Origin of the sequence: Mycobacterium sp. AZCC_0083, assembly GCF_014202335.1 — a bacterium.
Taxonomy (GTDB): domain Bacteria; phylum Actinomycetota; class Actinomycetes; order Mycobacteriales; family Mycobacteriaceae; genus Mycobacterium.
In genome coordinates this window covers 55708-112728 of sequence record NZ_JACHGP010000004.1, presented here as the reverse complement: position 1 = coordinate 112728, position 57021 = coordinate 55708, and the positions used below count along the sequence as shown (strand labels likewise).

The 57021-nt window shown below is 64.9% G+C and carries 54 protein-coding genes, 4 tRNA genes and 2 pseudogenes (2 of these 60 cut by a window edge); 27 read left to right on the top strand and 33 right to left on the bottom strand.

Annotated features, from left to right (window positions below; translation table 11 throughout):
• The 10 genes from HNP02_RS10855 to HNP02_RS10810 all read right to left on the bottom strand — a co-directional run.
• Nucleotides 1–117, bottom strand: the beginning of a protein-coding gene (locus HNP02_RS10855; protein ID WP_184438039.1) for an alpha/beta hydrolase. Its footprint begins 579 nt before the window's first position; 117 of the gene's 696 nt are visible here — the first part of the coding sequence; it begins with the start codon at nt 115–117; the stop codon falls past the left edge of the window.
• Nucleotides 114–941, bottom strand: coding sequence for an SDR family oxidoreductase (locus tag HNP02_RS10850; RefSeq protein ID WP_184438036.1), 828 nt, complete (start codon nt 939–941; stop codon nt 114–116). Before HNP02_RS10850 ends, HNP02_RS10855 begins: the two co-directional genes overlap by 4 nt.
• A gap of 42 nt (nt 942–983) precedes the next feature.
• Complete coding sequence (locus tag HNP02_RS10845) at nt 984–2696, bottom strand: MCE family protein (RefSeq protein ID WP_184438034.1); 1713 nt, start codon at nt 2694–2696, stop codon at nt 984–986.
• Complete coding sequence (locus HNP02_RS10840) at nt 2696–3883, bottom strand: MCE family protein (protein WP_304610995.1); 1188 nt, start codon at nt 3881–3883, stop codon at nt 2696–2698. The genes HNP02_RS10845 and HNP02_RS10840 overlap by 1 nt, the downstream gene beginning before the upstream one ends.
• Nucleotides 3880–5289, bottom strand: a complete 1410-nt coding sequence (locus HNP02_RS10835) for an MCE family protein (protein ID WP_309241531.1) — start codon at nt 5287–5289, stop codon at nt 3880–3882. The genes HNP02_RS10840 and HNP02_RS10835 overlap by 4 nt, the downstream gene beginning before the upstream one ends.
• A gap of 2 nt (nt 5290–5291) precedes the next feature.
• The gene (locus tag HNP02_RS10830; protein ID WP_184438032.1) at nt 5292–6356 is read right to left on the bottom strand and encodes an MCE family protein; all 1065 of its coding nucleotides are present in this window, start codon (nt 6354–6356) and stop codon (nt 5292–5294) included.
• On the bottom strand, nt 6340–7377 hold the full coding sequence (locus HNP02_RS10825; protein WP_184438030.1) for an MCE family protein: 1038 nt from the start codon (nt 7375–7377) through the stop codon (nt 6340–6342). The genes HNP02_RS10830 and HNP02_RS10825 overlap by 17 nt, the downstream gene beginning before the upstream one ends.
• On the bottom strand, nt 7377–8543 hold the full coding sequence (locus tag HNP02_RS10820) for an MCE family protein (protein WP_184438028.1): 1167 nt from the start codon (nt 8541–8543) through the stop codon (nt 7377–7379). Before HNP02_RS10820 ends, HNP02_RS10825 begins: the two co-directional genes overlap by 1 nt.
• A 344-nt stretch (nt 8544–8887) precedes the next feature.
• The gene (locus HNP02_RS10815; RefSeq protein ID WP_184438027.1) at nt 8888–9529 is read right to left on the bottom strand and encodes a TetR/AcrR family transcriptional regulator; all 642 of its coding nucleotides are present in this window, start codon (nt 9527–9529) and stop codon (nt 8888–8890) included.
• Nucleotides 9530–9667: 138 nt separating this feature from the next.
• Nucleotides 9668–10198, bottom strand: a complete 531-nt coding sequence (locus tag HNP02_RS10810) for a cupin domain-containing protein (RefSeq protein ID WP_184438025.1) — start codon at nt 10196–10198, stop codon at nt 9668–9670.
• A gap of 89 nt (nt 10199–10287) precedes the next feature.
• Between HNP02_RS10810 and HNP02_RS10805 the strand changes: the two genes are divergently transcribed.
• Nucleotides 10288–11289 carry an LLM class flavin-dependent oxidoreductase gene (locus tag HNP02_RS10805; protein ID WP_184438023.1) on the top strand — a complete coding sequence of 334 codons (1002 nt, stop codon included), beginning with the start codon at nt 10288–10290 and terminating at the stop codon, nt 11287–11289.
• Here HNP02_RS10805 and HNP02_RS10800 read toward each other — a convergent pair.
• Nucleotides 11286–11843, bottom strand: a complete 558-nt coding sequence (locus HNP02_RS10800) for a TetR/AcrR family transcriptional regulator (protein ID WP_184438022.1) — start codon at nt 11841–11843, stop codon at nt 11286–11288. The genes HNP02_RS10805 and HNP02_RS10800 overlap by 4 nt on opposite strands.
• A gap of 211 nt (nt 11844–12054) precedes the next feature.
• Here HNP02_RS10800 and HNP02_RS10795 point away from each other — a divergent pair, with 211 nt between their 5' ends.
• From HNP02_RS10795 to HNP02_RS10770, 6 genes are all read left to right on the top strand, one after another.
• Entirely contained in the window at nt 12055–13344 is a 1290-nt protein-coding gene (locus tag HNP02_RS10795) for an acyl-CoA dehydrogenase family protein (protein ID WP_184438019.1), read from the top strand.
• Nucleotides 13341–14372, top strand: a complete 1032-nt coding sequence (locus HNP02_RS10790) for a phosphotransferase family protein (protein ID WP_184438017.1) — start codon at nt 13341–13343, stop codon at nt 14370–14372. The genes HNP02_RS10795 and HNP02_RS10790 overlap by 4 nt, the downstream gene beginning before the upstream one ends.
• On the top strand, nt 14369–15133 hold the full coding sequence (locus HNP02_RS10785) for an SDR family NAD(P)-dependent oxidoreductase (protein ID WP_184438015.1): 765 nt from the start codon (nt 14369–14371) through the stop codon (nt 15131–15133). Before HNP02_RS10790 ends, HNP02_RS10785 begins: the two co-directional genes overlap by 4 nt.
• Nucleotides 15134–15194: 61 nt before the next feature.
• Nucleotides 15195–16190: an NADPH:quinone oxidoreductase family protein gene (locus HNP02_RS10780; RefSeq protein WP_184438013.1), complete on the top strand. Its 996-nt coding sequence runs from the start codon at nt 15195–15197 to the stop codon at nt 16188–16190.
• Nucleotides 16187–17908, top strand: coding sequence for a class I adenylate-forming enzyme family protein (locus HNP02_RS10775; RefSeq protein ID WP_184438011.1), 1722 nt, complete (start codon nt 16187–16189; stop codon nt 17906–17908). Before HNP02_RS10780 ends, HNP02_RS10775 begins: the two co-directional genes overlap by 4 nt.
• Before the next feature lie 5 nt (nt 17909–17913).
• Complete coding sequence (locus HNP02_RS10770) at nt 17914–19002, top strand: CaiB/BaiF CoA-transferase family protein (RefSeq protein WP_184438009.1); 1089 nt, start codon at nt 17914–17916, stop codon at nt 19000–19002.
• A 57-nt stretch (nt 19003–19059) separates the two neighbouring features.
• Here the strand turns inward: HNP02_RS10770 and HNP02_RS10765 are convergent, their stop codons facing one another.
• A complete protein-coding gene (locus tag HNP02_RS10765) occupies nt 19060–19995 on the bottom strand; it encodes a helix-turn-helix domain-containing protein (RefSeq protein WP_184438007.1) in 936 nt (311 codons plus the stop codon).
• A gap of 119 nt (nt 19996–20114) precedes the next feature.
• Here HNP02_RS10765 and HNP02_RS10760 point away from each other — a divergent pair, with 119 nt between their 5' ends.
• Complete coding sequence (locus HNP02_RS10760; RefSeq protein ID WP_184438004.1) at nt 20115–20930, top strand: enoyl-CoA hydratase/isomerase family protein; 816 nt, start codon at nt 20115–20117, stop codon at nt 20928–20930.
• 68 nt (nt 20931–20998) lie between these two features.
• Nucleotides 20999–21439: a hypothetical protein gene (locus tag HNP02_RS10755; protein ID WP_184438002.1), complete on the top strand. Its 441-nt coding sequence runs from the start codon at nt 20999–21001 to the stop codon at nt 21437–21439.
• 64 nt (nt 21440–21503) lie between these two features.
• On the opposite strand, the gene HNP02_RS10750 is transcribed toward HNP02_RS10755, so the two are convergent.
• A complete protein-coding gene (locus tag HNP02_RS10750; RefSeq protein ID WP_184438000.1) occupies nt 21504–21941 on the bottom strand; it encodes a cupin domain-containing protein in 438 nt (145 codons plus the stop codon).
• 310 nt (nt 21942–22251) lie between these two features.
• On the opposite strand from HNP02_RS10750, the gene HNP02_RS10745 reads away from it, so the two are divergent.
• Both HNP02_RS10745 and HNP02_RS10740 read left to right on the top strand, forming a co-directional pair.
• Nucleotides 22252–22611 (top strand): ANTAR domain-containing protein, encoded by a 360-nt coding sequence (locus HNP02_RS10745; protein WP_184437998.1) that lies wholly within the window; start codon nt 22252–22254, stop codon nt 22609–22611.
• 334 nt (nt 22612–22945) lie between these two features.
• Complete coding sequence (locus HNP02_RS10740; protein ID WP_184437996.1) at nt 22946–23410, top strand: STAS domain-containing protein; 465 nt, start codon at nt 22946–22948, stop codon at nt 23408–23410.
• A 2-nt stretch (nt 23411–23412) separates the two neighbouring features.
• Here HNP02_RS10740 and HNP02_RS10735 read toward each other — a convergent pair.
• Nucleotides 23413–24399: pseudogene (locus tag HNP02_RS10735) on the bottom strand (LLM class F420-dependent oxidoreductase).
• A 321-nt stretch (nt 24400–24720) separates the two neighbouring features.
• Between HNP02_RS10735 and HNP02_RS10730 the strand changes: the two are divergent.
• Nucleotides 24721–26205, top strand: coding sequence for a phosphatidylglycerol lysyltransferase domain-containing protein (locus HNP02_RS10730; protein ID WP_184437994.1), 1485 nt, complete (start codon nt 24721–24723; stop codon nt 26203–26205).
• A gap of 90 nt (nt 26206–26295) precedes the next feature.
• A complete protein-coding gene (locus HNP02_RS10725) occupies nt 26296–27129 on the top strand; it encodes a rhomboid-like protein (protein ID WP_184437992.1) in 834 nt (277 codons plus the stop codon).
• A gap of 53 nt (nt 27130–27182) precedes the next feature.
• Here the strand turns inward: HNP02_RS10725 and HNP02_RS10720 are convergent, their stop codons facing one another.
• Complete coding sequence (locus tag HNP02_RS10720) at nt 27183–27806, bottom strand: UdgX family uracil-DNA binding protein (protein WP_375373656.1); 624 nt, start codon at nt 27804–27806, stop codon at nt 27183–27185.
• Nucleotides 27807–27964: 158 nt separating this feature from the next.
• On the opposite strand from HNP02_RS10720, the gene HNP02_RS10715 reads away from it, so the two are divergent.
• Nucleotides 27965–28705 carry a DUF72 domain-containing protein gene (locus HNP02_RS10715; RefSeq protein WP_184438887.1) on the top strand — a complete coding sequence of 247 codons (741 nt, stop codon included), beginning with the start codon at nt 27965–27967 and terminating at the stop codon, nt 28703–28705.
• A gap of 20 nt (nt 28706–28725) precedes the next feature.
• Here HNP02_RS10715 and HNP02_RS10710 read toward each other — a convergent pair whose 3' ends face one another.
• From HNP02_RS10710 to HNP02_RS10690, 5 genes are all read right to left on the bottom strand, one after another.
• Nucleotides 28726–28962 carry a CsbD family protein gene (locus tag HNP02_RS10710; protein WP_184437988.1) on the bottom strand — a complete coding sequence of 79 codons (237 nt, stop codon included), beginning with the start codon at nt 28960–28962 and terminating at the stop codon, nt 28726–28728.
• A 151-nt stretch (nt 28963–29113) separates the two neighbouring features.
• Complete coding sequence (locus HNP02_RS10705) at nt 29114–30262, bottom strand: NAD(P)/FAD-dependent oxidoreductase (protein WP_184437986.1); 1149 nt, start codon at nt 30260–30262, stop codon at nt 29114–29116.
• A 76-nt stretch (nt 30263–30338) separates the two neighbouring features.
• The gene (locus HNP02_RS10700; protein ID WP_184437984.1) at nt 30339–31805 is read right to left on the bottom strand and encodes an aminotransferase class I/II-fold pyridoxal phosphate-dependent enzyme; all 1467 of its coding nucleotides are present in this window, start codon (nt 31803–31805) and stop codon (nt 30339–30341) included.
• Nucleotides 31806–31839: 34 nt separating this feature from the next.
• Nucleotides 31840–31989 carry a hypothetical protein gene (locus HNP02_RS10695; RefSeq protein WP_184437982.1) on the bottom strand — a complete coding sequence of 50 codons (150 nt, stop codon included), beginning with the start codon at nt 31987–31989 and terminating at the stop codon, nt 31840–31842.
• A 21-nt stretch (nt 31990–32010) separates the two neighbouring features.
• Complete coding sequence (locus HNP02_RS10690; RefSeq protein WP_184437980.1) at nt 32011–32274, bottom strand: Rho termination factor N-terminal domain-containing protein; 264 nt, start codon at nt 32272–32274, stop codon at nt 32011–32013.
• A gap of 240 nt (nt 32275–32514) precedes the next feature.
• Between HNP02_RS10690 and HNP02_RS10685 the strand changes: the two genes are divergently transcribed.
• Nucleotides 32515–32868 carry a MerR family transcriptional regulator gene (locus tag HNP02_RS10685; protein WP_184437978.1) on the top strand — a complete coding sequence of 118 codons (354 nt, stop codon included), beginning with the start codon at nt 32515–32517 and terminating at the stop codon, nt 32866–32868.
• Between the two features lie 40 nt (nt 32869–32908).
• A complete protein-coding gene (locus HNP02_RS10680; protein WP_184437976.1) occupies nt 32909–33577 on the top strand; it encodes a PAS and ANTAR domain-containing protein in 669 nt (222 codons plus the stop codon).
• A gap of 15 nt (nt 33578–33592) precedes the next feature.
• Here the strand turns inward: HNP02_RS10680 and HNP02_RS10675 are convergent, their stop codons facing one another.
• A complete protein-coding gene (locus tag HNP02_RS10675) occupies nt 33593–34276 on the bottom strand; it encodes a TetR/AcrR family transcriptional regulator (RefSeq protein ID WP_255506418.1) in 684 nt (227 codons plus the stop codon).
• A 197-nt stretch (nt 34277–34473) separates the two neighbouring features.
• Here HNP02_RS10675 and HNP02_RS10670 point away from each other — a divergent pair, with 197 nt between their 5' ends.
• Together HNP02_RS10670 and HNP02_RS10665 are read left to right on the top strand one after the other, a co-directional pair.
• Complete coding sequence (locus HNP02_RS10670; protein WP_184437972.1) at nt 34474–34899, top strand: MmpS family transport accessory protein; 426 nt, start codon at nt 34474–34476, stop codon at nt 34897–34899.
• Nucleotides 34896–37793: an RND family transporter gene (locus HNP02_RS10665; RefSeq protein WP_184437970.1), complete on the top strand. Its 2898-nt coding sequence runs from the start codon at nt 34896–34898 to the stop codon at nt 37791–37793. The genes HNP02_RS10670 and HNP02_RS10665 overlap by 4 nt, the downstream gene beginning before the upstream one ends.
• A 49-nt stretch (nt 37794–37842) precedes the next feature.
• Here HNP02_RS10665 and HNP02_RS10660 read toward each other — a convergent pair whose 3' ends face one another.
• The gene (locus HNP02_RS10660; protein WP_184437968.1) at nt 37843–38622 is read right to left on the bottom strand and encodes an SDR family NAD(P)-dependent oxidoreductase; all 780 of its coding nucleotides are present in this window, start codon (nt 38620–38622) and stop codon (nt 37843–37845) included.
• Between the two features lie 282 nt (nt 38623–38904).
• On the opposite strand from HNP02_RS10660, the gene HNP02_RS10655 reads away from it, so the two are divergent.
• On the top strand, nt 38905–40488 hold the full coding sequence (locus tag HNP02_RS10655) for a GMC family oxidoreductase (protein WP_184437967.1): 1584 nt from the start codon (nt 38905–38907) through the stop codon (nt 40486–40488).
• A complete protein-coding gene (locus HNP02_RS10650; RefSeq protein WP_255506417.1) occupies nt 40485–41999 on the top strand; it encodes an aldehyde dehydrogenase family protein in 1515 nt (504 codons plus the stop codon). The genes HNP02_RS10655 and HNP02_RS10650 overlap by 4 nt, the downstream gene beginning before the upstream one ends.
• Nucleotides 42000–42021: 22 nt before the next feature.
• On the opposite strand, the gene HNP02_RS10645 is transcribed toward HNP02_RS10650, so the two are convergent.
• The 3 genes from HNP02_RS10645 to HNP02_RS10635 form a co-directional block, all read right to left on the bottom strand.
• Nucleotides 42022–42098 (bottom strand) — tRNA-Phe (locus HNP02_RS10645).
• Nucleotides 42099–42127: 29 nt separating this feature from the next.
• Nucleotides 42128–42201: transfer RNA gene (locus tag HNP02_RS10640), tRNA-Asp, on the bottom strand.
• A gap of 36 nt (nt 42202–42237) precedes the next feature.
• A tRNA-Glu gene (locus tag HNP02_RS10635) sits at nt 42238–42310 on the bottom strand.
• Nucleotides 42311–42466: 156 nt separating this feature from the next.
• Here HNP02_RS10635 and HNP02_RS10630 point away from each other — a divergent pair.
• Nucleotides 42467–42542: transfer RNA gene (locus HNP02_RS10630), tRNA-Lys, on the top strand.
• A gap of 11 nt (nt 42543–42553) precedes the next feature.
• Here HNP02_RS10630 and arsB read toward each other — a convergent pair.
• Both arsB and HNP02_RS10615 read right to left on the bottom strand, forming a co-directional pair.
• Nucleotides 42554–44037: pseudogene (arsB, locus tag HNP02_RS10620) on the bottom strand (ACR3 family arsenite efflux transporter).
• On the bottom strand, nt 44013–44450 hold the full coding sequence (locus HNP02_RS10615) for an ArsI/CadI family heavy metal resistance metalloenzyme (protein WP_184437963.1): 438 nt from the start codon (nt 44448–44450) through the stop codon (nt 44013–44015). The pseudogene arsB and the gene HNP02_RS10615 overlap by 25 nt, the downstream one beginning before the upstream one ends.
• 96 nt (nt 44451–44546) lie before the next feature.
• Between HNP02_RS10615 and HNP02_RS10610 the strand changes: the two genes are divergently transcribed.
• Complete coding sequence (locus tag HNP02_RS10610; protein ID WP_184437962.1) at nt 44547–44906, top strand: Rv2640c family ArsR-like transcriptional regulator; 360 nt, start codon at nt 44547–44549, stop codon at nt 44904–44906.
• 54 nt (nt 44907–44960) lie between these two features.
• On the opposite strand, the gene HNP02_RS10605 is transcribed toward HNP02_RS10610, so the two are convergent.
• The 4 genes from HNP02_RS10605 to HNP02_RS10590 all read right to left on the bottom strand — a co-directional run bounded on the left by HNP02_RS10605 (nt 44961) and on the right by HNP02_RS10590 (nt 50527).
• Nucleotides 44961–46364 carry an alpha/beta hydrolase-fold protein gene (locus tag HNP02_RS10605; protein WP_184437961.1) on the bottom strand — a complete coding sequence of 468 codons (1404 nt, stop codon included), beginning with the start codon at nt 46362–46364 and terminating at the stop codon, nt 44961–44963.
• The gene (locus HNP02_RS10600) at nt 46361–47632 is read right to left on the bottom strand and encodes a lipase family protein (protein ID WP_309241505.1); all 1272 of its coding nucleotides are present in this window, start codon (nt 47630–47632) and stop codon (nt 46361–46363) included. The genes HNP02_RS10605 and HNP02_RS10600 overlap by 4 nt, the downstream gene beginning before the upstream one ends.
• Nucleotides 47633–48327: 695 nt before the next feature.
• Entirely contained in the window at nt 48328–49083 is a 756-nt protein-coding gene (locus HNP02_RS10595) for a phthiotriol/phenolphthiotriol dimycocerosates methyltransferase (RefSeq protein WP_184438883.1), read from the bottom strand.
• 433 nt (nt 49084–49516) lie between these two features.
• On the bottom strand, nt 49517–50527 hold the full coding sequence (locus HNP02_RS10590; protein WP_184437959.1) for an oxygenase MpaB family protein: 1011 nt from the start codon (nt 50525–50527) through the stop codon (nt 49517–49519).
• A 73-nt stretch (nt 50528–50600) separates the two neighbouring features.
• Here HNP02_RS10590 and HNP02_RS10585 point away from each other — a divergent pair, with 73 nt between their 5' ends.
• Nucleotides 50601–51185 (top strand): TetR/AcrR family transcriptional regulator, encoded by a 585-nt coding sequence (locus HNP02_RS10585; RefSeq protein WP_184437957.1) that lies wholly within the window; start codon nt 50601–50603, stop codon nt 51183–51185.
• On the opposite strand, the gene HNP02_RS10580 is transcribed toward HNP02_RS10585, so the two are convergent.
• Both HNP02_RS10580 and HNP02_RS10575 read right to left on the bottom strand, forming a co-directional pair.
• Nucleotides 51186–51617, bottom strand: a complete 432-nt coding sequence (locus HNP02_RS10580; RefSeq protein WP_184437955.1) for a hypothetical protein — start codon at nt 51615–51617, stop codon at nt 51186–51188. It abuts the gene before it with no gap.
• A gap of 119 nt (nt 51618–51736) precedes the next feature.
• Nucleotides 51737–52210, bottom strand: a complete 474-nt coding sequence (locus HNP02_RS10575) for a hypothetical protein (RefSeq protein ID WP_184437953.1) — start codon at nt 52208–52210, stop codon at nt 51737–51739.
• Nucleotides 52211–52411: 201 nt separating this feature from the next.
• Between HNP02_RS10575 and HNP02_RS10570 the strand changes: the two genes are divergently transcribed.
• From HNP02_RS10570 to phoU, 4 genes are all read left to right on the top strand, one after another.
• Nucleotides 52412–53422: an acyl-ACP desaturase gene (locus HNP02_RS10570; RefSeq protein ID WP_184437951.1), complete on the top strand. Its 1011-nt coding sequence runs from the start codon at nt 52412–52414 to the stop codon at nt 53420–53422.
• A 32-nt stretch (nt 53423–53454) separates the two neighbouring features.
• Entirely contained in the window at nt 53455–54588 is a 1134-nt protein-coding gene (gene dusB, locus HNP02_RS10565; RefSeq protein WP_184438881.1) for a tRNA dihydrouridine synthase DusB, read from the top strand.
• 227 nt (nt 54589–54815) lie between these two features.
• Entirely contained in the window at nt 54816–56819 is a 2004-nt protein-coding gene (locus HNP02_RS10560) for an LCP family protein (protein ID WP_184437949.1), read from the top strand.
• Nucleotides 56820–56910: 91 nt separating this feature from the next.
• Nucleotides 56911–57021 carry the beginning of a phosphate signaling complex protein PhoU gene (phoU, locus tag HNP02_RS10555; protein WP_184437947.1) on the top strand. Its footprint extends 558 nt past the window's final position, so 111 of the gene's 669 nt are visible here — the first part of the coding sequence; its start codon is at nt 56911–56913; its stop codon lies beyond the right edge, outside the window.

Sequence of the window (57021 nt, the reverse complement as noted above, 5' to 3'; positions counted from 1 at the left end):
CGATGCGCCGAGCACCGCAAGCTCGGCGATCACTGGCTCCCAGAGCTTCGCGGTGAACCAGGCCCCGTGGATCAGCACCACCTGCGCCGCCCGGCTTTTCGTTGCTGCCGAGGTCACGAGGCGAATGCTCCCGTCAAGACGGCGGCGGTGATTCCGCCGTCGACGACGAGGTCGGCTCCGGTGATGAAGCTGGCAGCCGGACTGAGCAGGAAGTCGACAGCGGCCGCAATGTCGTCTGGCGTGCCGATTCGCCCAGCGGCAGATCCGTCGATCATCGTCTTCATCACCGGCCCCCACCCGCCGTTGAGTTCTTGCTTGCCCATGGATGTGGAGATGATTCCCGGACTGACCGAGTTGATTCGCGCTCCGCGCTTGCCCCAAGAGGATGCCGCGGCGGCGACCCGAAGGTGATTGACCCGCTTGGCGAACCCGTATGCCTCTTGCGGGTTGCGGAACTGTGCCGGAGCGCAAGCGCGCAACGCCGGCAGATCCCGCGCTGGCGCACTGGCCAATTCGTGCCCGACCTCGGGATCCATGGGCGGGTGAAAATGCCCGGCCATACTGGCGATGACGACGCCGGCACCGCCGGCCTCGATGACCTCACCGAACTGTTCGAGCACATTGGCCACACCGACGAGATCGACGTGAAGGATCGTGTCGACGTCGGCCTGCTCGGGTGACACGCCCGCGGTGTGAACGACGCAGGTCACCGGACCGAGCGCCGCCGAGTAGGCAGCGAGGTCGGCGACTGCCTCTGGCGAAGTCACGTCGACGGCAACACCGCGGACATCGTGTCCGTTCGCGGTCAGCGCGCGCGTCGCGGCATCGAGCTTCCGCTGACTCACATCGGAGAGCACGACGGTGCGACCGGATCCGAGGCGGTGCGCGATCGCGGTGCCCATTCCCCCGGCGCCGATGATGACGAAGACGTTAGTACTCAATTAACCTGTCCTTGAATGCTTTCTGCGGGATGCCATTGACACCTACTGGGCGCGTGGATAGGTCATCAGATCCACCCAGTTCTCGGGGGCCAGATGCATCCCTCCCCCTGCCCTGTACACGCCGATGTCGCCGTTGGTGTCGAGGAACATTCCATTCTTCTGGTCGTAGGTCGCGTAGGCCAGGCCACTTGCCTGGGGTTGCGGCGCGTCGGCATTAGGCGGGGCCGCGGGGTCGGGGACCGGCGGCGGGGATGAGGGCTCCTCAGCGGGCAACGGCGGCGAGGGCAACGGACGCCCATAAGGCGGAATCATCTGATCGAGCGGAGCCTGATAGGGAAGGGGCGGCGGCTGCGGTCCCGGCGTCGCGGGTGGGACCGGCAACGGGTAGGGAGGCGTCAGAGCCGGGCCGGGCCCTGGCGGGACGCCAGGGGGCAACTGAACAACCGGCGGACCCGGATCGTAGTCGGCGTCAGGCGGAAGATTGGGGAACTTATTGGGTGGCAGAATATTTCGGCCGTCGGTGATCGGAGTGCCGATCGGGACGGGCGGTCCTCGCCACGGATTGTTTCCCAGCGGGACGTACCCCTGAGGGTCCCGGCACAGTTGAATCGTGGGTGCGCGTTTGCCGGGGAACTCCTGGCACGGATAGTTTCGGGCTCCCCGAACCACGGTTGGATCATTCTGCGCCACTTTGCAATACAGATCCTTGGGCAGTTCACGCAGTGTTTCGTCGGCGGGTGAACGGATCAGGGGCGGTGGGATGAACCCCGTCGTGCATGGTGGAGGGTCACCGAAATTGAGCTTGAAGTCCGACTTCGTTCCCTCGTCTGGCGGGAGTGCACCCGCGGCTGAGGTGGATACGGCGAACGCCGCAGGCAGGATCACCAACGTCTGCTCGATCGACTTGTGGTAGATCACACCGACGCGACCGATGTTGGCCAAGCTGGCGGCCAGCATCGGAAACGACGCGCGAATGCCGGTGAACGTCTGGCTGGCTTGGTCAGCCACCGATGGCGCAGTTTCCAACAACGTCCGAATTTGGGGGTCGGCGGTGCGCACCTCACCGGTCAGTCGGGCCAGGGAGTTGGCCAAGGACTTGATGTCGTCTCCGCTGCGGATTTGAGCGTCGAGGAACGGGCCCGCCTGGTCGATCAATTGTGTCGCTTCGGCTGAGTGCGCGTTGGCCTCGTCGACGAGAAGCCGCGATGATTCGATGAGCCGGGCCAGTTCGGGTCCTGAGCCGTCGAACGCCTTGAAAGTTTCCCTCAGTAGGTCTCGCAGTCGGCTCTCGTCGAGACTGTCGGCCAGCTTCTCGGCTTCCCGTAGCAGACCCGCGACGTCTTGGCTGATCGCGGTGTGGTCGCGAGCTATCCGCGACCCGTCGTGAAGCGATCCCTGCGTCGCCTCGGCTGGCGGAGCGAGGTCGACGTACTGCTCGCCGATCGCCGACACGCTCTTGACGGTGGCGATGACGTTGTCCGGGATTCGGTTGCGGCTGTTCAGCCGGAGATGGGCGTCGACTCCCTTGTCGTGCGTCAGCTTGACGGCCTCGACCGTGCCGACGGTGGTGCCACGATAGGTGACGTTCGCGTTCTCATACAGGCCGCCGCTCGCCGCGAAGTTGGCCGTGACGTTGTAGGTTCCGATTCCCAGCGCGGCAGGTACGCGAAGATAGAACAGCACGGTCGCCCCCACCGTGAGCACTGTGACCACGGCGAAGACCCAGAGCTGCCAACGTGTTCGGCGATCGAGCATCAGCGCGGCGCCGCCTGGCCCGCGGTATTCACCGGTGGGATCGCGAACGGATCGGCCGCCTGCCCCGACAGATTGGCCATCTCACCGACCAAGTAGTCGGGTGTGTTGATGATCTCGTCGAGGTGCTTCATATTCGGGTCGAACGGTGATGTGGTCAGAAGGGACTCCCCCATCCGCCGCACCGTCAGATCGATGGTGGTGAAGACATTGAGGTAGTCGCCCCGCACAGCTTGCTTGATTCCGGTCGACGGAAACGGGAAGGTCGGCAGAATCTGTAGGGCCCTGACGAAGTCATTGGCGTTGTCCGCCAGCGACTTCACTACGGGGTAGACACTTTTCAAGTCCGCGGCTAAGTCATCCTTGGTCTGGGCGAGGATGCGTGAAGAGACATCGGCGAAACGCCGTAGTGCGGTGAACGCATCCACGATGCTGTTCTTGTCGTCATTGAGCACCTGCAATGCCTTGGGCAAGGCGTCGAGGGCGCGGCTCAATCGGTCGGTGTTGCGTGCCAGGGTCGTCGCGAAGCGGTTCAACGATTCGGCTGCCGCGACGATGTCGGCGGTCTGCCTGTCGACCCCGGCGGTCAACTCGGCGAGCCGTGGTATGACGTCGGCGAACTCGCCTGCTCTCCCGGCCACCGCGGCATACGCTTCGTCGGTGATGTCTTGCAGGGCACCGAGATTGCCCTTGTTGACGACGACACCCAGAGATGACAGTACTTCCTCGGTGGTGGGGTATCGCCCGGCCCGTTCCTCTGGGATCTGCGCCCCTTGTCCGAGCGCTCCGGTCGGCTGCTCCCGAGGTGGGGCCAGTTCCACGTGTTGGGATCCCAGCAATGAGGTTTGAGCGATCTTGACCGTTGCGTTCGCCGGTAGTACGGCATCCTTGTCGAGCGACAGCGTGACCGCCGCATAGAACGTCCCGTCAGCGCGTTGAACGGCCTCGACGCCGGAAACACTGCCGACGGTGACATCGTGGACCATCACCGGTGAGTTTTGTGGCAGAGCGGCAACGTCGGGCAATGCCACGGTGACGGTGTAGGAGCCGCCGCCGTGTCCGGCGGTGCCGGGCATGTCCATTGAGTTGAGGCCGCCGAACTGGCAGCCGGTGAGCAGCAGCCCGCTCGCCGCGATCGCCATCGTGCTGCGGCGCGCCCGCCCGGGAGCGCGCCGTCGGGATCCTGTCATCCGCCGACTCCTTGCGCAGGCCCTTGCTCCAGCGGCAGGGGCGGCGGCTGCGATTCACTTGGACTGGGAGCCAAGGGGTCCGGTGTTCCCGCCGGTGCCGCCTGCCCCGAATCGGGTGGACTTACCGCCGGCGGGGGTAGAAGCAACGAGCTGAGGTCGGTACCCGGCGCGATCGCCGGAGACGTGACGCCGGGCAACGGTTGCCATTGCAGTTGGGACACCGGCGTCTGGGCCTTCGCAGCGGTTTCTGGGGTGTCGTAGATGATCTGCCCCTTGTAAGCCTGAATGCTGTTGATGGGGTGGAACAGGATCGGCGGATAATTCATCGCGAACCGCCGGAGCACCGGTGCCATCCGCTGCCGGCACAACTCTGCGCGCTTGTAGTAGTCGGGGGTTCCAGCCCCCTCGAACACACCGCCGCAGATGAATTGGACTGGGTTGCCGAAGTTCGGCACGGTCAAGATGCCGGCGATCGAGTCCTGTGCGGGGTTGTACATGTTGTAGAAGTTCGCGAGGCTGTTTGGCGCCACGTGCAGGATCTGCTCGATGTCATCGCTGTGATCGGAGAACAGCTTGGTGAGGTCGGCGAGCCGATTGATCTGACCGATCAGCGTCTGGTTGTTGTCGTTGAGGAACCCGCGTACGTCGGCGAGCGCCTTGTTCAGGGTGTCCAGTGTGGTGTCGAGGTCAGCCGAGCTGTCGGCCAATACCTGCGAGACCGAGGCGACGTGGTTGGAGAACTGCACGATCTGCTCATTGCTGGCCGACAGGGCGTCGATCAGAATGTGCAGATTCTTGACCGTTCCGAGCAGGTCGGTGCGCGAGTCACCCAACCGGCCTGCGGCTTGCGACAATTCGCGAAGGGCCTTGCGGAACGAGTCTCCATTCCCGTCGAACGTATCGGCGGCCTGGTTGACGAACGCGCTGAGTGGTCCTTGCAGCGAGCCGGGCCCGGGCCCCAGTTGGGCGCTGATCTTGGTGAGCTCGTCCTTGACCTCGTCCCATTCCACCGGAACGCCGGTGTGGTCCAGGGTGATCGTGCCGCCGTCGGCCAGCGCCGCGCCACCGGAATACACCGGCGTGAGCTCGACGAACCGTGCCGAGACCAGATTGGGCGCCACGACGATGGCACGCGCATCGGCCGGCAACACGACGTCGGGCCGCACCGTCATGCTGATCTTGGTGTCGGCAGGCCCGGGTTCGATCGACGTGATCGTCCCCACCGCAACGCCGGCCACCTTGACGTCGTCACCGGGGTACAGACCCACCGCCGAGGAGAACAGGCCGGTGACCCGGTGGCCGGTCTGCTTGGGCCACGCCACGTACACGCCTGCGGCCAGTGTCGCGACTAGCACGGCAGCGAGGATGAGCCGCGACGAGCGGCCTTTGCCGCCCAGCTGTGTGATGGTCACGACGACTTGGGCCGAATGACCAGTCGGTCGCTGATGAACCCGCGCAGGTAGTCGGCCAAGCTGTCCGGCAGCTTCCCCGGCTGAAAGTACGAATCAAACAGCACTGCACCGATACTCGGTGGAGGAACCCCGAAGACGTTGACGCTGAAACCCGGTGCCGAGCCGACCACTTCGCCCAGTGAGGTCGCATACGGCGGTAGCCCGGCCAGCGCGGCACCGATGTGATCGCGGCGTTCGTTGAGGTTGTCCAACACCAGGTTGAGCTTCGCCAGTGCCGGACCGAACTCGACGCGGTTGTCTGCGACGAATCCCGACAATTGCCGTGATACGTCGTCGATCCCGTCGATGAGGGTGTTCAGCGCCTGCCGTCGCGCTTCGAGCGCCGCGAACAATTGATTGGCGTCGTTCACCAGCTGGTTGATCTGACCCGATCGCCTGGCCAGGGTGCCGGAGACGGACCTCGCGTGTTGCAGCAATTGGTCGAGTTGCTCATCGCGGGTATTGAGGCTGCGCGACAGCGCGGTCACACCGTCCAAAGCACCCCGCAGCTGAGGTGTCGCATCGCGCAGGGTATCGGTGAGCACCTGCAGTGCCTGCGCGAATCTTGGTTTGTCCAACTCGCTGACGTTGTGGCCCAGGTCCTGAAGCGCGGTGTTGAGAGTGTAGGGCGTGGTGGTACGGCCCAGCGGAATCGTCGTCGACGCACCGCCGCCCGCCGTCGTCAGCGACAGCGACTTCTGACCGAGGACGGTATCGGTCTTGATCGCCAGCAGGGACTGGTCGCCGACTGCGATGTTCGTCTTGACGGTGAACGTCACTTTCGCTGCGCCATTGACGAGGTCCACCGCGGTCACCTGGCCCACCACGATGCCCGCGATGTCGACGTCGTTGCCGACCATGACGCCGGCGGCGTTGGTGAAGTACGCGTCATACCGCTTGCCGTGCGGCCAGAACGGCAGTTTGGTGTAGCCGAAGGACACCAGGACGACGCATACCACCAACGCGATGCCGAAGACACCGGTCCGCGTCGCATTCCGTTGGCGTTTACTTGGTGAAGGCACATCGCCCCTTGTTCGGGTCTGGTGGACTCCCGAACGGGATCAGGATGTCGCTGCCCGCAGGACCGTTGATCTTGAGCTGAATCGAGCAAAAGTAGATGTTGAAGAACGCGCCGTACGCGCCCAAGGCGCTGAGCCGCAGGTAGTTCTCCGCCAGCGGTTCGATGACGGCGTTGACGTCGGCCTTCTTGTCATCGAGCGTGGTCGCCAGTGGCCGGACGTTTTCGATCACGCCCTGCAGGGGACGCCGGGACTGGCTCAACATGTCGGTGAGATCCACTTCGGCCGACGCCAATGCGGGAATCGACTCGGCGATGGGTTCACGTCCCTGGGCCAGCCGGGTGACGAGTTGCTGTAGCTGGTCGACGCTGGAGTCGAGTTGGGCGTTCTTGTCATCGACGGTGCCGAGCGCGGTGTTGAGGTTGGTGATCACATCGCCGATCAACTGGTCGCGCGCCGCGAGTGTTTGGGTGAACGAGCCCGTGCTGGACAGCATGTCGGACAGGGCGCCGCCTTGTCCCTGCAGTAGTTCGATGATTGCGTTGCTGACGTCGTTGATCTTGCTGCCGTCCAGGCCCTTGAGTACCGGCCGCAATCCGCCGAGCAGCGCGTCCAGGTCCAGCGCAGGCGCAGTGTTGGCTCTGCCGATGGTCGCTCCCAAGGGGAGCTTACGGAGTTCTCCAGGGCCAGAGGCGATTTCGAGATAACGGTCTCCGACGAGGTTGAGGTAGCGGACGACCGCACGCGTCGAGGTGTACAGCTGGTAGCGCTTGTTGACGGTGAACGTGACGTCGACGCTGTGGTCGGGCGCGAGGGCCACGTCCTTCACCGATCCCACCGCCACACCCGAAATACGGACGTCCTGGCCAGGTTTCAGCCGGGAGGCGTTGACGAAGTTGGCGTGATAGGTGCTGCTGGAGCTGAACCGGAACTGACCGAAGATCACCACCAGGCCCGCGGCGACGAGCACCATCACAACGGTGAAGATGCCGACCTTGACCGCCGTCTTGCCACCCGCGCCCATCAGAAATCGTCCCGTTCGGCATAGGCGCCGTTGAACAAGAACTGAAGTGTCGACGGTGCGTCGAACTGCAGTTCGGTGTTGGGCTGGTAGGGCACATATGCGTTGTCCGTCACCAGGAACGGCGGATGAAACCAGGACCCCTGGCTGAACTTGGTGGGGAGGTCGGGCAGTCCACGACAGTTCGGACCACCGGACGCGTTGACGATCGGCAGACTTTCCGGATACGTGTAGGCGGGCGAGCCGGGGATGAAGCTCGAGCTGATGAACAGGCCAGGCTTGACTCCGCCGATGTACTTGCCGAACGTGTCTATCCCCTTGGAGATCGCCTTGAACAGGCATCCGTACTCGGGCGAGTAATCACCAAGCACCTGCGCTGGAGCACGCAACCGTTGGATCGCGGCGACGTAGTCGTCTGCGGCCGGCTCCAGGGTGGCGGAGCCGCTATCGGCCAACCCGGTGGCCGCGAGCAGCGTCGCGTTCAGGTTCTCACGCTGATCGACGAGGGCGTCGCTGATGGACGGCACGTTGTCCAGCGCCGTCATCAGGTCTGGCGCGGCATCGGCGTACACGTTGCCCGCTGCCGCCGTCTTCCCAAAGTCTTGTTGTAGCGATGGTAACTTCGGATTGAGTTCCGCCAGAAAGGTGTTCACCCCGGCCAGAGTGGCGCCCAGGTTGTCCCCGTTGCCCCTGAGTCCTTCGCCGAGCGCCGACAGGGTGGCGTTGAGTTCGACGGGGTCGATCTTGTGCAGCGTGTCGACCAGCGTTTGGAACAACGTGTTGACCTCGACCGACACCGTCGACGCTTCAAGTTGCGCGTTCGCGGACAACGCGGTGGCCGAGAAGTCTTCCGGCGGCACGAATTCCACCGACTTAGCACCGAACACCGTGGTACTTGCGATCCGGACGATCGCGTTCGACGGTATGTAGCTCATTTGGTCGCGGTCGATCGCCAGAGTCAGACGGGCGTGGTCATTGACGTAGTCGATGGCTGAGACCCTGCCAACCTGCACCCCGAGGTACTTCACCTTGGCATCCGTTTCCATGACCAATCCGGCGCGTGCGGAAGTAACCGTCACGGTGTCGGTGGGACGAAACGCCGCTGTGTAGGACAGGTAGGTGAACGCTGCGAAGGCCGCACACGTACAGGTCAGGACCGCTGCGGCCATTCTCACCGTGCGGCGTCGAGGAGTTCCGATCACCGTGATCGTCCTCCTCGTTGTCGTCGGCGTTGTCACTAAGCATTGAGTGTCTATCACATAGAGTGCTCAATCACATAGAGATCACAATGATATTTCACCCACCGTCCCGTGGGACCATTCGGCTCAGAACGCACCCAACGATGCCGTCACGGCAGCTTGTCATTGCGGTGCGCAGACGCACTGGCGCCATGGCGACCCGGACCGGTATTCACCACCGGCTTTGACCGTGGGAATGCCCTTGACTAGAAGTGGTGCAACGACATTCGGTGCCGTTGACGCCGCCCAGCTACATCACTCCACGTGCCTTCGCGTCAATCCCCGCGCGACTGTTCCTCGATGTATGTGGCGATGAGTTCGACCAGTGCGCGTCGCTCTCTGGAGGTGTCCAGGGACACTGGGACTACGAGCTGCGCCAGCACCATGCCTTGCAGTCCCGTCCACACGAGGTTGCCGATCGCCGCGGCGCGCGGGGCATCCAATCCCTGGCCGATCTTCTTGCCAAGATGGGCAAGCGCCTCTGCCATCTGTTCCAGGTGCCGTCCCGCACTCGCGTCACGGATCGCGCGGGTGGACACCAGGATCTCCAGCGACGCCATCGACGTCGGAGTCGAGAAACCTTCCCAGGCGGCGGTGACGATGACCTCGGCGCGCTGCCGGATGGTCAGCTTGGAAAGATCATCTGGAATGCCATCCAGCGCTTCGAGAAACAGACGGAACGCCCGGTCCACGACCGCCATCAACAATTCGTCGCGTCCGCCGAAGTGGTACTGAATGACGCCCCACGTGACGCCGGCGCGCCTTGTGATGTGGCTAGCACTTGCCGCTGCGAAACCGTCCTCCCGAATGCACAGGATCGTTTCCTCGATGATGGTTTCCCTGGTGCGGTCGGCGCGGATCTGGCTGCCACCGGGCGGTCGCCGCGGGGTCGGTTTGGCAGGTGCAGTGGAACCCATAGTGCACTCAATCATCGCATTGCTTCGCTGCGACGTGTGCGTCCATGTAAGAACGATCCGCCAGGTGTGGATCCCCAAACCGGGCTCAACGCGCTTGAGGCACGGATTCGATCAGGGGTCATCCGTTGGTCGTCACCGTTACCTGCGGTGTGCGCCGACCATCATGACCGCGATCACCACCGGTGAGGTCCCGCGATTGTGCCAGCGGTGCCGCGTTCCATTCTGAATATTGACATCGCCTGCGTGCAAGGTCTTTTCAACGCCGTCGTCGAGTTCCAGGACGACGGCACCTGACAGCACGATCTCCATGTCCACCGTGTCGGTGGTGTGCATGCCGGGATCGTCGAAGTCGTTCGTCTCCAGGACCCCCGGCAGTTTCTCCTGCAGCTCCCGTAGGCCCGCCTCGACGTCGACGTCGTCGAGGTTCGCGTGTCCATCGCCTGGCGGAAGGGTCAGTATGAAGAACCGGTAGCCGCCCGCTGCCGGAAAGAACGTCGTCTTGGAGCCATTTGCGCCTGCGTCGGGAAACGTCGGCACTGAATCGGCTCGCCACAGTTCGTGATAGGTGGTCGTCGACAACACCACAGTGGTCGGCTCGACGTGTCCGTCATCGACGAATACCGCTTTGTCCCGGTCGTCGTGGCCGGTTACCACTCGACGAATCTGCATCACGATGCTCCTTGGGGTGTGATGGTGACGAGTTAAGATAACATCGTTTTCCATCGTTTTCTGGGTAATTTCGGACTGGAGTGTGTGGCATGGGCGACCTCTTGCTATCGGTGGCGCTACCGCCGAGTGCGCAAATTCCGGAATACGCGCGTGCTGCGGAGAGTGCGGGCTGCCACCGTCTCTGGCTCTTCGATTCCCCTGCCCTGTATGGAGATATCTGGATTGCAGCGTCCCGGGCGGCATCCGCAACCTGCGACCTTGGCATTGGTACCGGTGTTGCGGTCCCAGCACTACGTCACCCGATGGTCACGGCGGCGGCGATCGCAACGCTCGAGGAGCAGGCGCCCGGGCGACTCGTCTGCGCCTTCGGTACCGGATTCACCGCGCGGCGCGCCATGGGACAGAAACCGATGCGATGGGCATCGGTTCGCGCTTACGTGACGCAGCTTCGCGGGCTGCTCGACGGCGACGTCGTCGACATCGACGGCGCGCCGTGTCAGATGCTGCACCTGGCGGACTGGGCCCCGGACCGCCCGCTGCGCACACCGCTGTGGGTCGCGCCGAGCGGCCCAAGGGGAATGGCAGTCGCCGACCAGGTCGAGGCCGCCGGGGTGCTCCTTGGCCAACCGCCGCTCGAGCCGCTGAATGGAGGCCGGCCGGCCGCGATGATCGTGGCCGGCACCGTATTACGCGAAGGTGAAGACCACAGCAGTGCCCGGGTGGTCGAGGCCGCCGGACCCTGGTATGCCGCGATGTGGCACGCCGTCTACGAAGCGGCGCCCGACTACGTGACCGAAATGCCAGGCGGCGCAGCCTGGCTCGAAGGATTACATGCGGTGCGCTCGGAACCGCACCTGCACCTCGGCGTGCACGAGGGGCACGTATGCGCTCTGACCGGACGCGACCGTGCCGCGATCCGCGAAGCCGGGGTGGGCATCCTCGAGTACGGGTGGACCGGACCGCCGGCGAAGATCCGTGACGCTGCGAGCAATTCGGCCGCATTGGGCATCACCGAGATCGTGTATACGCCCGCGGGCCCGGACATCGTCGGGGAGATCGACCAGTTCGCAAAGGCGTTCTTCGGGTTCTAGTTTCGCCGGTCTTCGTCCGACGCGGCGAACCCGGCGGCCATACCGGTGATCAGCCACTGAATCGTGGTGTCGAACACGTCAGGCTCGTCCCACTCACCGGGCGCGGCCATATCGGCGAGCGTCATGCTGAGCGTGACGTGCACGAGTATGCCGCAGGCGCGGACGGCTTCATCGTTGGATAAACCGTGACCGGTGAGTACCCGGATCAGTCGAGTCACGTACTCGATCACCACGCCGCGGTCGGAGGTCGTCATCAGACTGCACAGATCGGGACGGGCCACCAGCGCCGCACGCAGAGCGTGACACCAGGTACGTACGCTGTCGCGCCACCCGGTGTCGGTCGAGAAATCGAGGTCGATCGAGGCGAATGCGCGGGCGACGACGCCGCGAACCAAGGCCTCTCGATTTCCGACCTGTAGGTAGAGCGTCTTCGTCGAGCAACTCAGGCGGGAGGACAGGTTGCGGGCCGTCAAACCCGCGACGCCGTCGGTGCCCAGGACCCGCAACGCCTCGTCATAGATCGCCTCCGCACTGAGCAGTGGTTTTGCCACCATCCGTCCCATCTGACAAGTCGACGCCAACGCGCGAAGCCACCGACATAGTACGAACAGCGCTTCGCTGCCGGGCGTGGGCGCGGCACGTTGTCATGAGATTCGTAACGACGCCAGGATGTTGTCCTTTTCAGTGACCTCTTGATAGCTTTGGAAAACACCGTTATCTTAACGGTTCGCGGGCAGTGTCACATCAACGATCGGAAGCAATTACATGGGCTGGGACTTCTGCGCCGACCCTGAATTCCAGAACACGCTGGACTGGGTCGCACGCTTCGTCGCCGAGGAGATCCACCCGTTGGAGCCGCTGCTTGCCCAGCTGCCACAGGAAGATGCGGACCGACTCCTGCAACCCCTCAAGGAGCAGGTTCGCGCCGCGGGCCTCTGGGCCGCACACCTGCCGAAGGAACTAGGCGGCAACGGCTTTGGCCAGTTACCACTGGCGCAGATGAATCTGATCACCGGACGGGTTGGCGTGGCGATGGAAGTCTTCGGCAACATGGCCCCGGACTCCGGCAACGCCGAACTGATCGCCGAAGGCGGCACCGAAGAACAGAAGCAACGGTGGCTGTGGCCCAACCTGCGCAGCGAGATGCGCAGCGCCTTCGCGCTCACCGAGCCGTGGGTATCCGGCACGGACCCAACCCAGATTCAGTCAACTGCGGTACTCGAAGGCGATGAGTGGGTGCTCAACGGCCGAAAGTGGATGATCACCAACGCCTCGATCGCCGACTACATCATCTTCATGGTGGTCACCGAACCCGACGCTCCCGTGCATCTGCGCTGCTCGATGATCGTGGTGGAGAAGGGCGCGTCCGGCCTGACGATTCTGCGCGACATCCCCTCGATGCATGACCCCGACGTCGAATTCGGCCGGATCGGCAACCACGCCGAGGTTCTGCTCGACGACGTCCGGGTTCCGCAGGATCACCTCATCGGCGAACGGGGGCGCGGGTTCGTGCTGTCGCAGGTCCGATTGGGCCCAGGGCGGCTCCATCATGCGACGCGGTGGCTGGCCGAGGCAGAACGAGCGTTCGACATGATGTGTGAACGGGCGCAGTCGCGTTCGTCGTTCGGAAAGAGCTACACGCGCCACCAGATGGTGCAGCAGGACATCGCCGACTCCCGCATCGAGTTGGAGACCGCCAAACTCCTCACCCTGCGCGCGGCTTGGAAATTCGATCGCGACGGCAACCTCGCCGCCCGCAGCGATATCGCCATGTGCAAGGTCTACAACGCGCAGGTCGTGCACAACGTGATCGATCGTGCGCTGCAGGTGCACGGCTCGCTGGGCTACAGCTCCGACATGCCACTGGAGTCGATGTACCGGATCGCGCGGATGGCCAGCCTGGTCGATGGGGCCAACGAAGTACACAAGGTCAGCATCGCCAAGAGCGAACTGGCCCGCTACCAGCCCGTCGATGGCTGGCCGAGCGAACACGTGCCGACCCGGCTGGCGACGGCGAGGGAACGCTTCGCCCATCTATTGGAGGCAGGTGCGTGAACCTGACCGCGCCCACCTTCGACGTGCCGCGATTCCGTGACTGGTTGGCCGGAGCGACCGGGGAGCCGGCCGAGGTGGTGGTGTCTCCGATCTCGGGTGGCGCGAGTTGCGAGATGTTCCGCGTCGAACGACTCGGCCAGTCTTGGGTGGTGCGGCGTGCGCCGCTGGCGGCGGTGTCCGGGACCGCCCATCAGGTGGCACGCGAGGCGCGGATCATCCAATCCCTCGCGGGCACAGCGGTCCCCGTGCCGACAGTCCTGGCCATTGCGGAGGATTCGAGCATCCTCGGGGCTCCGTTCTTCGTGATGGAACACGTCGACGGCGTCGTGGTGCGGCGTGACGGTCTCCCGGAAAGCCTTGCCTCACAACCGCAGTCACATCACGCGCTCGGCGATGGGCTGATCGACACCCTGGTCGCACTGCACGCAATCGATTGGACTCAGACCGCGCTGGCCGAGCTGTCCCGACCAGTCGGGTTCCTTACCCGTCAGGTGAACCGGTGGATGTCCCAGCTGGCGGCCTATCACTCCCGCGAGTTGGCGGGAGTCGACGAAGTCGCCGCCTGGCTGACGGCCAACCAGCCGGTACTCGGTGAGCTCACCGTGATGCACGGTGACTACAAACTCGACAATCTGATCTGGTCGGCGCACCCACCGCCTCGGGTGGCAGGCGTCGTCGACTTCGAGATGACCACTGTCGGCGACCCGCTGATCGATCTGGCCTGGGCGCTGATCTTCTGGCCCGAGGAGGGCAATCTGATCGCGCTCGCTCCGCCCGGAAGCCCCAACGGCATCAGTGCCGACCAGTGCCAGTCCCCGGCTGCGCTGGCGCAGCGTTACGCGGCGGCTACCGGGCGCGATCTCACCGGCTTCGACTGGTACCAGGCGTTTAGCGCCTGGAAGCTGGCGATCGTGCTGGAAGGCTCCTTCGCCAAATATCGTCGGGGCGAGTCCACCAACCCACACCACGAAGTGTTCGGGTTCGTCGTCGATCAATTGCTTTTGCGGGCAAGGCGGTTCGCCCGATGACCAACCCCCTGTTCTCCGTCGATGGCCGGGTAGTACTCGTCACCGGTGGCAGCCGTGGCCTCGGTCGGGCGATGTGCGAGAGACTGGCCGAACGCGGGGCTCGAGTGGTGATCGCCAGCCGCAAGATCGATGCCTGCGAAGAGCTGGCCGCCCAGCTTCGCGATCGCGGCGGCGACGCGTTCGCCGTGGAATGCCATGTCGGCGACTGGGCATCCCTGGACCGCGTGGTCGCGGATGCCGCCGACCACTGGGGCCGGCTGGATGGCCTGATCAACAACGCCGGGATGAGCCCGCTTGCCCCGTCGTTGCTCGACACCACCGAGGCGCTGTTCGACAAGGTGGTCGGCGTCAACCTCAAGGGCCCGACCCGACTGACCGCCCTGGCCGCGGAGGCGATGAAGCCGGGCGGTGGTGGCTCCATCGTCAACATCAGCTCGTTGGCATCGGTCAAACCGACGCCGGTCGCCACCACGTACTCTGCGGCGAAGGCCGGTCTGAACGCCCTGACTCAGGCGGCGGCGCAGGAGTACGCCAGCGCGTCCATCAGGGTCAACGGCATCATCTGCGGCACCTTCGATACCGATGCCACTGCAGGTTTCGTGCAGAATCCCGACCTGCTGCCCGAGGTGGTGCGCCCCATCGCACTGGGTCGGGTCGGACGTCCAGACGAGGTCGTCGGCGCGGTCCTCTACCTGCTGTCGGACGCGTCGAGCTATACCACCGGATCACTGATGACCATCGACGGCGGCGTATCGGGATGAGCTGCTCCGAGCACTTTCCCGCGATCGACGATGTGAAGCCCAGCGCTCAAGATGAGATCCCGTGAAGGCCTGGGTGGCGACGAGCCTCACCGGGGAAGACGGCCTCGAGCTGCAGGACTTGCCCAGCCAGCCGTGCGGCACCGAGCAGGTCCGCATCGCCAATCACGCTGCAGCCCTAAATTTTCCCGATGTGCTCATCACCCGCGGCGACTATCAGCTGCGTCTGGAGCCCCCGTTCGTACCCGGTAGCGAGTGTGCCGGCATCGTGATCGAAGTCGGAGCAGACGTCGCCGGGCTCTCGGTGGGTGACCGCGTCCTGACCGTATCGGGGGCGGGGGCCTTCGCTGACGAGATCGTGGTGACACCGTCTGTGCAGCAGGTGCACCGCATCCCCGAGGCGATGTCGTTCAACGAGGCCGCGGGGTTGGGAATGGTGCATGGCACGGCGCTGCACGGCCTACGACAGCGGGGTGGGCTGCAACCCGGCGAGTCGGTCTTGGTACTAGGCTCTGCCGGCGGCTGTGGCGGCGCGGCGGTCGGGGTCGCCGTCGCGATGGGTGCCCGCGTCATCGCCGGGGCGTCGTCGGTGGAAAAGTGCACTGTCGCCAGCCGTCTCGGCGCGCACCACGTCATCGATTACACGTCCGAGGACTTGCGCGACCGGGTCATGGATATGACCGACGGGACGGGCGTCGACGTCGTCTTCGATCCAGTCGGCGGCGCTCTGTTCGACCGGGCCCGCCGCTGCGTCGGATGGAACGGCCGTTACCTCGTCGTCGGCTTCGCAGCAGGAGACATCCCGACGATGCCTGCCAACTACACAATCCTCAAATCGATGGCGCTGGTCGGAGTCGCGTTCGGGATGTCAGCCATCAAGGATCCGGCCATGAACCGCACCAACTTTCAGCAGCTTTTCGACTGGTACGACGAAGGACTGCTGCAAACCCACGTCGGCGACATCGTCGGCTTCGGCGATCTTCCTCGCGCCTGCGCGGAGTTGTACGCCGGACAAGCCATCGGCAAGACCGTGATCGAAGGGGAACCGAGACTGCCATGACCGTCACCGCAGAGCTGGTCCATCAGACCGTCCGCCGTCTGACCGACGCCGGCGGGCCCTTCGAGGTGACCGAGCGCGACATCGCAGGTGTCACCCACCGGGTCTTCACGCACGCAGCACCCACCGTCGTCGACATCCTGCAGATGGGCCGCGGGCATGGCGGAGCCGATTTCCTGGTCTACGGCGATGAACGCTGGTCCTTCGACCGCTTCTTCGCCGACGTCGATGCACTGGCTGCCGTCCTGCAGCACGACCTGGGCGTCAAGCCCGGAGACCGGGTAGCCATCGCGATGCGCAACTGTCCGGACTGGGTCATGACGTTCGCCGCGGCGGCCCTGATCGGCGCAGTGGTGGTGCCGATCAACAGCTGGGGGTCGGCCGACGAGCTGCAGTTCACCCTGGACAACTGCGGCGCAGTGGTGCTTGCCGCCGACCTACCGCGTGCCCGACTCGCGGAGGCCACTCTGGCCGCGGCCCGAATCCCGTTGCTGTTCAGCGACATCGATGGTGGGGTCGCCGATCTATCGGGACACGCGGAGACGCAGCTCGCGATGCGCCGGATACGCGACCTGAGGGACTGCGGCCGCGGTCGTGACTACACGTTGGCCACACCGTTGCCCGAGGACGTCGCCCTGCTGCTGTACACGTCGGGCAGCACCGGGACACCCAAGGGGGTGATCTACCGTCACGTCGCGGTGGGTCAGGCACTGATGAACATGTTCCTCGTCGGATTTCTGTCGATGGAGCTCGGCGGCACCGTCGCACTGACCGGTGGCGCCCGCGTGGAGGCGGCCCTGGTCACGGTGCCGCTGTTCCACGCGACCGGACTGTTCAGCGGATTTCTCGTGCCCTGCGCGGTCGGACAGAAGGTCGCCATGCTGTACAAGTGGGACGCCGGCGCTGCGATGGAAGTGATCGAGCGCGAGAAGATCACCATGCTCGCGACCGTGCCCGCGATCCTGAAGGATCTCCTCACCCACCCGCACTTCGATGAGCACGACCTGACATCCGTGTCGCGGGTGGCCGCCGCCGGCGCGGCGACGCCATCCGATCTGCCCGGACTCCTGCGCGAGAAACTCGGCATCGTGTCGCGGTCGTCCGGTTACGGCATGACCGAAACCGCATCGGTCTGCGCGACGATGAGCGGCCCGGTGTTCGACCTCAAGCCGCTCGCCTGCGGCGTCCTCTCCCCGATCATCGAGCTTCGTGTCACAAACACCGACGGCGCCGTCGTTTCGTCGACCGAGGACGGCGAGATTCAGCTGCGCGGCGTCACCGTCACTCCCGGGTACTGGCAGCTCGACGACATGACCCGTGAGGCGTTCACGATCGACGGCTGGCTCCGCACAGGCGATCTCGGCCACCTCGACGAGGACGGCTTCCTGCACATCACCGGACGGATCAAGGAGATCGTCATTCGGGGCGGCGAGAACATCTCCCCCATCGAGATCGAGAACGTCGCCTACCGCCACCCCGCCGTCAAGGAGGTCGCCGTCTTCGGCGTGGCCGACGACGCCATGGGCGAGGAGTTGGCGATGGTGTGTCACCCTCAGCGGGGCGCCGCACTCACCGAGGACGATCTCCGTGAACATCTGCGGATCACGCTGCCCGCATTCAAGGTACCCAGATACATCACGCTGACCGACGCACCGCTGCCCCGCAACGCCAGCGAGAAGATCCACCGGCTTGCCCTGCGCCGAAGCTACGTAGCGAAGTGACGTCGATGGGAGCACTGGACGGCATCCGGGTCGTCGAACTCGCCGGGCAGGGTCCCGGCCCACACGCGGCAATGCTGCTCGGCGACTGGGGCGCTGACGTCATTCGGGTCGTACGCAAGGCACCGGACGGAACGCCGTCCGACCTCGCAGGCGATGCGCAGTTGCGAAACCGCACGCTGGTGGCCGCCGATCTCAAGGACGCGAAAGACGTTGCCTCACTGCGACAACTCATCGCCGAGGGAGACGTGTTGATCGAGGGGTTCAGACCCGGCGTGACCGAACGCCTCGGACTCGGCCCCGACGAGTGCGTCGCCGCAAACCCCCGCCTCGTCTATGCCCGCATGACCGGGTGGGGACAGGACGGACCGCTGGCGCAGTCCGCGGGTCACGACATCAACTACCTGTCGATCACCGGGATGCTCGACAGCATCGGCACATCCGAACACCCCGTAGTCCCGCTCAACCTGTTGGGTGATTTCGGCGGCGGCTCGATGTTCCTCGTCGCCGGCATTCTCGCCGCGCTCATCGAGCGCACCCGGTCCGGTCGCGGCCAGGTGCTCGACGTGGCCATCGTCGACGGAGTCAACACACTGGCACAGATGTTCTGGACGTTCCGCGCCATGGGCATCTGGCACGAGCAGCGCGCCAACAACATCCTCGACGGCGGAGCGCCGTATTACGGGGTGTACCGGTGCGCCGACGGCAACCACGTCGCCGTTGGCGCGATCGAGCAGCCGTTCTACTCCCAACTGCTAGCCGGACTCGGGATGGAACCCGGCGAGCTGCCCGACCGCGATGACCCATCCCAGTGGTCGCAGTTGAAGTCGTTGTTTGCAACGGCATTCGCAGCCAAGACACGGGCGCAATGGGTTGAAGTGTTCGCAGGCACGGATGCATGCGTGACGCCAGTGCTCAGTATGAGCGAAGCCGTTGACCATCCGCAGCTGCGCGCCCGCAACACCTTTGGCGATGTCGGCGGCATCCTTCAAACGATGCCCGCCCCGATGTTCAGCCGCAGTCATCCCCGTGAGCCTGCCGCACCAGGTACCCACGTTGCGACGGTCGCCGCGGTCGCCAAGCGCTGGCGCGGTTAGAGCCGGTCCCGTGATGACCACCGCCCTGACAATTGAGCCGGCGCCCGGACCAAGGAACTATTGGTCGTCGCCGAGCACGATGGACGGGCGCGACATCGGCTCGGCGCAGACACCGCAGCTCAGGACAGCCTGCAGATCGGCGCCACACGGCGTGTGCGTCAAGGTGGTGTCGGACTCTGCCGGTCCAAGCCAGCGGCGGCCCCAGGTCATGATGGCCAGCGGAACGGGGTATAGATCGAAACCCTTTTCGGTGAGCCGGTATTCGTGGCGCACTGCCCAGCTTCCGTCGGCGACCTTGGCCAGAATGCCGAGTTGGACGAGTCGTTGTAGTCGCTGCGACAAGATGTTTGGGGCGATGTCCAGCCGGCGTTGGAAGTCGTCGAAGCGGCGGGTGCCAAAGAAGCATTCGCGGACGATCAGCCCGCTCCACCAGTCCCCCACGATCATCAGCGCACGCGCGATCGAGCACGGTCGGTTGCGCTCCAGCAGCTCCAGCCCGGGTCGGCGACGTTTTGCGCCCTTCACCGCAGCGATCGGGGGCTGGGTGAACGGCTGGCCCGGACTGGTCGACACGTCATTGGCCAGCACGACGTCGCAGCAATGCGCGCATCGCAGCACCGCCTCCAGTGGATTCCCGCACGGGGTGTGCGTGCCCTGCTGCGGCCGGGTGCCTGGACGGAAGTACCAATGGTCACCCCACCGCATGGCGACCAGCAGAGGGCCCAGGAAGTCCCGCCCGGCTTCGGTCAGGTGGTATTCGGGGCCTTGGGATCGGGCGGTCCGAGTCAGCAAGCCGGCCGCGGTGAGCTGGGTGAGGCGAGCCGACAACGTCGAGCGTGGAACCCCTAGTCGCGCCTGGAATTCCGCAAACCGGGTGACACCGTGCAGGACGGCTTCCCGCATCACCAGCCAGGACCAGGCATCCCCGACCACCTCGGCGGTCTGCAGGATCGAATCGGCCCCGCTGGTCAGGGCACGAGCAGCGTCGGTCACGGTCCTCGGGACTCCTCTCCGCCTCAGAATAGCAGTATTCTTATCGAATTTACTTGCATAACTAGACCGTATGGATCTAGCCTAGCCGAACCACTGCCAGACTAAAGCGAGGACACTTCATGGCTGAGAAACTGTCGCCGTCGGGGAAGCTGATCGTCAACCAGGACGGAGCGGTGACCACCATTACGCTCAACCGCCCCAGGGTGCACAATGCGCTCGACCAGGAGATCTCGGCCGAACTAAACGCGGCGGTCAAGGATGTCGCGGTAGACCGCGACTGCCGGGTGCTGATCCTGCGCGGGGCGGGCGAGACGTTCTGCGCCGGAGACGACATCAAGGGGTTCCTGGACTTCGCGCCCGATGACGGCCCGTGGAACATCCGGATGTATCAGGAGACGGTCAACATCATCGACAACCTGGTCCCGGTCACCATCGCCGGCGTCGACGGCGTGTGTACCGGCGGCGGCCTGGAACTCACCCTGGTCTGCGATTTCGTCGTCGCCACCCACCGGTCCCGGTGGGGCATGCCCGAAATCAACTGGGGCATCACGCCCGGATGGGGCGGCACCGGACGGCTCAGCAAGTTCGCAGGCCGTCGCAAGACCAAGGAGTGGAACCTGCTCGGCTACCTGTTCAGCGGCGCGGTCGCCGAACGCCACGACCTTGTCAACCGTCTCTGCGATCCGGAGAACCTCGACGCCGAGATCACGGCACTCACCGAGGTCCTGCTGGACAAGGACCGCCACGCCACCACCGTCACCAAGTACTTCGTCGACAAGGCCGCCGACCTCGACATGTGGAGCAGCATGTTCTTCGAGGGGAACCCATCACGATTCGGCCCCGGCGAAAACGCCATGGCGGGCATCCAGGATTTCACTGCCAAGGCGACGCGCGACGAACGTCGCAAACTCATCATGAACTTCTGGCAGGACTGACCTTCGCCTGGCCTGGCGATGAGACGTCACCAACCATCAGACGGCATCACGCACGAGGGAGATCCACCATGGGAGCACCGTCGAGAGAAGCACGACTCGCCCACGCCCGCATCCACTGCCCGTTCTGGAACGAGGACCGCAAAGACGAGTGGGTCGCCTCGTGGCGCACGATCGTCCCCGGCTCAGTAAGGATGCTCGACCCGGTGGGCACCAAGGAGAAGCACGGGTTCGAGCATGCGACGACCGAGGCGTACGACATGTTCCAGCCCCACCTGAAGATGCACATGGTCACAGTCCAGGTGAACGGCGACGAGATGGCGTGGGTCATCGAGAACCACTTCACGTTGAACGGTAAAACGCTCAAGACCCACAGCATCGAGACCTTCGCCTGGGACGCCGCCGGCGACCTGCTCATCAAGACCTACTACGACATGCCCGCAGACGTCGGGGATGGCGACGATCCGTACGAGTTCCTCCTCGGCAAGGACAACGTCATCGCCAACGAGTGAAATCCGATGCCATGGCGGAGGACTCGGGTTTCACAATCGACGCCGATCGTCAGCGAGGCTCCGATCAGTTGAAGTCACAACCCGGGTTGAGGGCGCTATCAGAGGTCGGAGCACCTGCGGGGTCGACGTAGGTGACTTCGAGCACTAGCGGCGTGGTGCCGAGGTTCCGCGCGATGTGCACGTGGTCGGGACCGGTGGGGTCCGTCATCGGGTCGCCCGCCTCATACACCCCGTCTTGGCTGCAGTCTGCTGCGTAGTGCGTGAGCGTCCCGGATTTCATCACGCCGTAGATCTCGCCGCGGTGTGTATGCCAGCCGGTGCTTCCACCGGGAGCGATGGTGATGTAGGAAACGATGTAGTCCTTGCCGTCGACGGTCTGTTTGGACAGCGTCACGGCGGAAACGCCCGTCGACGGGGTGGCGTGAGCGCTCGCGGGTGTCATCGCGGCCAGTGCGATGCCGGCCCCGATCGCGGTCCACGCGGCTTTTGCAGGGCCTCGCATATCTCGTCCTCTGAGTCGATCGGTTGAGCAACCCGGGTACGGCGTATTGGGTTGCACGTCCCACCATACGTGGGGCGGTGACTCCGGTTGCACTGCGGGCAGTTTCGTAATCTCTCGGACTCTCGCCAGGCGATCAGGTCGACAAACCGAATCACCGAACGTGATGTTCGGATCACGGCGATTGACTCGAGCGACGACCGGGTACACGGTATTGCCCCAGACCCCGGCAGAGGTACCGCGCATCCGTTCGGCCACTGGCCGTCCTCCCCTGAGGCAACCGAACGACGGTTTGTCTACCCGAGGAGCGGAGATGAGCGCCGACGACCCGGGCGACGAAGCCCTCGGGCAAAGCGACCAAGAGCGAATCTCGGACGCCATCCACGCGATCACCGAGCGCCGCGCCCTGATCGAACAGACCAAGGGCATGCTCATGTTCGTCTATGGCATCGACGCCAACGACGCGTTCGAGCTGCTGCGCTGGCAGTCTCAGCAGCACAACGTCAAACTCCGCCTCATCGCCGAGCAGATTTCAAAGGACCTGGTCGAGCTGTCCAGGGTCAACAGGCCGGCCAGGCGAAGCGCAGTCGACGGCGTGATGCTCACCGCGCACCAACGCATCGCACACGTCGCCGCCCGACAAATGAACGGCCAATCCAAAACTGATGAATAGCCTCGCGAGGAGTGGGTAGTTTCGTTTTTGGAGCGGAACGTAGTCCGGACTGCGAACCCCTCAAGCCCTTGGTAGTTCCAACCACGTGCTATCAAGGGCGCCCATCGCGAAGGGCACCCCCAGACCCCGGGTGCCCGATTCGGGTTCTGCTGGCAGACCGCCGCAGGTCTGGCTCAACTCGTCGACAATCAGCGTCATCCGTCGTACCCTGCTATCAGGTTGAGCGCGCAGCCGTTGGTGACGTCGCGAGTCCGCTCACGAGCCGAAGACCTCTCACATCGTGCCGCCGTCGGCGTGACCAATCCAGTGCCCCATTTGCGTCTGGAGGTCGGCCATGACCACTGCCCAACTCCGTACCAGAACCTCACTCGGACGCCCCGGCGACGAGGTGGAGGCGTCCGGCAGGGCGCGTTATTCCACTCGCCTCTACTTCCCGGCGCGACTGATCGTCACCGTCGAAGGTGAGGTCGATGCCAGCAACCGACGCGATCTGGGCCGTTACGTCGAACGTCAGCTGCGCCCGACCACTCAATTGCTGGTGGATCTGCGTGCCGTGAACTTCTTCAGCGCGCAGGCATTTTCAGCGCTGCACTACATCAGCGTGTGCTGCAGCCGATCCGACGTCGACTGGATGTTCGTCGGTGGCCGCGCAGTCGTACACCTCGTGGACATCGTGGATCCCGACCACGTCCTGCCGCAGGCCGACGACTTCGACTCGGCCTGCGACCACCTCGACCATCTGATGTGCCGCCGCTACCCTCTACCGGGTGCCGATGTCCACGGCAGGGGACTCAATTGACGTCAGCCAGCGGCCGCCCGTAGCGCTGCCAGCAATGGTGTAGCTGCTTCCTTGAGGAAGAGGTCCTGACCGTCGTCGCCGATCTGGACGAGCGCGATGTCGGTGAAACCGGCTTCCCAGTAGGCGCGGACGGCATCGACGATCGCGTCCAGATCAGGGCCGCACGGGATCGAATCCGCGACGTCTTCGGGACGGACGAACTGAGTGGCGCCGGCGAACCCGGCAGTCGTGGGGAGGTCGGCGTTCACCTGCCAGCCGCCACCAAACCAGCGGAACTGTTCGTGGGCCCGGGTGATCGCAGCATCGCGATCGGGGTCCCAGCAGATCGGGATCTGCCCGACCACCCTGACGTCGCCGGGCAACCCCGTCGCGCGGCGGGCGTCGTGCCACGAGTCGACCAGGTCCTTGTCCGGTTCCACGGCGATCAGATGGTCCGCGATGGGGGCGAAGGTGTCGATCGACTTCTGCCCGGACACTGCCGCGGCGATGGCGACCGGAACGTCGGGGATGTCCCACAGCCGGGCCGAGTCAACCGTGAAGTGCTCGCCAGTCCAGTCGACGAGTTCGCGGGTCCACAGTTCGCGGATGATCTGAATGGCCTCGCGCAGCATGTCCTGCCTGTGCACGATCGTCGGCTAGCGCTTGCCGACCACGTGTTCGTTGAGGTTCTCCCCACTGCCCAGCCCGAGCGTGAAGCGCCCGTCGGCGAGGATCTGCAGGGTCGCGGCCTGTTGCGCCACGACCGCCGGGTGATAGCGCATCGTGGGGCACGTGACATAGGTGAACAATTCGACGCGCTCCGTGGCGTGGGCTACCGCCCCCAGCACGGTCCACGCGTTGGGGGCGTGTCCCTGCGCCGTCAGCCATGGCGAAAAGTGGTCGCTGGAGACCTCGAAGTCGAAACCCACGTGTTCTGCCCAAACGGCATATCGGACAAGATCTTTCGGGCCGCTCTGTTCAGTCATCAAGGTGTAGCCAAACCGTGTCATGCCAATCCGGATACCCGTCGGCGGCAAGCATAAACGGCAGCAGCAGGTCACGCCGCCGATCCGGAGCCTCTTGAGTGCGACGTAGGCCCTGTCGGCAGGTGAAAATCACACGCGGGTGGTCACCTCGGTCAGAATGCGGTCGGGGTTGTTCAACGCCCGGACTGCGGCGTTCGGTCGATGGCTCCGGGAGCGCAGCCATCTGTCAGGAATGGATTCGGTTGGGGCGCATCGACTTGGCCTTCGATATGCTTGGCCTGATGCTCCAAACGCACCCTGAGGACTGAGGCCGGTTTAGCGGGTTTGCCGCAGGGTATTTGCAAGATGATGATCAAGGTACGCAACGTTCACCCACACCGAGGCCTCGTCACCGACGTGGATTCGCGCACAGTGCGGCGCCTTGGCTCGATGGCGATGCTCCTGCTGTTCGCTTGGCTCGTCGTATTCGTTGAGCACGAACATCACCATCACGGACTCTGGCCCACCGGTGGAAGGCTGGAGTGGTCGTTGACGATGCTGGCCGCGGTGGTGTTCATCGCTCGCGGAATACGCCTCGGCAGGCCGGTGACTCTGTCCCACGCGGTCGCGGCTGCGGGGCTGTTGATGACCGGACTGGTCATGCGCGCGCTGTCCTTCGATCCGATGGGTGATGTGGCGATCGCCGGTGCCGGCCTGGCATTGATGTGGCCGACGACTGCACGACCTCAGCCCAATGCTCTGCAAGAAGTCTGGTCGCTGGTCGACGCAACGCAAGGCGACCCACTGGCTCCGTTCGCAATGCAATCACGGAAGTGCCCCTTCTTCAGTGCCGACGGTACGGCGATGCTGGCCTACCGCACCCGAATTGGCTTCGCGGTTGTCAGCGGCGATCCGATAGGTGATCCCGCGCGTTTCGGCGAACTGGTGAGCGACTTCGCCAGGATGTGCAATACGCGCGGATGGCGCATTCTCGTCTTGGGCTGCAGCGAACATCGGTTGTCGTTGTGGACGGTTCCTACGATGGCCCCTCTGCACGCGATTCCGTTCGGACGCGATGTCGTGATCGACGTTGCTCACTTCGACATGGTCGGACGCAAGTACCGCAACCTGCGGCAAGCCGTGCGACGCACGCACAACGCCGGCGTGACGACCGAGGTCGTCGCCGAAGGCAGCGCCGACGATGCAACCCTGGTTGAACTGATCGACGTGCTGGACTCCTCGCATTCAGGAGCCCGCACCGAGCGCGGATTCTCCATGATCCTGGACGGCGCCTTGGAAGGCCGCTATCCGGGCATCCTGTTGATGATCGCTCGGGACCGCTCCGGCAAGGCGCTAGCCGTGCACCGGTATGCACTAGCGGGCGGCGGCAACGACGTCTCGCTGGATGTGCCATATCGGCGACCCGACGCCCCGAACGGCATCGACGAGCGGCTCAGCGTCGACATGATCTCCTGGGCGAAGGAACACGGCGCACAACGACTCTCGCTCGCATTCGCGGCGTTCCCAGAGGTTTTCGCCGATAGCCGTCGCGGGCCGATGCAACGGCTCTGCTACGAGTTGATCCACCTCGGAGACAGGCTCATTCGCTTGGAGTCACTGTATTCATACCTACGCAAATACCATGCGCTTGGCGCGCGACGATACGTATTACTCTCACTGCGCCACTTGCTGCCCGCGTTGTTCGTGCTGTTGACACTGGAATTCATGCCACACCGAGCCCGGCGCTCGCTCCGGTCGCGTCGAGTTAGCCCCGGGGTGCGGCGACGGTCCGCAGAACTTGGCGGAGGCCGAGGTCGACGAATGGACCCGCAGAGGCAAACTACGGCATAGCTTCCACAACCCGCACGTCTCGACTTGGCCGGGTACACAGCAATTTGCCAGCCGGAACTGCCGGGCGCCACGCCGGTATGCTCGCCTCAGATGGTGTCAAGATTCTTCTCCAGCCTCCTGCCGGTGCGAGTGACGGTGGCCTACGCGGTGACCCTGCTGCTCATCGCAACCGTGCTGTTGGCACTGGGCCCACACGTCCAGGACAGCGTCATCGATCAGCTGAGCACCAATCTGCACAACCTCGAGCATGGACACCTGGGAACCCTGCTGGGAAGCGCATTCGTCACCGCAGACGGTCCGATCTACATCTTGCTGCCGGGACTGGTGTGTCTATTGGCACTCGCTGAGCTGCTCTGGTGCAGCAGGCGTTTGGTCCAGGCCTTCGTGCTTGGTCACATCGGGGCGACGCTCGTCGTCGCAGTCGGGCTGGCGGCTGCAATCAAGTTTGGCTGGTTGCCGACGTCGATCGCGGGCTCGACCGACGTTGGGTTGAGTTACGGCGCCGTGGCCGTGCTCGGCACGCTGACTGCGGCGCTACCGCCGCGCTTCCGCCCGGCATGGATCGGCTGGTGGATCGCCGTCGCTCTGGCGATCGTCGCTTCGGGGGCAGACTTCACTGCGGCTGGGCACACAGTAGCGCTGATGTTGGGCATGTTGCTGTCGACCCAGTTCCGGCCACCCACGCGCTGGACGGCGGCCCGACTCGCACTGCTTGCGGGCGGTATCGGGTTCGGCTTCCTGATGATCGTCGGAGTTTTGTTGCCGGCCGCACCTGTTGCCGCAGCGGCGGGCGTGGTGGTCAGTTCGGTTGCCCACGGCGCGGCTCGGCTATGGTCGAGCAGTCGACCGTCCCACGGTGCCGGTAGATCACAATCAGACGCCGCCAGTTCGCCGGAGGTCGCGCCGGGCGCAGTGGGGCGGTAGACCCAGATCGAAGCCCGCCGTTCACCGTGGAACGAGTTGGCCGATTGCGTTGGCTACGCGTTGCGATCGTCGCGGGCGACATTGAGCATCTCGGCGGCGAACCGCAGATCATCGACCAGGCCACTGAGCGCTTCGTCTCGCCGTTCCGGCGGCCCACGAAGAATCGACGATGGATGCACCGTCACCACGAGGTCTGGATTGCGCAAACCATCGTCGGTGGCCAGGTGCAACAGCTCGCCTCGGTGTGCGGTGAGCCGAAAGTCATTACCCAGCAACGACTTGGCTGCCACAGCGCCCATGAGGACGACCACGGCGGGTTCGACGGCGTCGAGTTCGGCGAGCAGCCACGGGCGACAGGCGACCGCCTCGGTCCGACTGGGCGTCTGGTGGATCCGGCGCTTTCCCCGCTCGGTCCGCACGGTGAACTTGAAGTGCTTGACCGCGTTCGTGACGTACAGATCGTCCCGGTCGATCCCCGCGGCGTCGAGCGCCTGGTCGAGGATCCGGCCGGCAGGGCCGACGAACGGCTTGCCCGCCCGGTCCTCCTGGTCGCCTGGCTGCTCCCCCACCAGCATCATCCGTGCGGCGCGCGGCCCGGCGCCGAACACGGTCTGCTCGGCGTCCGCGTACAGCTGACAGCCCCGGCATCCCCTGGCCGCGGCCGCCAGCCTCTTCACGCTTCGCGTGTCCGGAACGAACGGTGCAGCGCCCGCAGTCTTCACGGTGAACGACTACCCCACCCCGCGGTGGCTGAATCACGACGTCGGCACCAAGGAGCCCAATGACCGTTGGTCGGGCGGGCTTTGGTTTTGCCCCCGACGGGTACCTCATGGCCGTGGTGGTTCAGGTGGGTACATCCGGATGGTCCTACGACCATTGGAAGGGCGTGCTCTATGAGCCCGGTGTAACCGCGGGGGCACGTCTGGAGCGCTACGCCAAGGAGTTCGACACCGTCGAGCTGAACGCGAGCTTCTACCGCTGGCCAGGGGATGCTCGTTTTGGTCAATGGCGGGAACGGCTGCCTGACGGCTTCACGATGTCGGTGAAGGCGCCACGCGGTCTGACCCATGCCCGGCGGCTGCGCTCCCCCGAAGAGTGGGTGCAGCGGATCGCCCGGGCCTGGGACGAGCTGCGGGATCGCCGTGGCGCGATCCTGGTGCAGCTGCATCCCGACGCCGAACGCGACGACGCCCGACTGGACTACTTCCTGGGTTGTCTGCCCGCTGGTCTGCGGGTGGCCGTCGAATTCCGACACCCGTCCTGGGACGATGCCGCGGTATACGACCTGTTGGAACGCCGCGGAGCCAGCTACGTGGTGATGAGCGGCGCTGGCCTGCCCTGCGTTCTGAGGGCCACGGCACAACTGGTGTACGTCCGCCTGCATGGACCCGATCCCGCGACGATGTACGCGGGGTCCTACAGCACCGACGAGTTGCAGTGGTGGGCCGATCGCATCCGGGAGTGGGATCGGCAAGACCGGGATGTGCTGGCCTACTTCAACAACGACGGCGCCGGGCACGCCGTCCGCAACGCCAGGACGCTACGCACAGTACTCGGGGATGCCGGAGTTCGGTAGCTCTCGATCGACGCTTCCCGCTACTGCTCGGCGTTTTCGCGGGCCTCGCTCGCCTTGGCCGCGCCGCGTGCACTCTCGGCTTCGGCTTCCTTCTTCGCGGCGTCACGTTGAGCGTCGGCCTTGTCCTGCTGAGCCTGGCCCTCGCGCTGCAGGTCGTCGCGGCCCGTGACCGCTCCCGCCGCCTCCTTGACCTTCCCCTTGACGCCTTCCACGACGCCGCTGATGCCTTCTGCCGGTCCACTCTTGTCGTCAGCCATCACAGATCCCTTCGCTGGTTGATATCCCGCCGTCGGTGCGCTGCTCGCTGAACGCGCCACTAGTGCCGACTTCGGCACTTCCATTGCAAGGACCCGCGTTCCCGTCTGATCCGGCAACCAAACCCCGGCACTGCAGCGGGTCGCACACTCATCACTCCATGGATACGGGTGCGGGCCGCGCCTCGGCGATGAGTGTTTCCCCGGTGTCGTAGTCGGCGTCGGCGTTGTGAGTGAGCACACCGACGGCTGCACCCCTGGACTCATACCAGACGGTGAATCCGTGGGCTCTGTCGAGCAGCCGCTGGCGTTCGTAGCCGTCGCCCCACGCGTGGTACTTCAGCGTGGCATCGCCGATGGTGGTCCAAAAGCCCGGTACGCCTTGCCATGTCGACGGCTGGCCTGCCGCGTGTGCTCCGGCGATCGCCCCTTGGTCGTCGGCGTCCTGCCAGTGCTCGACGGCGATGTGGCGGCCCACCCGAGTGTTGAATGCCAGCGCGAGGTCGCCCACCGCGTACACGTCGGGGGCTGAGGTGCGCATGTCGGCGCCGACGATCACGCGTGAATCCTGGATCGACAGCCCGGCGGCTTCGGCGAGGTCGATGCGGGGTGTGACGCCGGTCGCGGCGACGATGAGGTCGCAGTCGATGCTGACACCGTTCTCGAGGCGCACCGCGCCCTCGGTGAGTTCGCGCACCGCTACTTCCCCGACGTAGCGGACACCCGCCAGTTCCACCAGGGCTTGCAGCCTCCGTCCCGCGGCGGCGCCAAGTCGTTTCTCCTGCGGCACGCGCTCGGGAGCGACGAGGGTGACGGCCAGTCCGTTGAGCGCAAGGGAGACGGCCACTTCGCACCCAATGAAACCGGCGCCGACGACCACCGCCGAGGCCGCGTCGCCCGCTGCCTTCCGCAGCCGCGCAGCATCGGCGAGGGATCTCAGTTGCAACGCGTGGTGACCGCCGGGCAGCGGCGTCGGTGTCGCACCGCAGGCCAACACCAATGCGGTGTACGGGTAGGTCTCGTCGTCCGTGGTGACGCTGTGTGCGGCGGGGTCGATTGCGACGACTTCGGTTGCAAGGCGGAGATCGATGGAACGTTCGAGGTACCAATGCGCCGGGTGCAGCCACACGTCGTCGGTGTCGCCACGCAGATAGTCCTTGCTCAGCGGTGGGCGGGCGTAGGGCTGTTCCGGATCGGCGGTGAGGATGCGCACCGGCAGGTCGCGATCATGCTGCCGAAAGGCTTCGGCGGCGCTGACTCCGCCGGGTCCGCTGCCGATGACGATGAGTCCGGGTTCGTCCATGCCCGCGTGTTACCCGCGCCGACCCGATTCCACACCCGCATGTCGCCGCCGCGGTGAATCGGTGCTGGTCCCTTGATCACGCACGGCGCACCCGGAAGGTGTTCAGACTGGGGTCGGTGGCGTCGGGGACGGCCATGCCTGCGCCGACGCCCGAACGCAGGTAGTCGATCACGGCGGCGTCCAGCCGTTCGCCGGGGACGACCACCGGAATGCCGGGCGGGTACGGCGTGAGCTGTTCGGCCGCTACACATCCGGCGGCGCTGTCGGCCGGCATCTGCACGGTCGGACCGAAGAACGCGGTGTGCGGCGCGCACACCGTCTCCAGGGCCAGCTGGTCGGGTGCAGGCAGTTCGATCGCAGGGCACCTCGGCAGCGCGGGCGCGCCCCGCGTGAAGTCGGCCAACGCCTCGATCAGACGCCCGACGGTGGCCGCGTCGTCGGCGACGGAGAGGGTGGCCAGGACGCGGCGGTGATCGGCCATGCCGACGTCGACGTGCCGATGCTCGCGCAGCCAATCGGCGCATTGGTAGCCCGAGACGCCGAGATCGCTGACGTCGACCAACATCTGGAGCCGGTCCAGGTCGTGGGAGGCTTGGTGGCCGAGTAGCTCGTCGTCGAGCACGTGCAGACCGTCCAGCTCTTCGATGCTGGTACGCGCGTCATGGGCCAAGTCGATTGCCGCACCGAGCAACTGGCGTCCCTCGTGCACCATCTGATGCCGCCAGCCATCGAGAGCCCCGTACACCGGGACGCTGGGGCTGGTGGTCATCAGCAGGTCGGCGCACGCGGATAGATGCGCCCACTCGACCAGCTCGCCCTGGTGGTGAAACACCGATCCTTGCTCGAATCCGGTGCCCATCTTGTGGACACTGACCACGCAGACATCGGCGTCGGCGTCCATCGCCCAGGTGGGTAGCTCGGGATGGAACGGCAGGTGCGCACCCCAGGCTTCGTCCACGATGAGCGGCTTGCCCCTGCGGTGGCATACCTCGGCGATGCCGGCGATGTCGGCGCAGGTTCCATACGGTGACGGGCTCACGATCAACGCGGCTGCGGCATCGGGATTGTCCCGCCATGCCGCGTCGACCTGTGATGGCGACGGTGGATGCGACAGGTGACGTTCGGCGTCCCACTGCGGGGTGATCCACCGTGGTCGCACACCGGAGAAGATCAGGCCGGCCACGATCGACTTGTGACTGTCACGCCCAAGCAGGAGGCCGCCGGGATGGTCTCCCGCCACCGCGAGCATCGCCGCCTTCACCGACAGGGAGCTGCCGCAAGTGGAGAAGAACGCGTTGTCCGCGCCGACCGCGTCTGCCATGAGTTCTTCGGCGTGGCGCAGAACGCCGCCGCGGGAGCGCCGGTCGTCCAGACCGCTGGAGGCCAAGACGTCGCTGTGGAACGGCTGCTCGCCGAGGACCTCCCTGACGGTGTCGCCGAGGCCGCGACCCTGCCGGTGTCCCGGTGGCGTGAAGCCGTAGCGGTCCCGGCGCCGGTAGTCGCGCAACGCATCCAGGACAGGGGTCTGGGACTGATCCGTCATCGAGGTGGCCCCTGGGCGCGCAGCCGGTGGGCGCTCACCCCGACGCGTCGTCCGCGCTGGGGTCGATCAGTTCGGCTGGGTCGGCGACTTCGGGCGACAGATTTCCGGTGCAGTTGAACAGGGCCTGGTTCGGGTCACCGAATGGCGGCACGATCGGAGGGTCCTCAGACGGCCAAATGGACATGGTAAGCACTCTTCGTCGCAGTCAGTGGTTGCGGAGCGCCGAGACCAATTCGGACTTGCGCTTGCCGGAGTATCCGCTGATGCCGAGTTCCTTGGCGCGCTTCTTCAACTCCGTCACCGTCCAGTCGTCGTAGGAGCCGGACTTGCCGCCCTTGCGGGCGACGCTCGACGTACCGCGTGCTGCGGCGGCGTTCGATATGCGCGCCGCCTTCTGCTTGGAGTCACCGTCCTTGCGTAGTTCGGTATAGAGCTCCTCGTTCTTGATCGACGACCGTCGTGTGGCCATTTCGCTCATCCCTTCGTGCTTCGAACATGTGGTGTAGCTCGTCGTTCCCCGCGTCGGAACGGCTCAAACGACCCAATTCACGTCGGTCGCAGACCGACGCCGAGGTGGGCTCACCTCTCGCTGCTGCCGCAGAATATCTCTGGTCCTGAGATTAGAAATATCTATGCTGTCGGGACTAGATTTTGTAGGCCTGCGGTGCTAAATTATCGCGGACAGACAGTCTGGCGGGAACGGGAGGCAGTGTTGAGAGACGAATCTTCATCCCAAAGGGGCGTGTACGGCATCTCGGTGACCTCCGAACTATCCGGCGTCAGCCCTCAGACGTTGCGTCTCTACGAGAGTCGCGGGTTGCTCACCCCGGCACGCACCCAGGGAGGCACCCGTCGCTACAGCGACGACGATCTCGATCGGCTCGCGCGTATCGCGGAGCTTCTCGCCGACGGAGTCAACCTCGCCGGCGTGGCCCAGATCCTCGGCTTGGAGTCACGCAACACCGCACTAGAATCCGACAACTCCCAGCTCGAGTCGGACAACGCCGAACTGCGATCGCGCCGACGGCAACGCATGCGCAGCGTCGACACCAGAAACGACTGATCCAACCGATTGTGCAGGCATATCGCAGGAGGAAGCTGTGATGTACACCCAAGATCCGGCGGCACCACTCGACACGGCCACAGCCACACCATCATCGGACTTCGAGCGGGTCGGCAGTTTTCGCTACCTCATCGCCGATGACCGGTGGGAGTGGTCGGACGCGGTCGCCCGGATGCACGGATACCAACCTGGAACAGTCACTCCCACAACCGAACTCATCCTGTCGCACAAGCATCCCGACGACAAGCCCGCGGTGGCCGAAATCATCGATCAGGTACTCCGCCACGGCGCGCCCTTCAGCAGTCGGCACCGCATCCTCGACACGAAGGGCGACATCCGCGTGGTGGTCGTGGTCGGCGAACGCCTCACCGCCGCCAACGGCGGGACGATCGGCACGACCGGTTTCTACATCGACATCACCGATGCCTCCGATGCCGACGTTCAGCGCACCGTCTCAGACAAGGTCGCCACCATTGAGGCGAGCCGGGCGATCATCAACCAAGCGATCGGCGTGGTGATGTGGACCTACGGGGTGTCCGCTGAGCGAGCATTCGACGTACTCGCGTGGCGCTCGAAGGAGACGAACGTCAAACTGCGCCGCATCGCCGAACAATTCCTCCGAGACCTGTCCGCGATACCACCGTCGAGCCACGCCCGCACCGACGTCGACCGTGCACTGCTGACCGCACACGAACGGGTTGGAGGTTAGCGGCTCATTCACGTGTCAGCTGGGACCAGCGGGCAGCCAGGTTTGCATCGCCGTTTCGAGCTGCTCATCACCGAGTGCCGCAACCTCTAGCGGTGGTTGGTCGTCTCGATATCGGATGCCCTCGAGGAGGATCGCCACATACCGTCGCCAGAGCTCGGCGTCGACGTGGCCGGCGTACTCGCTCACCGTCCCCGCGATCAGGCCAAGGATCGGCATGTCGGTAGCCGATGCTTCTGGGCGTAGGTACCCGTCATTCTGCGCTCGCTCAACGAGTTTCGAGAGTACCGGGACCAGGCGGTCGCGGGCGGCCTCCAGCCGATTGCCGCCGCACGTCTTGCTGAAGATGACCTCCCGCATGCCCCGGTCCATCGCCGTCAACTCACACATCAGGGTGACGAACCATTCGAACCCGTGCCACGAATTGGCCTGGCAAAGCGCTGCTTCCGCGAGATCGGTGAGTTGGTCGATTCCCTCTTCGAAGATCGCCTCGAACAAGTCTTCCTTCGTCGGGAACCGTCGGTACACGGTTCCCACTCCGAGGCCCGCATGGTGGGCCACCTCGTTGAGGGTCGCCTCCAAACCCCTGGATGCGAACAACTCGCGGGCGGCCTCGATCACCAACTGTCGATTGCGTTCGGCGTCCTTCCGCAATGGGCGATGCACCCCGTCACGATCGCGCACCCGGCCGAGTGTAGCCATCATCACACTCTAGATAAGTGGATTGCTTTTATCCACTTAGATGGTTAGTTTGCCTACAGACCCTGACCGGCGCCAACGCCTCGATGGGTCCTCCAGCACCGAAAGGGCTACACCGTGACCGCCGTGCTCGATACCGCGCCGCCACCACCAAACGGAAGTGCATATCGAATGGCGCTGCCAGGCAGTGGGTTACCACGATGACCAGATTCGTCAGCCGGATATGGCTGCCCGTGCTCGTCGTGGTCGCGGTCGCGGTAGGCGGTCTGGCCGTCGCGCAGCTCCGGACCGTGTTCGGTTCGAATCCGGTCATCGTGACGCCGAGGGGTTCGGACAGCGCGGCGGACTTCAACCCCAAGGTCGTCACCTACGAGGTATTCGGCTCGGGTGCTACGGCCGTGATCAATTACTTGGATCTGGACGGGAAGCCTCAGCGTGTGGCCGACGCCGAGCTGCCGTGGACCTTGAGATTGACGACGACGTCGCCCTCCGCCTCGCCCAACCTCGTGGCCCAAGCCGACGGCCACACCATCACTTGCCGGATCACCGTCGATGACGAGGTCAAGGACGAGAGGACCAGTACAGGCGTGAATGCCGAAACCTTCTGCTTGGTGAAATCGGCATGAGCGCACCAGTAGACGACACACCCACCGACGCAATAGCGACTGCCCGTCACAGGGCACACCCACGGATCCCACGGTTCATCCGCGCTTTCGCGGTGCCGATCATCCTGGCGTGGATAGCGATCATCGCCCTGCTCAACACCGTCGTGCCCCAGCTCGAAGAAGTCGGCAAGCTGCGTGCGGTGTCGATGAGTCCCAACGACGCACCGTCGATGATCGCGACCAAACGTGTCGGCGAAGTGTTCCAGGAGTACCGCACCAGCAGCTCGGTGATGATCGTGCTCGAAGGCGACGACACGTTGGGCGCCGACGCACACCACTTCTACGACGAGATAGTTCAAAAGCTCAGGGCCGACACCAAGCACGTCCAGCACGTCCAAGACTTCTGGGGCGACTCGTTCACCGCGTCTGGCGCCCAAAGCGTCGACGGCAAGGCGGCCTACGTCCAGGTCTACATCGCAGGCGATCAAGGGGAAGCCCTAGCCAACGAGTCGGTGGAGGCGGTTCGCGCCGTCGCCGACGAAACCCCCGCCCCCGCAGGCGTAAAGGCGTACGTCACGGGTCCCGCGGCAACGACCGCGGACCAAAACACCATCGGCGACAAGAGCATGGAGCAGATCGAACTGCTCACCTTCGCCGTCATCATCGTCATGCTGTTGCTCGTCTACCGATCGATTGTCACCACGCTCATCGTGGTGACGATGGTCGTGCTCGAGCTTGCCGGCTCCCGGGGCCTGGTGGCATTTCTCGGCTACCACGGCGTGTTCGGTCTGACCACCTTCGCAACCAACCTGGTGGTGACGTTGGCCATCGCCGCGGCCACTGACTACGCGATCTTCCTGATCGGTCGATATCAGGAGGCGCGCCGAATCGGCCAGGACCGAGAATCGGCCTACTACACGATGTTCCACGGCACGGCGCACGTCGTGCTGGCTTCGGGGCTGACCATCGCCGGGGCAACGCTCTGCCTGCACTTCACCCGACTGCCCTACTTCCAGTCAATGGGCATTCCCTTGTCGATCGGCATGGTGCTCGTCGTCGCTGCCGCTCTGACCCTTGGGCCGGCCGTCATTTCGGTGTGCAGCAGATTCGGGCGCGTGTTGGAACCCAGACGCGTCGTGCGGAGCAAGGGGTGGCGCCGGGTCGGTACCGCGACTGTCCGTTGGCCGGGCGCGATCCTGGTCTGCGCCATCGCCATATCCCTGATCGGCCTATTGACACTTCCCGGTTACCACACCACCTACAACGACCGCATCTACTTGCCCGATGACGTACCAGCCAACGTCGGATACGCGGCCGCAGACCGGCACTTCTCCCCGGCCAAGATGAACCCCGACCTGATGATGATCGAGACCGATCACGACATGCGGAATCCGGCCGACTTCCTGGTCATCGACAAGATCGCGAAAGCGCTCGTGCGGGTACACGGCATTGCTCAGGTGCAGACCATCACCCGGCCCGAGGGCAAACCGATCGAACACTCGACGATTCCCTACTCGATCAGCCAGAGCAGCACCGGCCAGATCATGAACAACGACTATCTACAGACGACCATGGCGAACACCCTCAAACAGGCCGACGCCATGCAGGTCACCATCGACTCGATGGAGACGATGCAGAGCATCACCCAGCAGATGGCCGAGGTCACGAAGAGCATGGCCGCCAAGATGAAGACAACCTCCATGGACGTCAACGAATTGCGGGACCACATGGCGGATTTCGACGACTTCTTCCGCCCGCTGCGCAACTACTTCTACTGGGAGCCTCACTGCTTCGACATCCCGGTTTGCTGGTCGGTGCGGTCGATCTTCGACGCCCTCGATGGCATCAGCACGATGTCCGACGACCTTGCGGGCCTCGTTCCCGACATCCAACGCCTTGCTGACTTGATGCCCCAGATGGTCGCCATCATGCCGGCGATGATCCAGTCGATGAGGGATCAGAAGCAGATGATGCTGAACCAGTACCAATCGCAAAAGACTCAGCAAGACCAGACCATGGCCTCGCAGGACAACTCCACCGCGATGGGCGAGGCGTTCGACGCGGCGAAGAACGACGACTCGTTCTACCTTCCGCCGGAAGCCTTCGACAACGCCGACTTCAAGCGGGGCATCAAGCTGTTCCTGTCCCCCGACGGACATGCCGTGCGGTTCACCATCATTCACCAAGGCGATCCGTTGACCCAGGAGGGCACCTCGCGCATCGCGCCGCTCAAGACGGCGGCAGAAGATGCGATCAAGGGCACACCGCTGGAAGGATCCTCGATCTACCTGGGTGGCAGCGCCGCCATGTACAACGACATGCAAGAAGGCGCCGACTACGACCTGCTCATCGCCGCGGTGGCCGCGCTCATCCTGATCTTCATCATCATGGTGGTGCTCACCAGGGCGGTCGTCGCCGCCGCGGTCATCGTTGGGACCGTAGTCCTTTCCCTCGGTGCATCGTTCGGCCTCTCAGTCCTGCTCTGGCAACACGTGATCGGGATACCGCTGCACTGGATGGTCCTGCCGTTGTCGGTCATCGTCCTCTTGGCGGTCGGCGCCGACTACAACCTCCTACTGGTCTCCCGAATGAAGGAGGAGATCCACGCCGGACTACACACGGGAACGATCCGCGCCATGGTCGGCACCGGATCCGTGGTGACCTCCGCCGGATTGGTGTTCGCCTTCACCATGGCGTCCATGGCGGTAAGCCAATTCACCACCATCGGACAAGTCGGCACCACCATTGGCGTGGGCCTGCTCTTCGACACCCTCGTCATCCGGTCGTTCATGACACCGTCGCTCGCGACCCTGTTGGGCAAGTGGTTCTGGTGGCCGCAGCGCGTCCGTCCCCGGCCCGTGCCTGCCCCGTGGCCAAAGCCCATCCAGGCTCAACCAGAGCAGAAGGCGCTCTGATGAGGCGGTTCACCAGCGCGACCAACGCCGAACCAAAGTCGTTGGGCGGTCAGGCATTACGGATCGTGAGGCCGCCGTCGACGACGAGTATCGCACCGGTGATGTACGAGGCGGCCGGGAGCAGCAGCGACAACGTCGCGTGCGCCACCTCTTCGGGATCCCCGTAGCGACGCAACGCCGTTCGCCGGCGGGCGAAGGTGGCCTTCATCTCGTCGGGGATGATTGCGGTCATTCCGGTGTTGATCGGGCCCGGGCACACACAGTTCACCGTCACCCCGGTCGGACCGAGTTCCACCGCCAGCGACCGCGTCAGACCGATCACGCCGTGTTTGGTGGCCGTGTAGGGCGAGATTCCGCCGGTCGCGCCGAGGCCCTCCGTCGAAGCCACATTGACGATCCGGCCCCTGCCCTCCCGGCGCAGATCGGGCAGTGCCGCACGAACGAACCGCGCGTATGCGGTCAGATTGATGGCCATGGTGGTCGCCCAGTGCTCCTCGAAGTCGTCACCGTCGATCGGCACCGGGATGCTCACCCCGGCGTTGTTCACCAGGCCGTCGATCGCGCCTAGGGATTCTCGAATCTCGGTGATGACGGCCGCCGGGACGTCGGAGTCGCCGACGTCCGCGACGACGGCGTGGACGCGGCCACCCACGTCGTTGATCTCATCGGAGACGCGTGCCAGCCCGTCGGCATCGCGGTCGACGACACCGACTGCGGCGCCCTCATCGGCGAGGAGATGTGCGGTCGCACGCCCCATACCGCTGGCGGCTCCCGTGACCACGACGACGTTTCCCTTGACCGAGCGACTCAGCGATGTCAGGCGGGGCATTGGCGTCACGCGATTCCGCCGTCGGGGCGCAGGTCGGTCGTCATCGTGACATTGTGACCCGACAGTGCGGTCGCCGTCGACGAGACCCTCGTCGACGTGATGTCGGCGCAGCGGCGTGCGGGCGCGTGCGTCGAACCTCAATCGTGGCGAAACACCGCCATACATCGGCAACCAGCTACGGCATGTAATTGACCCTGCCGGGCAAACGTTGAACCCATTGCGTCACAGTCGTCGCGGCATTAGGTTTTGTGAAGCGCATCATGCGCCAGCCAAGGGGGAACCATGGCCGGGGAGAACTTCGACTACATCGTCATCGGATCGGGCAGCGCAGGTGGCGTCGTCGCTGCGCGCCTTAGCGAGGATCCGGCCGTGTCCGTGCTGCTGCTCGAAGCGGGGCCCGAGGACGACGACGACATGATCCGCTTGCCGGTCGCGTTCTCGACGTTGTTCAAGACCAAGTGGGACTGGGGCTATAAGACGACCCCGCAAAAGTTCTTGGGTGGCCGCCCGGCTGACTGGCCGCGCATGAAGGCGCTCGGCGGCTGCTCGGCCATGAACGCCATGGTCTACATCCGCGGCAACCGCGCCGACTATGACGAGTGGCGCGACGTCTATGGCGCAACCGGATGGGGTTACGACGACGTACTTCCATACTTCAAGAAGTCCGAGGGCAACACCCGGCTGAGCGATCCGTACCACGGCTCCGACGGCCCGCTGCACGTCGAGGACCGCCGTTACAGCCACGAGTTGAGCCACGCGTTCGTGGAGTCCGCCGTCTCGGCGGGTTTCAAGCGCACCGACGACTTCAACGGCGCCGAGCAGGAGGGCGCGGGCCTGTACCAGGTCACCTGCAAGAAGGGCCGCCGGTGGTCGGTTGCGGACGCCTACATCCGTCCGGCGAGCAAGCGATCCAATCTCACGGTGCGCACCGAAGCGTTCGTGATGAAGATCGACATGGACGGTGCCCGCGCGACGGGGGTCACCTATCGGCGTGGTGGCGTCACCCAGACGGCGCGCGCCAATGCCGAGATCGTGCTGTCCGCCGGTGCCGTCGCCAGCCCGCAGATGCTGATGCTCTCCGGCATCGGGCCCGGAGCGCACCTGCGCGAACACGGCGTCGACGTCAATGTGGACGTGGCGGGCGTCGGCCAGAACCTGCAAGACCATCCGGGAAGCGGGGGGCTGTTCTACACCAAGGACACCACCGATCTTGCCGAGTTCCTGTCGTTCGGCAACGTGTTGAGGGCGCAGAAGGCCGGCCGCGGGCCGCTGACTTCCAACGGCCCCGAGGCGGGCGCGTTCTTCAAGTCCCATCCCGACATGGACGCGCCCGACCTGCAGTTCCACGTGCTGCCGACCGGCTTGTACGACAACGGTCTGCACGAGCCGGTACGGCGCGCGCTCACCATCGCGCCGACACTGGTGCGCGTTGAGAGCAAGGGCTACCTCAAGCTGCGCTCGGCTGACCCGACGTGGCACCCCGAGATCGACCCGGGCTACTTCGACGACAGCGCCGACCTCGACGCCATGCTTGCCGGATTCCGCACGATGTATGACGTCATCGGCCAGGGGCCGATTGCGAAATTCATTGCCGCGCCGTTGTATCCGGAATCACTCAACCCGACGACCGACGACATCATGGCGGCGATCGCCCGGATAGGTCAGACGGTCTATCACCCGGTCGGAACCTGCTCGATGGGCACGGCGGAGGGCAGCGTCGTCGACCCCGATCTCAAAGTTCATGGCGTAGAAGGACTTCGGGTGGCCGATGCGTCGATCATGCCCCGTGTCCCGCGCGGCAACACCAATGCACCGACCATCATGGTCGGCGAAAAATGCGCAGATCTCATCAAGGAGTCACGTTGACCGCCACCGTCGGAACACCCGTATCCGCAACAGCCTCATCCGGCGCAACCTTCGAGTCGCTCAACCCCGCCAACGGCGATGTCGTTGGCGTGCACCCCATTCACTCCAGCGCAGACGTGGACGCCGCGGTGCAGCGCGCACGCGACGCTGCCGACTGGTGGGGTGGCCTTTCGTTCGAGGAGCGGGCCGACTATCTGCTCACCTGGCGCAGCGTCATCACCCGCCGCATCGCCGTGCTCTCGGAGTTGGTGCGTTTGGAGACCGGCAAACCGACCGGTGACGCGCAACTCGAGATCGTCATGGCCATCGACCACATCGCCTGGGCGGCCAAGCACGCCAAGAAGGTGCTCGGCAGCCGAAAGGTCAAGTCGGGTCTGCTCATGGTCAACCAGGCCTCGACCGTCGAGTACCAGCCGCTCGGCGTCATCGGCGTCATCGGGCCGTGGAACTACCCGGTGTTCACGCCATGCGGCTCCATCGCATACGCGCTCGCGGCGGGCAACGCCGTGGTGTTCAAGCCCAGCGAGTACACCCCCGGCGTTGGGGAGTGGCTCGCCGACAAGTTCACCGAGGTCGTCGGCGGTCGTCCGGTGTTCCAAGTCGTCACCGGTCTCGGCGAGACCGGCAATGCGCTCTGCACCGCGGCCGTCGACAAGCTCGCATTCACCGGTTCGGGTGCGACCGGCAAGAAGGTCATGGCCGCATGCGCCGAGAACCTGACGCCCGTGCTGATCGAAGCCGGCGGCAAGGACTCGCTGATAGTCGACGAGGACGCCGACCTGACCAAGGCCGCCGAAGCGGCCCTGTGGGGCGGGATGTCCAATGCCGGCCAGACGTGCATCGGCACCGAGCGGGTCTACGTGCACGAGAAGGTCTTCGACTCCTTCATGGAGCAGATCACCAGTCAAGCCAAGGTGCTGCACGCCGGCCCCGACGGCAACATCGGCCCGATCACCATGCCGTCGCAACTCGGCATCATCAAGAGCCACATCGTCGACGCCATCGCCAAGGGCGCCACCGTCGTGCTCGGCGGTGCGGACGCGGTCGGTGAGCGCTTCGTCCAACCGACGATCCTCACCCACGTGCCCGAGCACTCGACCGAGATGACCGACGAGACCTTCGGGCCGACCCTCGCGATCAATCCGGTCAAGAACATGGACGAAGCGATCGAGCTCACCAACGCCACGAAGTACGGACTCGCCGGGGCGGTCTTCGCCAAGAAGAACGGTGTCGACATCGCCCGCAGAGTGCGCTCGGGAATGACGTCGATCAACTCAGTGGTGTCCTTCGCCGGCGTACCAGCACTCCCGTTCGGCGGTGTCGGCCAGTCCGGCTTCGGACGCATCCACGGCCCCGACGGCCTGAAGGAATTCACCTTCGCCAAGGCGATCACCCGGCAGAAGTTCAAGCCGATGATGCTGCTGACGTCCTTCGCGCGCGACGCCAAGACCGAGGGCCAGGTCGCTGGGCTGATCACTCTCCTGCACGGTGGCAAGAAGACCCTCAAGTAGGGATCTGAACTGCAAGTATTCGTGGTGGCCAGGGCCGGGATCGAACCGGCGACCTTCCGCTTTTCAGGCGGACGCTCGTACCAACTGAGCTACCTGGCCGGAAGGCAGCACGTGCCTCGCCGTACTTGCGACCCTGACGGGACTCGAACCCGCGACCTCCGCCGTGACAGGGCGGCGCGCTAACCAACTGCGCCACAGGGCCTTGCTTGTGCACCACCATCGTAATGGTGCTGCGACGTACCCCCTACGGGATTCGAACCCGCGCTACCGCCTTGAAAGGGCGGCGTCCTAGGCCGCTAGACGAAGGGGGCCAAGCCGAATCTCTCCGGGGTACTCGCAACGCCAACACGTTGGGAGCTTGGATAGCTTAGGGTACCGAGACCCGAATCCTCAAACGAGGGTCGGTTGCTTCTGGAGTTGCTCCCCTCCCGACACCGCACACGGCGGCCAGTATCCTGATTCACCGCGCCCCTATAGCTCAGTTGGTAGAGCTACGGACTTTTAATCCGCAGGTCCCAGGTTCGAGCCCTGGTGGGGGCACCACGCTGGCCGGATTACTCGGCCGGTTGCACGCCCAACTCCCCGAGTAGTTGCCGGACGCGCTGTTCGATCTCGTCCCGCACTGGGCGCACCGCCTCCAGCGGCTGTCCTGCAGGATCGGCCAGTGGCCAGTCCGCGTAGCGCCGTCCGGGAACGTACGGGCAGGTGTCACCGCAGCCCATCGTGACGACGACGTCGGCCTGGTGAAGCATCGCGTCGGTCCACCGCTGCGGCTGCTGTCCCGTGATGTCGATGCCCTTCTCAGCCATGGCGGCGACCGCTGCAGCGTTGATCTCGGATGCGGGTTCCGAGCCGCCGGAGTACCCGATCGCTTCCCCGCCGGCGAGCGCGGTGAAGAAGCCAAGAGCCATTTGTGAGCGCCCGGCATTGTGCGTGCAGAGGAACAGCACGGTTGGGGTACTCATTGCGTTCTCCGTTCGGCGATTTTGGGCCGCAGTGCCAGTGACACGTAGACCAGGGCGACGAGCACGGGCACTTCGATCAGCGGGCCGACGACGCCGGCAAGTGCCTGTCCGGACGTCGCGCCGTAGGTGGCGATGGCGACGGCGATCGCCAGCTCGAAGTTGTTGCCCGCAGCGGTGAACGCAAGCGTGGCGGTGCGCGCGTAGCCCAACCCGAGCGCGGCCCCGACTGCGTACCCGCCGCCCCACATGATGGCGAAGTACGCCAGCAGCGGGAGCGCGATGCGGGCCACGTCCAGCGGGCGGCCGATGATCTGGTCCCCCTGAAGAGCGAACAGGACCACGATGGTGAAGAGCAGGCCATACAGAGCCCAGGGACCGATCCTCGGCAGGAACGTCGACTCGTACCAAGCGCGTCCCTTGGCCCTTTCACCCAACCGCCGCGACAGGTAGCCGGCCACCAGCGGGATGCCAAGGAAGACGAGGACCGACTTCGCGATCTGCCACGGTGACGTGGTGACGGTGGCCCGTTCGAGGCCGAGCCAGCCGGGCAGCACCGACAGGTAGAACCATCCCAACACCGCGAACATCAGTACCTGGAAGATCGAGTTGAGCGCCACCAGGACTGCCGCCGCCTCACGGTCACCGCAGGCGAGGTCATTCCAGATGATCACCATCGCGATGCACCGCGCCAGGCCGACGATGATCAGGCCCGTGCGGTACTCCGGTAGATCCGGCAGCAGCAGCCACGCCAGCGCGAACATCACCGCCGGACCGATCAGCCAGTTCAGTACGAGCGAGCTCAGCAGCAGCTTGCGATCGCCGGTCACCGTGTCCAGCCGGTCGTACCGCACCTTGGCCAATACCGGATACATCATGATCAACAAGCCGAGCGCGATCGGCAGCGAGATGCCATCGACCTGAACGTGATTCAGACCCTGATTCACTTGCGGGACAACACGACCAAGCAGTAGCCCACCGACCATCGCGGCGCCGATCCACAACGGCAGATAACGGTCCAGCGTCGAGAGCTTGCCGACGACCGGTGCGGTCACCCCGCAGCTTTCGGGCCGCAATCGCAGACGTCGGCATCGGCCTGACTGGGACCGGACGCGCCGAAGGTCTCGGCATCCGCCAACTTGGTGTAGACCTCCCACTTCTCGTCATCGGGCGCGGTGACCCACACCTTGTCCTGCGTCGCGAAGCAGCAGGTGGTGTTCATCTCCTCCTCGGTGAACAGTCCTGCGCCCGCCAAACGCGCGATCTCGGAGCGAACGGTCTCGCTCGAATCAACCTCGACGCCAAGATGGTTCAACGACCCACCCTTGCCGGGGTTCTCGATCAGCACCAGCTTGAGCGGCGGTTCGGCCACGGCGAAGTTCGCATAGCCCGGCTTGACCTTGGCCGGTTCGGTGTTGAACAGCGTCGAGTAGAAGGTGATCGCCTCGGTGAGGTCGTCGACGTTGAGCGCGAGTTGAAGACGGGACATGATGACTCCGTACCTGTGAGACATACATCGAACTGACGTCTTCGATCATGCGATACCTCTTCGACATATGTCAATGTTTATGGCAGTATCGAGTCCATGCCGAAGACGTTGCCGGTCGTCGATATGTCCGCGCCCGTGTGCTGCTCCCCCGTCGCCGCTGGGCCGCTGGACGACGCTGCTGCGTTGGAGATCGCACTGCGACTCAAGGCACTGGCCGACCCGGTTCGCGTCAAACTCGTCTCGTTGCTCTTCAGCTCGTCAGCAGGCGAGGTTTGCAGCTGCGACCTTGCCGGGGCAGTCGGGCTCAGCGAATCGACGGTGAGTCACCATCTTTCGCAACTGCGCCGCGCGGGGTTGGTGGAGTCAGAGCGACATGGGATGAACGTCTATCACCGGCCACGGCGTGATGCCTTGATAGCTCTGTGCACCGTACTCGACCCAAACTGCTGCAGTTAGGTTGGCGCACAACGGGATCACCGTCGCCGCGCAGTCCGCCCCGCGCCGACCGGGCTAGTGACCGACGCCCTGTTGGTTTGGGTCCGCACCGGAACCGGGAAGCGGTACCTGCGGAACCCCTGGAGTGCCGATCCTTCCGGCCAGCCACGGCAGGGCGTTGGCGAACTGCTGCGCCCCGGATGGCCAGTCGTGCTTGGTCGGCTCGGCCACCACCGAACACTCGATGCCGTTGCTGCTGGCTAGCGCGCACAAGTAGTTGGCCCCCTCCGAAATGCCGTCCGGAGCCTCGGGCTCGGCCTCGGTGGGCGCGCCAACCCCCACCGTTCCGTCGTGGTGCACGCTTGGGACGTTGGGATCCGACACCCCGAACCACCCAGCCACTCCGGTGTAGGGACCATGCGCGGTCATCACGGTGGTTGGATCGAACGCTGCCCAGGCCTGCTCGTCGCCGTCGTAGAGCCGGAAGATGGTCTGGTCCTTCTGGCCGGCATTCGGGAACACGTCGCCATCGATGTCGACGAATGCGCTGAACAGTTCCGGATGCGTGACGGTGAGCGTCGCCGCGCACGTGCCGCCCATCGACCAGCCCGCAACGCCCCAGTTGGCGGGATCCGGGCTCACCCCGAAGTGTGAGATCACATAGGGCACCACGTCTTTGGTCAGGTGATCGGCGACGTTGCCGCGAACGCCATTGACGCACTCGGTGTCCTTGATGAAGGAGCCTGCCGTGTCGACGAACACCAGCACTGGGGCAACACCCGCGTGCTTGGCTGCGAAATCGTCGATCGTTGTTTGCGCATTGCCGCTGCGCAACCAGTCTGCGGGGGTGCCGAACTCGCCGCCGATCATCATCACTGCCGGCAACTTCGGCGGAGGATTGGTGGCGTACCACGCCGGCGGCAAATACACGTATTCATCTCGGTGCGTGAAACCCGACGCATCGTCTGGGATCGTCACCGTCACGATGGTGCCCTCCGTGGGCTTGACGCCACGCTGGCGCATCGCGTCAGCGGACGCCTCATCGGTCTGGCCTGGCAGCCGACCGCCGGTGAGCTGGCCCCAAGCGCTCTGCACCGTCGGGAAGTACCCCGTCCACACATTGACGGCCGATCCCGCGCACAACACGCACAACACGACGGCCAGCACGGAAACGCCGCGCTGCCACCACCGGACTCCGCGCCACCCGAAGACCAGCACGCCAAAGGCCAACCCGGTCAGCGCAATCCAAATCCACAACATCGGCGGCATGCCACGATCGGCAATGCCACTGAACTCGCCATACCAATAGGTGATCGCCGCAACGGCAGCTCCGAACACTAGGAACGCCGGTACCCAGAGCAGGCGCCACCGGCCCGTACGCCATCCGATCGCGAGCACCAAGGTCACCGCGGCGATCACCTGAAATGTGATCGGTGCCCAACCGTGAAGCAGCGAGATCGACTGCACAGCCAGTGTCACCCTGCTAGTCCCTGCGGCTCTCCGAGCCGGTCGGGGCCTGCGAGAAACGACGTACAGTCGTTCTGCGCTTCACCGCCGTTGAAGCGCGCGTCGACCCACCCATCCGCCACGGATGCGTCGATGCCCTCGGCGCCCTTGTCGGGCTGGAGCTGAATTTGAATGACGTCGCCCATCCCGCAGGCCTTGTCTAGTGCCTGCTCCGTCCACGCCGGGGGGATCAAAGCATCGCTCCCGCCGTAGATTACGAGCATTGGAGCCGCAGTGGGCCCTTGCGGCAGGCTGGACTTGTCCAAGTACCCACGGAGCGTGTCCACCGCGGCAGGGCTACTGGGTCGCAGATCATCCGCGGTTATTTGACCCGCAATCTTCGCGCGCTCTCCGGCCGCCGGACCGCGGCACGCCGACAGCACGTCCCACTTGTCGGCGACGATCCCCCGTCGATAGTCGTCGAGTTTGAGGTCGGGGTACAGGTCCTTGAGCGAAGCAAGGAGCCACTGCAGCACCGGCATCTGGTCAGGGGTCAATGTGCCGGCCGCCGCCGCGTCAGCGAACCCGTCGATATCGGCAGGCGGTGACACGCTCACCGCCCCAACCAGCGTGAGCCCGCCGGCATAGTCCGGCGCCAACTCGTTGGCCGCCCATGCCGCCTGCGCCCCTTCGGACGTGCCGAATGCCAGCCATCGATTCGAGGCGTCGGCAACGAGTTTGCGAGCGGCCTTCACCGAATCAATGACGTTGTAGCCCAGCGTCGTCGAATCCAGGTACGGATGATGCCACTGGTCGAGCCCAAGCCCCTGATAATCGGACATCACGACGACGTAGCCGGCCTGCACCAGACCCGTGATCGGCGTCGAGAAATGGAGCAACGTCGAATCCAGGGACGGTGCGCAGTCGGACTGAATGCCGGTGGTGGAGTGGCCATACGCCACGATGGGCCAACCTCCACTCGGAGGCTTTCCCTGCGGGACGACAACCGTCCCGGAGACTTGCGTCGTGCCGTCGAACGCATTGGTGGACGCATAGGTTATCCGGGCAGCAAGCGACGTCACCTCCAAGAGCCGCCGATCGAGCGTCGGCATCGTGCTGGCCGACAACAACGTGCCCGCACCGGACCCGCTGAAATCCCCCTTCAACGGCACGCCGGACGCGGCTGCGGGCGCAGGGGCCGGACCAGAAGCCGTCGCATCGTGCTGGCGCCCCATCGCGGAGAGCACGATCGCCGCGACCACGGACACCAACACCGCTGTTCTGATCACCCACTTTCGCACCCGGCGACGTTGGACATCGCCTGTGCGTGTTTCGGTGTCCGCTTTGCTCGCGTAGCGGTGGGTCATCGTCGACAAGGTTAGCGCGGCCGCCTGGCAGGACCACGAGTCAACGTCGGTGGCTGGCTTCACCGTCGCCAAAACGACGCTGCCCAGCAACGCGGTGTTCGGCGGCGAGACCCAACGATCTTCGAGTACAGCTGGTCGGCCGTGATTCGGAACTTGCGCTGATCAATTGGTTAACAGCTATCCGCCGATTCGTTGCCGACCTCTAGCAGACACCGCCGGCGTTCCTGTGAGAAGGACGGTATCGCTCACAGGTGCGCTGCCAGCGGTGGTGACGAAAAACACACCCCTTGACGCACATTCGAGCGCCAACCACAACCGAGTCGCCGTCGCGCCACCAGCAAATGCCTGGCCTCACCGCGCCACGCACATCGCCACCGCGGGGCCAATTGTTGCATTCAGCGAACAGCGTGACGACGGATGCCGCGACACTTGACATGGGCTCGCGGGACGACGCCGTTGCTGGCATCGCCATCGTCTAGGTTTGCCCCTCGCCGCGCCTTGGGCCGTCGAAGGCAGTCTGGCCGCGAGGCTTGCCTGGCGAGTTGGCCGCCGTGATCGTCAGCATCTACACAGGGTTACGCCACCCGCTGTGGTCGTGCTGAGGGTTTGCTGTGGCGATGGGCGCGGACTCAGTCCTTGACGAAGTAGTACATCCGCCAGGAGAACTCGCCCGAGTCCAGGTCGCGGTAGAACCGCGAGCCCTTCACGTGGTAGGCCTCGCGCCCTATGCCCTGCAATGGCCCTGGCAGCTGGCGGCTGAGCACTTCCAGAGACCCGTCCGATCTCTCATCGAGAGCGCGCAGGACCTCGGCATTGATGACCCTTTCCGACACCATCCGCAACGGGGCGCCGGCTAGCGCCGCCTCCCAATCTGCCGTGCCGAGCCTCGGGCGGAGATCGGTGTACAGGAAGTGCCCTCCCGGACACAGCACGCGGGCCACCTCGGCGAGGAAACGGGAGAAGTGTGGGTAACAGTGTGAGGATTCGACATTGACCACCGCGTCGAAGGTCTCGACGGCAAACGGCAGGTCCTCTGCGTTGCCGTGCACGAAGTCCAAGCCGGGCACGTCATGCCGCTCCCGGCACGACGCGATGGCGGCCGGGTTCAAGTCGAGCCCCGTGTAGGAGGCTGGTTGCAAGGTGCGGGTGAGGTAGGAGGCCCCGCCTCCGTGACCGGAACCGACCTCCAACACCCGTTTGCCGCTGAGATCCGCCTGGGTCGCCGTGCGGTGGTAGAGCTGGATGGGAAACCGGTTTGGCTCGTCCGACGCCGCCAGCGGCAGAGCCATCGGTGGATCTTCCTCGTAACCGTCATTGAGGAACTGGCCGTCCCCTGCGACCAAGCGGGTGAAGAGAGGGTAGAAGACCTTCGCGAAGGCCTTCATGACGTACGGGTTGAATCCCAAGCGGTAGACACGAGCAGTTACCCGGCTGGATACGGTTCCTTCGTTCACAGACATTGCGGGAGTATGCAGGAAAACTAGGTGCATTTATGGCGAACGGGCGATGCTTTACTTGAACCCGTCCGGCCCAGGGTGTGCGGCAAACTCGGTGAGATTCCGCCCAATCCCCGCAGCTCGATCTATGCATGAAATAGCGATTGAAGGCTATGAAAGATTCGACGGGTCAGAAATTGACGTCCGAACAGAATCCAGTTGCTGGATTCACTTCAGCATCGTCCGTGCCGGGCCCGGGATACCGAAGCCGTGACATCGCGCTCAAGCGACGGCTATGTCGTCCCCACCAGAAGCGGCTTCCGCACTCCACCCGGTTCGGCGATCCCCGCGACGTGGACGGGCCACACCGCGGCCAGATGTGTCAGACCTTCGGGCAGTAGTGAATTCCGTTGTCGCGGTGCCCAACTGGCGGCAGATTTCGCGCGGGCGTGTGCACCAGCGGCGCGTCGACCGGAAGCCGGCCAGTGGCGCGATCCCAGCCGCCACGCGCCCGCGGATGCATCCGGTGCCGCGACGGCACCAGCCTGAACACCTTGCCGATGACCTTCCCGAGCAGTCGGTGCCGGCGCTCGTCGCGCTCGGACCAGGTGTAGCCCATCAACTCGCGCACCGCGGGGTGGTACAGGCCGACGGTGAACCAGACGAACAACGGGTGCACCACGTAATTGCGCTGCAGTGCCCACATCCAATCGGGCATCTTCGCTGCGAACGGCGGCTTGGGCAGCTCGCTCAGATCGAGCACGTCACGCGCGGCCTTGTTGTTCTCCAACACGTTGCGGCACATGTGTTCCCAATACACCTGGAATTCCTCCCAGGTCTTGGGCACCGGCCGCATGCTCATGCCGTACATCGAGTACCACTGGACGTGCTCGTCGAACATCTGACGCTTCTCGGCCTCGGTGATACCGCCTGCGAGGCGCTCCGCGACGATCAGGGTGCCGACGAAGAACGTCGAGTGCGCCCAGTAGAAGACCTCGGGATTCAACGCGTGATAGCGCCTGCCTTGAGCGTCGACGCCCTTGATGTCGACGTGATAGTCGCGGACCTCGGCTCCGGTCTGCGGTGCGCGCTCGCCGTCGAAGACCACCCCGCCGATCGGGTACAGCGAGCGCAGCAGTCGCGGCCAGCGTTCCTGGAAGAAGATGGAGTGCTCCTCGACCGCCGCGCCGAGTTGCGGGTGCATGTTCTGCATCGACCCGGCCCACGGACCTTGCAGCATGCCGCGCCAGTCACCGAAGTACTTCCAGGTGATCGAATCCGGGCCGAGCGGAAGCGGCGGGGCCTCGTATCCGCCGGGCGCGACGGGGCAGCCGCTGCCGACTGCATCCGCAGGGCTAGCTACCGGACACACCTCAGACGTATCTTGTGTCACTGGCGAGATTCTCCTGAATCGTCAGGCGGTTTACTCTGACTACGAGCGTTGTCACTTGAAGTTTAGGAGCCATGTGCCTTCCGGTCAACGACAGGGCCGATGGTCCGGCGTACCACTGCAGGACCGTCAGATGCTGCGGCGCGACGAACTCGTCGCGGCGGGCGTCGGATTGCTGGGTGGCGAAGCCGGGCCTGCCCTGACCGTGCGCGCGGTCTGTCGTGAAGCGAGCCTGACCGAGCGCTACTTCTACGAGAGCTTCACCGACCGCGACGAGTTCGTCCGCGCCGTGTACGACCACGTCTGCAGCACCGCGATGGCAGCCCTGACCTCGTCGGACACCCCGCGCGACGCCGTCGAACGATTCGTCGCACTGATGGTGGACGACCCGGTCCGCGGCCGGGTTCTACTCATCGCGCCCCAACGGGAACCGGTGCTGACGAAGTCGGGCGCCGATTGGATGCCGACCTTCATCGACCTGCTGCAGCGCAAACTGACCCGGATCACCGATCCCGCCGTGCAGGCCATGGTGGCCACGGGTCTGGTCGGCGCACTGTCGGCGCTGTTCACGGCCTATCTGAACGGCCGGTTGGCGAGCACCCGCGAGCAGTTCATCGACTACTGCGTCGACATGCTGCTCAGCCGGGCGTCAACCCACTAGTTACTGATTGGGGGTGGAGACCGCGGCGAGCGCGGCCTCTTCCTCGGATGCAGCCTGCGCTGCGGCCTCGTCTGCCGCCGCCTTCGCCGAGCGACCCTCAGGACTGCCCAGCGAGGGGCCGGGCATCCCGGCGGTCGCGTAGCCGCCGTTGCAATTCAAGTAGAACTGCACGGTGCTGGCGACGTGCGCGCCGTCGTTCGCGCTGGCGAAGGGCGCGGTCTGCGACCGTGTGACCACGCAGTCGTCCTGCGAAACCTTGTCGCCCACCCGCGCCGCCACGACGACCGTCTGGCCCGCATCGCTGGCCGCCGACGATGCGTCGGAGTACTTCTGCCCCGCATAGTCATCCGCCGAAGCGACGCCAGTACCGAAAACGGTCGAAAGAGCCAGCGCACCAAGCGCGCCGGAACCAAAAACGATGAGCTTCTTCACGGTAGCCCTATCTGCCAGTCGAAACAGCCTTGCTCGACGGGGATAGTACCGCTGACAGACCGCCTGCGCAGCGTTCGCGCAACTAGTCCGAAGGAACTGCTCGGGTGATGAACTCGGGACTATTCGCCAGCCTGCTGGGCATCCACCGCGGCGAGCTGATCCTGCTCTTGTTGCTGGGCGGCGGCCGCGGCGGCAGCGGCGTCGGCCTCTTTCTTCTTCTTTGCCGCCATATCGGCCTCCCACATCTTGCGGCCCTCGGGACTCGCCAGCGAGTAACCCGGCCACAGTGCCGTGCCGTACTTGGAGTAGCAGTTCAGGTTGACGAGCATCGTGTTCCCGGACTTGTTGCCGGACCCGTCCAGGAAGGACGACTTATTGGCGCTCGAGACGATGCAGTTGTCCCAATCCTTGCGATCGCCAACGGTAGTCGCGACGACAGGGGTCATGCCCATCTGGCTGATCTTCCCCTTGGCGTCCTTGTAGTACTGCCCGACGATCCCGTCATCGGCGTTCGCGACTCCGCCACCGACCATCGTCAACGCGACCGCTGCAGCGCTACACGCACCTGCGCCGAGAACAAGAAGTTTCTTCACGTCGGTTGCGACCTTTCGTCAACGCCGAGGCGGATTGGTTTGCCGGGGAGCCGGGTACCCACAGGAATCGTACAGTCCCGAGCGGCAGATCAGGGATAGCTAGACAACACCCGTAACATCCAAGTGTCCATAGACTTGATGTCACCGGGGTACACAGATATATTGAGTGCTACCAACAGGTACAGATAACTGGGAGGTTTCATGTCGACCGAGTTGACAGACCTGCAGCTACTGCACGAACTCGAGCCGGTGGTCGAGCAGAACATCAACCGCCACCTGACGATGCGCAAGGACTGGAACCCGCACGACTACATCCCGTGGTCCGACGGCAAGAACTTCTACGCGCTCGGCGGCGAGGACTGGGATCCCGAGCAGTCGAAGCTCTCGGAGGTCGCCCAGACCGCGATGCTGCAGAACCTCCTCACCGAGGACAACCTCCCGTCGTATCACCGCGAGATCGCGATGAACTTCAGCATGGACGGCCCATGGGGCTGGTGGGTCAATCGCTGGACCGCCGAGGAGAACCGGCACGGCATCGCGCTGCGCGACTACCTCATCGTCACCCGCGCGATCGATCCGATCGAGCTCGAGGAGCTGCGCGTCGAGCAGGTCACCCGTGGGTTCAGCCCCGGCCAGGGCCAGCAGGGCGAGATGTTCGCCGAGAGTCTCTTCGACTCGGTCATCTACGTGACGTTCCAGGAACTCGCCACCCGGGTCTCGCACCGCAACACCGGCAAGGCCTGCAACGAGCCCATCGCCGACCAGCTGCTCGGCCGCGTCTCCGCGGACGAGAACCTGCACATGATCTTCTACCGCGACGTATCGGCCGCCGGCCTGGACATCGCCCCCAACCAGGCGATGAAGTCACTGCACCGCGTCCTGCGCAACTTCAAGATGCCCGGCTACACCGTGCCCGAGTTCCGTCGCAAGGCCGTGATCATCGCCGTCGGCGGCGTATACGACCCACGCATTCACCTCGACGACGTGGTGATGCCGGTACTCAAGAAGTGGCGCATCTTCGAGCGCGAGGACTTCACCGGCGAAGCCGCCGAGTTGCGCGACGACCTCGGCAAGCTGGTCGAGGAGCTCGAGGACACCTGCCAGAAGTTCGAGCTCGCCAAGGAGCGGCGCCTCGAACGCGAGAAGAAGGTCGCCGAGAAGAAGGCCATGAAGAACCTCCTGGTGACGACATCGGCATCGGCAGCGTCCTAGACACAGCTCAGCCCGCATCAGCGGCCGGGGAGCTGCAAATCGGGCCAATCGCTTTGCGTAGCCCCGTGGTGCTGGCCCCGATGGCGGGCGTCACGAACGTGGCGTTCCGCACCCTGTGCCGCGAGCTCGAACTGGCGCGGGCGGGCACCGTCAGCGGGCTGTACGTGTGTGAGATGGTCACGGCCCGCGCACTCGTCGAGCGGCATCCGGTCACCATGCACATGACCACGTTCGCGCCCGACGAGTCGCCGCGGTCGCTGCAGCTGTACACCGTCGACCCGGAGACCACCTTCGCCGCGGCCAAGATGATCGCCGACGAGGGCATGGCCGACCACATCGACATGAACTTCGGCTGTCCCGTGCCCAAGGTCACCCGGCGGGGCGGCGGCGCAGCGCTGCCGTTCAAGCGCAGGCTGTTCGGCCAGATCGTGGCCGCAGCCGTACGCGCCACCGAGGGCACCGACATCCCGGTGACGGTGAAGTTCCGGATCGGCATCGACGACGCCCACCACACGCATCTCGACGCGGGGCGGATCGCCGCCGAGGAGGGCGCGGCCGCCGTCGCACTGCACGCTCGCACCGCCGCCCAGCGCTACTCGGGCACTGCGGACTGGGATCAGATCGCCCAACTCAAGCAACACGTCACCGACGTTCCCGTGCTGGGCAACGGCGACATCTTCGACGCCGACGATGCGCTCGCCATGATGGCGTCGACGGGGTGTGACGGAGTCGTCATCGGGCGGGGTTGTCTCGGCAGGCCTTGGATGTTTGCCGAACTCTCCGCCGCCTTCTCCGGCCGCGACGTGCCGACGCCGCCGACGCTCGGCGAGGTCGCCTCGATCATCCGCCGGCACGGCGAGCTGCTTGCCGAACACTTCGGCGAGGACAAGGGAATGCGTGACATCCGCAAGCACGTCGCGTGGTACATGCACGGATTTCCCGCGGGAGCCGACCTGCGGCGGGCATTGGCACTGGTCAAGACGCTGGCAGAACTCGACGACCTGCTGTCGCGACTCGATCCGGACGTGCCATTCCCGCGCGCGGCAGAGGGTCCGCGGGGACGCCAGGGCTCGCCAGGATCGGTGTCACTTCCGGAGGGCTGGCTCAACGATCCGGAAGACTGCACGGTGCCCGAGGGCGCCGACGTGATGAACTCCGGAGGCTGATCCGTCGCGGCACCGAGATGTGCTGAGACCACTCTGAGACGGCACTGACACTTTCTTCGACTGGCTCCGTCTTAGGTTGTCTCAGTACGATGAGGGTCTTATTGCGACGGCTCCGGTGGCGGAGCCGAAAATGTGCTGCTAAAGAAACAGGAAGCACGCAGAGAATCTGCACCTGAACGTTATGGAAGCCGGGCGCGACACGCCTGGGAGTCGGAGGCCGGTACGACATGAGTGACGGCGACAACGCCACTCCTGGCCGTCCCGCTTCGCCGGGCCCGGGTGGTCCCAACGGCGACAAACAATGGCTTACCCGATCCGCGCGGCCGGTGCCAGGCGCCGCGCCGTGGGAACGCAACCGAAGTTCCAAGGCTCCCGATGAGGCCGACGGCAATCGGCACGACGAGCCGGCGGCACACCACGCCGGCGCGCTGACGGTCGCAGACCTCATCGCCAAGGTCTCGGGAACCCGGCCGGACGAGGAGCCGACGCGCCACCGCGCCGAGCCAGAACCTCCGCTGCCCGCGTACTCGGAGCCGCACGTTGCGGCCGGCAGGGACCACGACCCCGCCACCGAGGTCATGCCGCCGGTCGCTCTGTACGACTCCGAAGTACCGATCCTTACCGACGCGCGACGCCCCGCGAGGGGTGCCATCGACGTGCAGGCACGCACGAAGCCTGCGCCGCATCGCAGCCGCCACACCGCGATGGTCGCCGGGCGGGTGGCAGCAGCCCTGATCGCCATATGCGCGCTGGCGATCACTGGCGCTGCGTGGCAATGGCAGTCGGAGAAGAACCGGAGCCTGAACAAGGTCTCTGCCCTCGACCCCAACTCACGCGACATCCTCGACCCCAACGCGCAGTTCGGCGACGAGAACTTCCTGATCGTCGGCGTCGACAGCCGCATCGGCCAGAACAGCGACATGGGCGCCGGCAACACCGCTGACGCCGCGGGCGCGCGTTCCGACACGGTCATGCTGGTGAACATTCCGGCCAACCGCAAACGTGTTGTCGCCGTGTCCTTCCCACGCGATCTGGCCATCACGCCGATCAAGTGCGAGCCGTGGAACCCCGAGACGGGTGCATACGGCCCGCTCTACGACGCGGACACCGAGAGCTACGGCCCCGACCAGGTCTACACCGAGACCAAGCTCAACTCCGCCTACTCGTTCGGTGGGCCCAAGTGTCTGGTCAAGGTAATCCAGAAGTTGTCGGGGTTGTCCATCAACAGGTTCATGGCGGTCGACTTCTCCGGCTTCGCGAAGATGGTCGATGCCGTCGGCGGGGTCGAGGTGTGCAGTACGACGCCGCTGGAGGACTACGAGCTGGGCACCGTGCTGGCCAACTCCGGCCGCCAGATGATCGACGGCCACACCGCCCTGCAGTACGTGCGCGCGCGGCAGGTCACCACCGAGACCAACGGCGACTACGGACGCATCAAGCGCCAGCAGCTGTTCCTGTCCTCGCTGCTGCGCTCGCTGATCTCCAAGGAAGTGTTCTTCAGCCTCAGCAAGCTCAACAACGTCGTCAACATGTTCATCGACGATAGCTACGTCGACAACATCCAGACCAAGGACCTCGTCGACCTCGGTCAGTCGCTCCAGGGCGTGAACGCCGGCCGCATCACCTTCGTCACCGTGCCGACCGGCGTCACCGACTCCGAGGGCAACGAGCCGCCACGCACCGAGGACATGCGCGCGCTGTTCGACGCGATCATCAACGACGACCCGCTGCCCGAGGAGAAGAACGCCGACAACACGCCGGTGCCGAAAACCCCGACGAGCAACCAGCCGGCGCCAAGCGCAGCCAACGGCGAGCTGGTCGATGCCGTCACCACGAGTCCCGGCGAGATCACCGTGCGCGTCTCCAACTCGACAGGCGAGAGCGGCTTGGCGACGGTCGCGGCCAGCGAGCTGCAGCAGCACGGCTTCAACGTCACCGATCCCGACGACTACCCAGGACCGCTGGCCTCGACCACGGTGTTCTTCTCCGCGGGCAACGAGCAGGCCGCGGCCACCGTCGCGTCGTCGTTCTCGAACCCCACCATCGAGCGGGTGACGGGCATGGGCACCACGATCCGGGTCGTGCTCGGGTCCGACTTCGCCTCGGTTGCGCCTCCGACGCCGAGCGGCTCGCCGATCCAGGTCCACGTGCTCAAGGGCACCAGCAGCGAACCGACCCACCTGCCCGAGGACTTGACGGTCACCAACGCCGCCGATACCACCTGCGAGTGACCCCGGAACCGTCATCGTGGCAGGTGGCATTCACCTTTCGTTCACCGTCGACGGCGTGACCGATCGGAGCGCCAGACCGTAGGCTTGGCGCATGCGTACCGCTTACCATGAGCAACTGACCGCCCTGACGGACCAGCTCGGCGAGATGTGCGGGCTGGCAGGCGGCGCCATGGAGCGCGCCACCCAGGCCCTGCTGCAGGCC

Bases quoted from the DNA above. Each gene is read 5' to 3' on its own strand.
- HNP02_RS10770 (WP_184438009.1), top strand. From the start codon at position 17,914: ATGGGAGCACTGGACGGCATCCGGGTCGTCGAACTCGCCGGGCAGGGT.
- HNP02_RS10800 (WP_184438022.1), bottom strand. From the start codon at position 11,843: ATGGTGGCAAAACCACTGCTCAGTGCGGAGGCGATCTATGACGAGGCG.
- HNP02_RS10745 (WP_184437998.1), top strand. From the start codon at position 22,252: ATGAGCGCCGACGACCCGGGCGACGAAGCCCTCGGGCAAAGCGACCAA.
- HNP02_RS10680 (WP_184437976.1), top strand. From the start codon at position 32,909: ATGTACACCCAAGATCCGGCGGCACCACTCGACACGGCCACAGCCACA.
- HNP02_RS10775 (WP_184438011.1), top strand. From the start codon at position 16,187: ATGACCGTCACCGCAGAGCTGGTCCATCAGACCGTCCGCCGTCTGACC.
- HNP02_RS10660 (WP_184437968.1), bottom strand. From the start codon at position 38,622: ATGCCCCGCCTGACATCGCTGAGTCGCTCGGTCAAGGGAAACGTCGTC.
- HNP02_RS10705 (WP_184437986.1), bottom strand. From the start codon at position 30,262: ATGGACGAACCCGGACTCATCGTCATCGGCAGCGGACCCGGCGGAGTC.
- HNP02_RS10595 (WP_184438883.1), bottom strand. From the start codon at position 49,083: ATGAAGGCCTTCGCGAAGGTCTTCTACCCTCTCTTCACCCGCTTGGTC.
- HNP02_RS10570 (WP_184437951.1), top strand. From the start codon at position 52,412: ATGTCGACCGAGTTGACAGACCTGCAGCTACTGCACGAACTCGAGCCG.
- HNP02_RS10840 (WP_304610995.1), bottom strand. From the start codon at position 3,883: ATGACAGGATCCCGACGGCGCGCTCCCGGGCGGGCGCGCCGCAGCACG.
- HNP02_RS10750 (WP_184438000.1), bottom strand. From the start codon at position 21,941: ATGCGAGGCCCTGCAAAAGCCGCGTGGACCGCGATCGGGGCCGGCATC.
- HNP02_RS10615 (WP_184437963.1), bottom strand. From the start codon at position 44,450: ATGTCCCGTCTTCAACTCGCGCTCAACGTCGACGACCTCACCGAGGCG.
- HNP02_RS10710 (WP_184437988.1), bottom strand. From the start codon at position 28,962: ATGGCTGACGACAAGAGTGGACCGGCAGAAGGCATCAGCGGCGTCGTG.
- HNP02_RS10760 (WP_184438004.1), top strand. From the start codon at position 20,115: ATGGCTGAGAAACTGTCGCCGTCGGGGAAGCTGATCGTCAACCAGGAC.
- HNP02_RS10675 (WP_255506418.1), bottom strand. From the start codon at position 34,276: ATGGCTACACTCGGCCGGGTGCGCGATCGTGACGGGGTGCATCGCCCA.
- HNP02_RS10810 (WP_184438025.1), bottom strand. From the start codon at position 10,198: ATGCAGATTCGTCGAGTGGTAACCGGCCACGACGACCGGGACAAAGCG.
- HNP02_RS10690 (WP_184437980.1), bottom strand. From the start codon at position 32,274: ATGGCCACACGACGGTCGTCGATCAAGAACGAGGAGCTCTATACCGAA.
- HNP02_RS10695 (WP_184437982.1), bottom strand. From the start codon at position 31,989: ATGTCCATTTGGCCGTCTGAGGACCCTCCGATCGTGCCGCCATTCGGT.
- HNP02_RS10610 (WP_184437962.1), top strand. From the start codon at position 44,547: ATGCCGAAGACGTTGCCGGTCGTCGATATGTCCGCGCCCGTGTGCTGC.
- HNP02_RS10795 (WP_184438019.1), top strand. From the start codon at position 12,055: ATGGGCTGGGACTTCTGCGCCGACCCTGAATTCCAGAACACGCTGGAC.
- HNP02_RS10700 (WP_184437984.1), bottom strand. From the start codon at position 31,805: ATGACGGATCAGTCCCAGACCCCTGTCCTGGATGCGTTGCGCGACTAC.
- HNP02_RS10820 (WP_184438028.1), bottom strand. From the start codon at position 8,543: ATGGCCGCAGCGGTCCTGACCTGTACGTGTGCGGCCTTCGCAGCGTTC.
- HNP02_RS10785 (WP_184438015.1), top strand. From the start codon at position 14,369: ATGACCAACCCCCTGTTCTCCGTCGATGGCCGGGTAGTACTCGTCACC.
- HNP02_RS10845 (WP_184438034.1), bottom strand. From the start codon at position 2,696: ATGCTCGATCGCCGAACACGTTGGCAGCTCTGGGTCTTCGCCGTGGTC.
- HNP02_RS10755 (WP_184438002.1), top strand. From the start codon at position 20,999: ATGGGAGCACCGTCGAGAGAAGCACGACTCGCCCACGCCCGCATCCAC.
- HNP02_RS10725 (WP_184437992.1), top strand. From the start codon at position 26,296: ATGGTGTCAAGATTCTTCTCCAGCCTCCTGCCGGTGCGAGTGACGGTG.
- HNP02_RS10805 (WP_184438023.1), top strand. From the start codon at position 10,288: ATGGGCGACCTCTTGCTATCGGTGGCGCTACCGCCGAGTGCGCAAATT.
- HNP02_RS10560 (WP_184437949.1), top strand. From the start codon at position 54,816: ATGAGTGACGGCGACAACGCCACTCCTGGCCGTCCCGCTTCGCCGGGC.
- HNP02_RS10730 (WP_184437994.1), top strand. From the start codon at position 24,721: ATGATGATCAAGGTACGCAACGTTCACCCACACCGAGGCCTCGTCACC.
- HNP02_RS10815 (WP_184438027.1), bottom strand. From the start codon at position 9,529: ATGGGTTCCACTGCACCTGCCAAACCGACCCCGCGGCGACCGCCCGGT.
- HNP02_RS10670 (WP_184437972.1), top strand. From the start codon at position 34,474: ATGACCAGATTCGTCAGCCGGATATGGCTGCCCGTGCTCGTCGTGGTC.
- HNP02_RS10655 (WP_184437967.1), top strand. From the start codon at position 38,905: ATGGCCGGGGAGAACTTCGACTACATCGTCATCGGATCGGGCAGCGCA.
- HNP02_RS10825 (WP_184438030.1), bottom strand. From the start codon at position 7,377: ATGGGCGCGGGTGGCAAGACGGCGGTCAAGGTCGGCATCTTCACCGTT.
- HNP02_RS10740 (WP_184437996.1), top strand. From the start codon at position 22,946: ATGACCACTGCCCAACTCCGTACCAGAACCTCACTCGGACGCCCCGGC.
- HNP02_RS10665 (WP_184437970.1), top strand. From the start codon at position 34,896: ATGAGCGCACCAGTAGACGACACACCCACCGACGCAATAGCGACTGCC.